General features: G+C 38.1%; 56 protein-coding genes (1 of these 56 running past the window's edge). 29 read left to right on the top strand and 27 right to left on the bottom strand.

The window, feature by feature from the left end; all coding sequences use genetic code 11:
• Both nagZ and TE34_RS01545 read left to right on the top strand, forming a co-directional pair.
• A protein-coding gene (nagZ, locus tag TE34_RS01550; protein ID WP_047983071.1) for a beta-N-acetylhexosaminidase crosses the window boundary here: on the top strand, positions 1-1,446 show its 3' portion. It extends 243 nt beyond the left edge of the window; only the last 1,446 of its 1,689 coding nucleotides appear in the window; the start codon falls outside the window, past its left edge; it ends in the stop codon at positions 1,444-1,446.
• Between the two features lie 236 nt (positions 1,447-1,682).
• Positions 1,683-5,381, top strand: coding sequence for a 5'-nucleotidase C-terminal domain-containing protein (locus TE34_RS01545; RefSeq protein ID WP_047983070.1), 3,699 nt, complete (start codon positions 1,683-1,685; stop codon positions 5,379-5,381).
• Positions 5,382-5,474: 93 nt separating this feature from the next.
• Here the strand turns inward: TE34_RS01545 and TE34_RS01540 are convergent, their stop codons facing one another.
• Both TE34_RS01540 and TE34_RS01535 read right to left on the bottom strand, forming a co-directional pair.
• Positions 5,475-7,541: an ankyrin repeat domain-containing protein gene (locus TE34_RS01540; protein ID WP_047983069.1), complete on the bottom strand. Its 2,067-nt coding sequence runs from the start codon at positions 7,539-7,541 to the stop codon at positions 5,475-5,477.
• Complete coding sequence (locus TE34_RS01535) at positions 7,510-8,049, bottom strand: RNA polymerase sigma factor (protein ID WP_047983068.1); 540 nt, start codon at positions 8,047-8,049, stop codon at positions 7,510-7,512. The genes TE34_RS01540 and TE34_RS01535 overlap by 32 nt, the downstream gene beginning before the upstream one ends.
• A gap of 199 nt (positions 8,050-8,248) precedes the next feature.
• Here TE34_RS01535 and TE34_RS01530 point away from each other — a divergent pair, with 199 nt between their 5' ends.
• The 4 genes from TE34_RS01530 (at position 8,249) to TE34_RS01515 (ending at position 11,657) form a co-directional block, all read left to right on the top strand.
• Complete coding sequence (locus TE34_RS01530; protein ID WP_047983067.1) at positions 8,249-8,527, top strand: YhdT family protein; 279 nt, start codon at positions 8,249-8,251, stop codon at positions 8,525-8,527.
• The gene (panF, locus tag TE34_RS01525; RefSeq protein WP_047983066.1) at positions 8,524-10,011 is read left to right on the top strand and encodes a sodium/pantothenate symporter; all 1,488 of its coding nucleotides are present in this window, start codon (positions 8,524-8,526) and stop codon (positions 10,009-10,011) included. Before TE34_RS01530 ends, panF begins: the two co-directional genes overlap by 4 nt.
• Positions 10,012-10,072: 61 nt before the next feature.
• Positions 10,073-10,468: a thiol-disulfide oxidoreductase DCC family protein gene (locus TE34_RS01520; RefSeq protein ID WP_047983065.1), complete on the top strand. Its 396-nt coding sequence runs from the start codon at positions 10,073-10,075 to the stop codon at positions 10,466-10,468.
• A gap of 103 nt (positions 10,469-10,571) precedes the next feature.
• Positions 10,572-11,657 carry a DUF4097 family beta strand repeat-containing protein gene (locus tag TE34_RS01515; RefSeq protein WP_047983064.1) on the top strand — a complete coding sequence of 362 codons (1,086 nt, stop codon included), beginning with the start codon at positions 10,572-10,574 and terminating at the stop codon, positions 11,655-11,657.
• 241 nt (positions 11,658-11,898) lie between these two features.
• Here the strand turns inward: TE34_RS01515 and TE34_RS01510 are convergent, their stop codons facing one another.
• From TE34_RS01510 to TE34_RS01495, 4 genes are all read right to left on the bottom strand, one after another.
• Positions 11,899-13,878 carry an acetoacetate--CoA ligase gene (locus TE34_RS01510; protein ID WP_047983063.1) on the bottom strand — a complete coding sequence of 660 codons (1,980 nt, stop codon included), beginning with the start codon at positions 13,876-13,878 and terminating at the stop codon, positions 11,899-11,901.
• A gap of 122 nt (positions 13,879-14,000) precedes the next feature.
• Complete coding sequence (locus tag TE34_RS01505; protein ID WP_047983062.1) at positions 14,001-14,525, bottom strand: type 1 glutamine amidotransferase domain-containing protein; 525 nt, start codon at positions 14,523-14,525, stop codon at positions 14,001-14,003.
• Positions 14,526-14,605: 80 nt separating this feature from the next.
• On the bottom strand, positions 14,606-14,851 hold the full coding sequence (locus TE34_RS01500) for a hypothetical protein (RefSeq protein WP_047983061.1): 246 nt from the start codon (positions 14,849-14,851) through the stop codon (positions 14,606-14,608).
• Between the two features lie 58 nt (positions 14,852-14,909).
• Entirely contained in the window at positions 14,910-15,359 is a 450-nt protein-coding gene (locus TE34_RS01495) for a YueI family protein (RefSeq protein WP_047983060.1), read from the bottom strand.
• Between the two features lie 108 nt (positions 15,360-15,467).
• Between TE34_RS01495 and TE34_RS01490 the strand changes: the two genes are divergently transcribed.
• Complete coding sequence (locus TE34_RS01490) at positions 15,468-16,100, top strand: lysoplasmalogenase (RefSeq protein WP_047983059.1); 633 nt, start codon at positions 15,468-15,470, stop codon at positions 16,098-16,100.
• A gap of 26 nt (positions 16,101-16,126) precedes the next feature.
• Here the strand turns inward: TE34_RS01490 and TE34_RS20385 are convergent, their stop codons facing one another.
• Both TE34_RS20385 and TE34_RS01485 read right to left on the bottom strand, forming a co-directional pair.
• Entirely contained in the window at positions 16,127-16,300 is a 174-nt protein-coding gene (locus TE34_RS20385) for a YfhD family protein (RefSeq protein ID WP_064971720.1), read from the bottom strand.
• Between the two features lie 105 nt (positions 16,301-16,405).
• Complete coding sequence (locus tag TE34_RS01485; protein ID WP_047983058.1) at positions 16,406-18,400, bottom strand: LTA synthase family protein; 1,995 nt, start codon at positions 18,398-18,400, stop codon at positions 16,406-16,408.
• A gap of 238 nt (positions 18,401-18,638) precedes the next feature.
• Between TE34_RS01485 and TE34_RS01480 the strand changes: the two genes are divergently transcribed.
• Positions 18,639-19,502 carry a YitT family protein gene (locus TE34_RS01480; RefSeq protein WP_047983057.1) on the top strand — a complete coding sequence of 288 codons (864 nt, stop codon included), beginning with the start codon at positions 18,639-18,641 and terminating at the stop codon, positions 19,500-19,502.
• A gap of 195 nt (positions 19,503-19,697) precedes the next feature.
• Here the strand turns inward: TE34_RS01480 and TE34_RS01475 are convergent, their stop codons facing one another.
• Both TE34_RS01475 and TE34_RS01470 read right to left on the bottom strand, forming a co-directional pair.
• Complete coding sequence (locus tag TE34_RS01475) at positions 19,698-20,495, bottom strand: TIGR00266 family protein (protein ID WP_047983056.1); 798 nt, start codon at positions 20,493-20,495, stop codon at positions 19,698-19,700.
• Between the two features lie 115 nt (positions 20,496-20,610).
• Positions 20,611-21,231 carry a spore coat protein gene (locus TE34_RS01470; protein WP_053074935.1) on the bottom strand — a complete coding sequence of 207 codons (621 nt, stop codon included), beginning with the start codon at positions 21,229-21,231 and terminating at the stop codon, positions 20,611-20,613.
• A 252-nt stretch (positions 21,232-21,483) separates the two neighbouring features.
• On the opposite strand from TE34_RS01470, the gene TE34_RS01465 reads away from it, so the two are divergent.
• Positions 21,484-22,431 carry an MBL fold metallo-hydrolase gene (locus TE34_RS01465; protein WP_047983055.1) on the top strand — a complete coding sequence of 316 codons (948 nt, stop codon included), beginning with the start codon at positions 21,484-21,486 and terminating at the stop codon, positions 22,429-22,431.
• A 36-nt stretch (positions 22,432-22,467) separates the two neighbouring features.
• On the opposite strand, the gene mnmH is transcribed toward TE34_RS01465, so the two are convergent.
• Genes mnmH through TE34_RS01450 form a run of 3 tightly spaced genes read right to left on the bottom strand, consistent with a single transcriptional unit; the run spans position 22,468 to position 25,375 of the window.
• Positions 22,468-23,526, bottom strand: a complete 1,059-nt coding sequence (gene mnmH / locus TE34_RS01460; protein ID WP_047983054.1) for a tRNA 2-selenouridine(34) synthase MnmH — start codon at positions 23,524-23,526, stop codon at positions 22,468-22,470.
• Between the two features lie 17 nt (positions 23,527-23,543).
• Positions 23,544-24,587: a selenide, water dikinase SelD gene (gene selD, locus TE34_RS01455; protein ID WP_047983053.1), complete on the bottom strand. Its 1,044-nt coding sequence runs from the start codon at positions 24,585-24,587 to the stop codon at positions 23,544-23,546.
• A 32-nt stretch (positions 24,588-24,619) separates the two neighbouring features.
• On the bottom strand, positions 24,620-25,375 hold the full coding sequence (locus TE34_RS01450) for an exodeoxyribonuclease III (RefSeq protein WP_047983052.1): 756 nt from the start codon (positions 25,373-25,375) through the stop codon (positions 24,620-24,622).
• Between the two features lie 493 nt (positions 25,376-25,868).
• Here TE34_RS01450 and TE34_RS01445 point away from each other — a divergent pair, with 493 nt between their 5' ends.
• From TE34_RS01445 to TE34_RS01420, 6 genes are read left to right on the top strand one after another with little or no spacing between them, the layout of a single operon-like run.
• Positions 25,869-26,258: a GntR family transcriptional regulator gene (locus TE34_RS01445; protein ID WP_047983083.1), complete on the top strand. Its 390-nt coding sequence runs from the start codon at positions 25,869-25,871 to the stop codon at positions 26,256-26,258.
• A complete protein-coding gene (locus TE34_RS01440) occupies positions 26,255-26,944 on the top strand; it encodes an ABC transporter ATP-binding protein (RefSeq protein ID WP_047983051.1) in 690 nt (229 codons plus the stop codon). Before TE34_RS01445 ends, TE34_RS01440 begins: the two co-directional genes overlap by 4 nt.
• Positions 26,941-27,771, top strand: a complete 831-nt coding sequence (locus tag TE34_RS01435) for a hypothetical protein (RefSeq protein ID WP_047983050.1) — start codon at positions 26,941-26,943, stop codon at positions 27,769-27,771. The genes TE34_RS01440 and TE34_RS01435 overlap by 4 nt, the downstream gene beginning before the upstream one ends.
• Positions 27,772-27,775: 4 nt before the next feature.
• Positions 27,776-29,065, top strand: a complete 1,290-nt coding sequence (locus TE34_RS01430) for a hypothetical protein (RefSeq protein ID WP_047983049.1) — start codon at positions 27,776-27,778, stop codon at positions 29,063-29,065.
• A 17-nt stretch (positions 29,066-29,082) separates the two neighbouring features.
• Entirely contained in the window at positions 29,083-29,775 is a 693-nt protein-coding gene (locus TE34_RS01425; protein ID WP_047983048.1) for an ABC transporter ATP-binding protein, read from the top strand.
• Positions 29,772-31,103 (top strand): ABC transporter permease, encoded by a 1,332-nt coding sequence (locus tag TE34_RS01420; protein WP_047983047.1) that lies wholly within the window; start codon positions 29,772-29,774, stop codon positions 31,101-31,103. Before TE34_RS01425 ends, TE34_RS01420 begins: the two co-directional genes overlap by 4 nt.
• A 20-nt stretch (positions 31,104-31,123) precedes the next feature.
• Here TE34_RS01420 and TE34_RS01415 read toward each other — a convergent pair whose 3' ends face one another.
• Complete coding sequence (locus TE34_RS01415) at positions 31,124-31,459, bottom strand: thioredoxin family protein (RefSeq protein WP_047983046.1); 336 nt, start codon at positions 31,457-31,459, stop codon at positions 31,124-31,126.
• Between the two features lie 134 nt (positions 31,460-31,593).
• Positions 31,594-32,160, bottom strand: a complete 567-nt coding sequence (locus TE34_RS01410) for a CotY/CotZ family spore coat protein (protein ID WP_047983045.1) — start codon at positions 32,158-32,160, stop codon at positions 31,594-31,596.
• A 474-nt stretch (positions 32,161-32,634) separates the two neighbouring features.
• Here TE34_RS01410 and TE34_RS01405 point away from each other — a divergent pair, with 474 nt between their 5' ends.
• On the top strand, positions 32,635-33,720 hold the full coding sequence (locus TE34_RS01405; protein ID WP_053074933.1) for a D-alanyl-D-alanine carboxypeptidase family protein: 1,086 nt from the start codon (positions 32,635-32,637) through the stop codon (positions 33,718-33,720).
• Here the strand turns inward: TE34_RS01405 and TE34_RS01400 are convergent.
• Positions 33,717-34,271 (bottom strand): hypothetical protein, encoded by a 555-nt coding sequence (locus TE34_RS01400; protein ID WP_053074932.1) that lies wholly within the window; start codon positions 34,269-34,271, stop codon positions 33,717-33,719. The two genes, TE34_RS01405 and TE34_RS01400, sit on opposite strands and share 4 nt — an antisense overlap.
• A gap of 187 nt (positions 34,272-34,458) precedes the next feature.
• Here TE34_RS01400 and ddlA point away from each other — a divergent pair, with 187 nt between their 5' ends.
• A complete protein-coding gene (gene ddlA, locus TE34_RS01395; RefSeq protein WP_047983044.1) occupies positions 34,459-35,559 on the top strand; it encodes a D-alanine--D-alanine ligase in 1,101 nt (366 codons plus the stop codon).
• Positions 35,560-35,938: 379 nt separating this feature from the next.
• On the opposite strand, the gene TE34_RS01390 is transcribed toward ddlA, so the two are convergent.
• On the bottom strand, positions 35,939-36,502 hold the full coding sequence (locus tag TE34_RS01390; RefSeq protein ID WP_047983043.1) for a nitroreductase family protein: 564 nt from the start codon (positions 36,500-36,502) through the stop codon (positions 35,939-35,941).
• 220 nt (positions 36,503-36,722) lie between these two features.
• Here TE34_RS01390 and TE34_RS01385 point away from each other — a divergent pair, with 220 nt between their 5' ends.
• The 3 genes from TE34_RS01385 to TE34_RS01375 all read left to right on the top strand — a co-directional run bounded on the left by TE34_RS01385 (position 36,723) and on the right by TE34_RS01375 (position 38,537).
• On the top strand, positions 36,723-37,175 hold the full coding sequence (locus TE34_RS01385) for a DUF2269 family protein (protein ID WP_047983042.1): 453 nt from the start codon (positions 36,723-36,725) through the stop codon (positions 37,173-37,175).
• Positions 37,176-37,514: 339 nt separating this feature from the next.
• Positions 37,515-37,982: an SRPBCC family protein gene (locus tag TE34_RS01380; RefSeq protein ID WP_047983041.1), complete on the top strand. Its 468-nt coding sequence runs from the start codon at positions 37,515-37,517 to the stop codon at positions 37,980-37,982.
• A gap of 12 nt (positions 37,983-37,994) precedes the next feature.
• Entirely contained in the window at positions 37,995-38,537 is a 543-nt protein-coding gene (locus tag TE34_RS01375; protein ID WP_047983040.1) for a histidine phosphatase family protein, read from the top strand.
• Positions 38,538-38,593: 56 nt separating this feature from the next.
• On the opposite strand, the gene TE34_RS01370 is transcribed toward TE34_RS01375, so the two are convergent.
• Positions 38,594-39,679 carry a D-alanyl-D-alanine carboxypeptidase family protein gene (locus TE34_RS01370; protein ID WP_047983039.1) on the bottom strand — a complete coding sequence of 362 codons (1,086 nt, stop codon included), beginning with the start codon at positions 39,677-39,679 and terminating at the stop codon, positions 38,594-38,596.
• Between the two features lie 191 nt (positions 39,680-39,870).
• Between TE34_RS01370 and TE34_RS01365 the strand changes: the two genes are divergently transcribed.
• Together TE34_RS01365 and TE34_RS01360 are read left to right on the top strand one after the other, a co-directional pair.
• Positions 39,871-40,887 carry a serine hydrolase domain-containing protein gene (locus TE34_RS01365; RefSeq protein ID WP_047983038.1) on the top strand — a complete coding sequence of 339 codons (1,017 nt, stop codon included), beginning with the start codon at positions 39,871-39,873 and terminating at the stop codon, positions 40,885-40,887.
• Positions 40,888-40,950: 63 nt separating this feature from the next.
• Positions 40,951-42,138, top strand: a complete 1,188-nt coding sequence (locus TE34_RS01360) for an MFS transporter (RefSeq protein ID WP_047983037.1) — start codon at positions 40,951-40,953, stop codon at positions 42,136-42,138.
• A 40-nt stretch (positions 42,139-42,178) separates the two neighbouring features.
• Here TE34_RS01360 and pepT read toward each other — a convergent pair whose 3' ends face one another.
• Complete coding sequence (gene pepT / locus TE34_RS01355; protein WP_407944345.1) at positions 42,179-43,414, bottom strand: peptidase T; 1,236 nt, start codon at positions 43,412-43,414, stop codon at positions 42,179-42,181.
• A 149-nt stretch (positions 43,415-43,563) separates the two neighbouring features.
• Here pepT and TE34_RS01350 point away from each other — a divergent pair, with 149 nt between their 5' ends.
• Entirely contained in the window at positions 43,564-44,415 is an 852-nt protein-coding gene (locus TE34_RS01350) for a sulfurtransferase (RefSeq protein WP_047983035.1), read from the top strand.
• Positions 44,399-44,971 carry a DNA-3-methyladenine glycosylase I gene (locus tag TE34_RS01345; protein WP_047983034.1) on the top strand — a complete coding sequence of 191 codons (573 nt, stop codon included), beginning with the start codon at positions 44,399-44,401 and terminating at the stop codon, positions 44,969-44,971. Before TE34_RS01350 ends, TE34_RS01345 begins: the two co-directional genes overlap by 17 nt.
• Before the next feature lie 42 nt (positions 44,972-45,013).
• Here TE34_RS01345 and TE34_RS01340 read toward each other — a convergent pair whose 3' ends face one another.
• The gene (locus TE34_RS01340) at positions 45,014-46,786 is read right to left on the bottom strand and encodes a methyl-accepting chemotaxis protein (protein ID WP_047983033.1); all 1,773 of its coding nucleotides are present in this window, start codon (positions 46,784-46,786) and stop codon (positions 45,014-45,016) included.
• Between the two features lie 177 nt (positions 46,787-46,963).
• Here TE34_RS01340 and TE34_RS01335 point away from each other — a divergent pair, with 177 nt between their 5' ends.
• Positions 46,964-47,476, top strand: a complete 513-nt coding sequence (locus TE34_RS01335; RefSeq protein WP_047983032.1) for a GNAT family N-acetyltransferase — start codon at positions 46,964-46,966, stop codon at positions 47,474-47,476.
• 382 nt (positions 47,477-47,858) lie between these two features.
• On the opposite strand, the gene TE34_RS01330 is transcribed toward TE34_RS01335, so the two are convergent.
• Genes TE34_RS01330 through TE34_RS21360 form a run of 5 tightly spaced genes read right to left on the bottom strand, consistent with a single transcriptional unit; the run spans position 47,859 to position 51,426 of the window.
• Positions 47,859-49,292: an amidase gene (locus tag TE34_RS01330; protein WP_047983031.1), complete on the bottom strand. Its 1,434-nt coding sequence runs from the start codon at positions 49,290-49,292 to the stop codon at positions 47,859-47,861.
• 33 nt (positions 49,293-49,325) lie between these two features.
• Positions 49,326-50,225: a DUF899 family protein gene (locus tag TE34_RS01325; protein ID WP_047983030.1), complete on the bottom strand. Its 900-nt coding sequence runs from the start codon at positions 50,223-50,225 to the stop codon at positions 49,326-49,328.
• Between the two features lie 16 nt (positions 50,226-50,241).
• Positions 50,242-50,598: a VOC family protein gene (locus TE34_RS01320; RefSeq protein WP_047983029.1), complete on the bottom strand. Its 357-nt coding sequence runs from the start codon at positions 50,596-50,598 to the stop codon at positions 50,242-50,244.
• A gap of 41 nt (positions 50,599-50,639) precedes the next feature.
• Positions 50,640-51,071: a hypothetical protein gene (locus TE34_RS21365; RefSeq protein ID WP_236687086.1), complete on the bottom strand. Its 432-nt coding sequence runs from the start codon at positions 51,069-51,071 to the stop codon at positions 50,640-50,642.
• Positions 51,007-51,426 (bottom strand): helix-turn-helix domain-containing protein, encoded by a 420-nt coding sequence (locus TE34_RS21360; protein WP_236687085.1) that lies wholly within the window; start codon positions 51,424-51,426, stop codon positions 51,007-51,009. The genes TE34_RS21365 and TE34_RS21360 overlap by 65 nt, the downstream gene beginning before the upstream one ends.
• Positions 51,427-51,580: 154 nt before the next feature.
• On the opposite strand from TE34_RS21360, the gene TE34_RS01310 reads away from it, so the two are divergent.
• The gene (locus TE34_RS01310) at positions 51,581-52,405 is read left to right on the top strand and encodes an aldo/keto reductase (protein WP_047983028.1); all 825 of its coding nucleotides are present in this window, start codon (positions 51,581-51,583) and stop codon (positions 52,403-52,405) included.
• A gap of 242 nt (positions 52,406-52,647) precedes the next feature.
• Here TE34_RS01310 and TE34_RS01305 read toward each other — a convergent pair whose 3' ends face one another.
• Positions 52,648-53,142 carry a nucleoside deaminase gene (locus TE34_RS01305; protein WP_053074931.1) on the bottom strand — a complete coding sequence of 165 codons (495 nt, stop codon included), beginning with the start codon at positions 53,140-53,142 and terminating at the stop codon, positions 52,648-52,650.
• 284 nt (positions 53,143-53,426) lie between these two features.
• Between TE34_RS01305 and rsgA the strand changes: the two genes are divergently transcribed.
• Positions 53,427-54,485 carry a ribosome small subunit-dependent GTPase A gene (gene rsgA, locus TE34_RS01300; RefSeq protein ID WP_047983027.1) on the top strand — a complete coding sequence of 353 codons (1,059 nt, stop codon included), beginning with the start codon at positions 53,427-53,429 and terminating at the stop codon, positions 54,483-54,485.
• A 44-nt stretch (positions 54,486-54,529) separates the two neighbouring features.
• Here rsgA and TE34_RS01295 read toward each other — a convergent pair whose 3' ends face one another.
• Positions 54,530-55,069: an HD domain-containing protein gene (locus TE34_RS01295; protein ID WP_047983026.1), complete on the bottom strand. Its 540-nt coding sequence runs from the start codon at positions 55,067-55,069 to the stop codon at positions 54,530-54,532.
• Positions 55,070-55,208: 139 nt separating this feature from the next.
• Here TE34_RS01295 and fni point away from each other — a divergent pair, with 139 nt between their 5' ends.
• Together fni and TE34_RS01285 are read left to right on the top strand one after the other, a co-directional pair.
• Positions 55,209-56,261 carry a type 2 isopentenyl-diphosphate Delta-isomerase gene (fni, locus tag TE34_RS01290; protein WP_047983025.1) on the top strand — a complete coding sequence of 351 codons (1,053 nt, stop codon included), beginning with the start codon at positions 55,209-55,211 and terminating at the stop codon, positions 56,259-56,261.
• Positions 56,262-56,411: 150 nt separating this feature from the next.
• On the top strand, positions 56,412-57,629 hold the full coding sequence (locus TE34_RS01285) for an ISL3 family transposase (RefSeq protein ID WP_047983024.1): 1,218 nt from the start codon (positions 56,412-56,414) through the stop codon (positions 57,627-57,629).
• The last annotated feature ends 42 nt before the right edge of the window (positions 57,630-57,671 follow it).

The following is a 57,671-nucleotide window of genomic DNA, read 5'->3' as shown; positions in this document are numbered from 1 at the left end:
GGTGAATCATCACTTGATGAGATTATAGGTCAATGGGGTGAACCGGATAACTCCATTACTGCAGGTGATGGTGTTTATATCGATTATGCTGACGTAACGTTTGGATATAGAGAAAATATCGTATTTGATGTCCGTTCCTCTGCTGATAATATAACTAGAATACACTTTGAAGACATTACGAAATTCATGGGTGAGGCGGATGAACAACGATATTTTAAAGATGATTCCGTAGACCAAATAATCTTGGTTTATCAGGTAAATGACGTGTATCAGTTAAAGTGGATATTGCCAAGACCTACGGATGCCGATCCGAATCCAATGGTTCATCATATCTCAGTTTATACTGACCCTACTAAGTTAGCAGAGAAAGAACCGAGCTTACTAGAAACAATGACCCTAGATGAAAAAATTGGTCAAATGATTATGGCTGGGATTGAAGGGACAACACCCACACCCGAAACTATTAACCTAATTGAAGACTACAAGGTTGGAGGAATTATTTTTTTCAGTGATAATTTAACGAGCTACAGTCAATCCTTGCACTTTATAAATGGCCTAAAACGAATTAACGCTGTAAATAAAGTTCCATTATTTTTATCGGTGGACCAAGAAGGCGGGCGAGTAAGAAGACTACCTGGATTAGAGGAGCTTCCTACGAATAAAGATATAGGGTTAAGAAATGACCCAGAGCTTTCATATCGAATTGGTAATATTTTAGCACAAGAGCTAAAGGCATTTGGTATGAATGTAAACTATTCACCTGTGATTGATGTGAATAGCAATCCTGACAATCCTGTTATTGGTGACCGAGCATTTGGAGATGATCCTAACCTAGTTAGTAAGCTTGGTATCCAAACAATGAAGGGGATGGAGGATGAAAATATTATCCCAGTGATTAAACACTTTCCAGGGCATGGTGATACGTCAGTAGACTCTCACCTGGAATTACCTCGTATTGATAAAAGTTTACATGAGCTTCACGAGATTGAATTGGTCCCATTTATCAAAGCAATAGATGCGGGAGCAGAAGTGGTAATGGTTGCACATATTCTGTTTTCGCAGTTAGATTCCGAGTATCCTTCCTCGATGTCGAAACCGATTATTACGGATTTACTAAGGAAAGAGTTAGGTTTTGAGGGAGTTATTGTTACGGATGATATGATGATGGATGCGATTGAGAATCATTATGAAGCAGGTGAAGCGGCTGTTCAGTCTGTGAAGGCGGGTAATGATATTATTCTCATTAGTGAGCATTATGAAGAAATCGTAGAGTCATTCGAAGCGATTAAGTCAGCAGTTGAATCTGGTGAAATTAGTGAGGATCGTATTGATGAAAGTGTTCAGAGAATACTAGATTTAAAGGATAAGTATGAGATTCATCATGAACAAGTAGAATATCAGGATTTACAGGCGATAAATGACCGAATTGAAGACGTGTTACAATAGGCTGTTCTAATGAACAGTCTATTTTTGTGCAATTTAAAATATATTGCTTATTTAAGTCTAAAGTCCGAAGTAATTAGCCTGGGTATATATCACTGTTTTAACTAATATTATAGGGACTAAGTACTGATTATTCGTTTCTTTACAAAAAGTTAATAGAATCAGTCAATTTATTGTGGTATTAATGAAATGTAAGATGCAATTCTGTTATACGAATCTATGGAATGTGGAGGGTAAAAATGAAAAAAGCATCGATTAAGAAGTTGTTCAACCTATTTCTTATTTTTTCACTAGTTTTCATGAATACACCTATGGTATTCGCGGAATCTACACCTAGTGACGAAGGGACTCTTGCCGATGATCTATTTATCTCAGAATATATTGAGGGTGGATCGTATAATAAGGCATTAGAGATCTTTAATGGGACTGGAGAGACGGTTGATTTATCAACCTACACACTAGAGTTGTATAGTAATGGTGCGCTATCTCCAAGTCAATCGTTAGACTTAACGGGTACATTAGAACATGGTGATGTTTTAGTATTAGCTCATGCAAGTGCAAGTACAGCAATTCTAGATGTAGCTGATATCACGAATAATTCTGTGATTAATTTTAATGGTGATGATGCAGTTGCACTAAAGAAAAATGATAGTTTACTAGATGTACTCGGTACTATAGGAGTAGATAGTGATTATGCGAAGGATGTAACCCTAGTAAGAAATGCATCCATTACTGCACCTACCTCTACTTATAATGCATCAGAATTTACAGACCAAGGGAAAGATAATTTTACATACTTAGGATATCACGAGATGGATGGAGTTAATCCAGGAGATCCAGGAGATCCAGGAGAACCCGGTGAACCAGGTGATGTTACTCCTATTAATGATGTTCGTAATTTAGCGGATGGTACAGTGGTAACTGTGGAAGGTGTTGTATTAGCAGATAGTGCTGCTATTAGTAACCCTGGACAGTTCACAACATATATTCAAGATGATTCTGCTGGAATCAACCTATTTGCTTTTGAACAAGGTGATCTACCTGCTTTAACAAAGGGTGACAAAGTTAAAGTGGTTGGAGAACTTGCTTCTTATAATGGTTTAAAAGAGATTGTACCAACTTCTATTGAAGTGTTGGCACAAGATCAGGCTTTACCTGAAGTACAAACGATTACTCTAGAGGACTTAAATAATCCTGCAGTAGCAGAAGCTTATGAAGGCGAATTAGTTCAAGTTAATGCCTTTATTAGCAATATCCCTGGAAGCCCAGCTGGTGGGGGATATAATGTATCGATAGTAGATGATGAGTTTAATGGAACGACTCTACGAGTAATGCAAAATGCATTAGACATTACACAAGTAGAATCAGATAAATGGTATGACATTACAGCGATAGTAAGCCAATATAATGACTATCAATTAATTCCAACGGAGCAAGCGGATATCCAGCTAGCTGCTGAACAACCAGATCCACCGTCTGCAAAGGGGTATTATGAAACTACGGTTGCGAGTATTACAGATGGGGATACGATTCGTATTTCATCACCAGTCTTTGGTGAAACGAGAGTGCGTTTCTTAAACATGGATACTGCGGAGACTTATGATGCCCATAATAAGGATCCAGAACGTGCTGAAATCAATGCAAACCAACAGTATTACGGTAATTTAGCTAAGGATTACATTAGTGAATTATTACAACCGGGTGATGAAATTCTCCTGAAAATTGGTGAAGAACCAACAGATGACTATGGTCGTATTTTGGCTGAGGTTATTCGCAAAGAAGATAATCTTAATATTAATTTAGAAATGGTTGCACAAGGCTATGCTTCAACGTACTTCCTTGCGCCAATTGATGAAGAGGCATATCCAGCGTATCAAGAAGCTGTAAGAGAAGCAAAGGCTGCTGGACTTGGAATCTGGAATCCTGAAAACCCATTACTTGAGTTACCATTTGTTTTCCGTGCATTTGATGACCAAAAAGGTTTATTACGTTATGTTGGTAACTCCGACACAATGGAATATGTCGCTCCAGAAGATTGGGCAGATGTTCCAGTTGATAAACGAATCTTCTTCAGTAGTCCAGAAGAAGCTGAATCTTATGGATTTAGGCCAGCCGATGGTGAAGGAAACGAAGACCCTAACATTCTAGAAGTACAGCTATTAAGCATGAATGATCTTCATGGAAAGATTGACCAGGAATACATGATTGACCCTGATGGTGATGATGTAGATGATATGCATGGACGTATGGATTACACTGCTACTGCAATAAAGGAACGTGAAGCAGAAAATCCAAACACATTAATTGTTCATGCAGGTGATATGATTGGTGGAAGTTCACCAGTTTCTGGGCTTTTACAAGATGAGCCAACAGTTGAAATCATGGAGGAAATTGGTTTTGATGTTGGTACAGTCGGTAACCATGAGTTTGATGAAGGTTTAGACGAACTTCTTCGTATGGTAAACGGTGGAGAACATCCAGAAGGTAAGGGAACAGAAGGCTATGATGGCATGAACTTCCCAGTGCTTTGTGCGAACTGTGTTTATGAAGATACAGGTGAAACATTCTTAGATCCATACTATATTGCTGAAGTGGATGGGGAAGAGATTGGTTTTATCGGTGTGAATACTGTAGAAACCGTTAATATGGTAATGCCTTCCTCTCTAGAAGGAATTGCTTTTACAGATGAGGCTGAAGCTGTTGATCAAGCAGTTGCAGAACTTACGGCACAAGGTGTTAAAGCAATCGTCGTACTAGCACATATGCCTGCCTATCAATCTGGTGCAAGTGCAACAGGTGCTGCTGCTGATTTAGCAAATACGGTAAATGATGAAGTGGATATTATTTTCGCAGCACATAACCATGCAGTAAATAATGCTGTAGTTGATAATAAGCTAATTGTTCAAGCGAATGAATATGGTAAAGCTTTTGCCGATGTTGATATTAAAATTGATCGTACAACTGGTGATATCGTTGCAAAAGAAGCAGAGATTGTATTTGTAAAACAAAGTGATTACAAACCAGACACAGTGGTAGCAGAAACATTAAATTATTTTGCGGAAGCTATTGCTCCAATCATTAATGAAGTCGTGGGATATAACGCTCAAGACTTAACTGGTAGCTATGCAAATGATGGGGACCACGGGTTAGGTAATTTAATTGCAGATGGAATGAAATGGACGATGGATAGTGACTTTGCTATGCAAAACGGTGGTGGAATCCGTGATGAGTTATTAGCTGGTCCGATTACTTGGGGTGAGCTATACAATATCCTGCCATTCGGTAATACATTAATGACAGTTGAGATTACTGGTGCAGATCTTTACCCTATCCTAAATGAACAGTTATCTGGGTATGGAGCTGACTATAGTATTTCTGGCTTCCGTTATACATTCAATCCGGAATTACAGGAAGTAGTAGATATTACATTAGCCGATGGTTCTCCAATCGATATGGATGCTGTTTACACTCTAACAGTAAATAACTATATGGGTACATCCGATGGCCCGATTAACGATTTAGGTAAAAACCCTGTGATGGGACCAGTAGACGTGGATGCGGCAGTGGAATTTGTTCGTAGCTTAAACAGTTCAGAAGATAATCCAATTGTCTACGATGCTGATGGAAGAATTGCTACAACTGATGAGGTTCCAGGTGAAGAACCAGAAGAACCTGAATTAGTAGAAGTTCCTGTTAAGAAAAACAATGGAACGGCAACCGTTCATACGAAGGATTTAGAAGTGCTTGAGCAAGGTGCACATGTCGTAATGAACATATACAACGAAAAGAAACCTAGAAAACTACTATTGAATAAAAAACAAGTGGATATTCTAAAAGCTAAAGACATAACACTTGTTGTAACCAATGGTACTACTTCGAAGACATTTGTTATGGCAGATGTGAAGGATAAAGTTTTGAAGGTAAGTTTAGAAGATTAATAGAAATAGGGTATCTCCTTTCGATAGGGGGTACCCTATTTTATTTCTAAAAAGCAAGAAAGGGTAGCATTGTAGCTACCCTTCCCTTAATAATCATGGTGTCCATGCATTATGCAGAATTCCAACTAGTTTCCATTCATTGTTATAAGGTTCAAATATTAGTGTTACATGTACCCAACTTAGATCCTCACCAGGTACTGTTTCATGGAAAGCGTACTGTACCATGTGGGCATCTGGGAACATCCCTCTAATATTTTCAGTGAAAAACTCAGGTGCTGTTAAGTTTTGTTGATTAACATAGACAGCATCGGGTTCTTGTTGTGTGTACACATAGTCATTGAAGTACTCTTGTGGTGTCATTTCAATTGGTAATCCACTTCCGCCACCATAACCCCAATGATATACGGTTTGGTCTTGTAATAATTCTGGGATAGCTTCTGCTTCAAACGTTACCGGTTCAGTTTCTTCTGTCATTGGATTCCACGTTAATTGTAAAAATGGTGCAAATAGTAATCCTTTTTCAGGATGGACAAGACTAGCCAGTTCACTCATATTGTTTTCTGCTAGTAAGTTGAATACATCCTTTGCACGCTCTGCTACTCCAGGTTGCTTGTAGATAAGTTCGAGATATTCAATATCTGTCTCCGCTTTTGGATAGGTAACAGTCCCATCATAGGCAAACCGAATTTCATATTTTCCAAGATTATATGAAATGAATCGTTTATCTTCACTCATATGATTGGAGCTAGGCTCTCCTAATGAACTTTCTATATCAGCAACCGTTACGTTATCTCCAGGATTTAGCTCGTAACGATAAGCTGTGTAGAGGTCTTGACCATCAGGTTTGATAAAGATATGGTCCCCGTATACATCTGCAGTACCGCCCTCTACCGAGAATGACTCAAATGGTTCTCCGAATTGTCCAGGGAAGGTACTAGGATCTGCTGGCATTTGAACTGCTTCAAGGCCTGGTAATCTGCCAATAGAGGCACCCCACCTTAAACTATTCTTTACTCCGAGCATCTCTGATAGGTTAGGGATCTGGCTGACCAGCCAAGATTCTAACTCATACCCTTCAACCAGTTCTGCTCCATGTTGAATGAGTAAGTCGCCTATTGGCTGATTATTATATTTCCCTGCCATCCATAAGACACTGACCTCACTGTTTGGTGTCACCGTTGTATTCGGATCGGCCCCGGCCTCGAGTAATAGCTTCAAAATTTCCGTTTGGTGTCCATACACTGCTTTTACTAATGCGTTATGGTCACGTGCGTTTCGATGTTCTAAGTCTGCACCACTATTTACTAATACAGAGGCTACTTCAGTACTAGTTGTCAAAGTAAGTGGTGTATCCTTATCACCGTTGGTTGTGTTTGGGTTTGCTCCGGCTTTTAATAACTGTGGAACGATTGTGTCTAGGTTTTCTTTTGCTGCGATAAGTAGTGCTCTATCAGGATTGGCACCTTCCTGGATATAGTGGAGGACAGTTTCCCAATTTCTTTCGCTTGGTGCTTTAGCGAGCTCGTTATCCAGTGATTCTTGGACATTCTCCGGCTCCTCTGGTTCCTCTACTGGTTCTTCTTCGACATCCTCTACTACTAAATACTCTTCCGTAAAGAAAATCTCTTTGAAGTCATGCCATTTTGAAGCTTCGATTTCATATTTATTTCCATCAATCATAACGACATTGGAATCAGTAAAATGGAAGGTTTCTAGTGAATTGCCATTTTCCTGATAAACTTCGATTACTTCTCTATATTGTATATTTGTTGCTTCTGTTTCGGTAAATTGCATCTCACCGATTGTTTCATAGAATAGATTAATGATGGTTCGGTCATCAGATACATAAGTATCTTCATTCATTTCCCCGCTAATTTTAGTTATATCTTCATCTACAAAACTGGAAAAGGTGAGCTGGGTAGGTTGTGGTTGTTCTTGACCTAGATTCCCATACACTAATACTGCAAATAGTAGCGCTGCGGCTAAAGCCCCTATGGATGCAGTTATTGCTTTATAATTAAACTTTTTCTTTGGACTAGTTTTTGGTGTTCTTGTGTTTAAGATGGTTCTCTTGATCTGTGTCTCTTTTTCTTTGGACAAGTTAGGCTTTGGCATCAATCGTAAGCTCTCATCTAGCGACTCTAGATTCAGTCTCTTCATAAGAGAAACACCTCCTTAACTCTTCTTGTAATGCAGTTTTTGCCCGATGATGTGTCGACTTTACTTTACTCTCACTCCATTTCAATATGTTGGCAGTTTCCTGTACAGAAAGTTCTTTTATACCTCTTAAGATGATCACATCTTGATAATTTGGTTTTAATTGTTGAATGCATTCATATATTGCTTTTGTGTTTTCATTTAAGTCCAGGATTGTTTCAGGAGAAGTATCTGTTTTAGGTTCATTCGCTGGGTCTAGTGGAACAGTATCAGCATACTTTTTGGACTTTTTCTTTCTTGATTCATCAATGGCTAAATTGCGCGCAATACTAAATAGCCAAGTCTTTGGTGTTGAAGTCTCTTTAAATCCATTAAACCCTTTTAATGCTTTAATAAAGACTTCCTGCAGTAAGTCTTCCGCATCACTAGGGCCAATTCGGTATATTAAAAAGTGGTAGATATCATTTCCATAGCGTTCAAACCAATCTGATATTATTTCATTATGCGACACAATACATCACCTCCTGGTTTCATATAATTAGACGTACAAAATAAAAATAAATTGCATTTTATCTTATTTTTTTAATAAATGGGCGCTGTGTTATAATGATTCTAACGTATGTAAACGCTTTTTAGTCTATTTTTTTTGTATACTTATACTATATAGTAGAAGTAGTTTTAGTGTATATAGTTAAAGGGGGGGGACTACATTGCAAGATAATAAACAGAACTGGAATAAAATCGCTAATCGAGAGGCATTAATTGGGATAGGTTTAGCAATCTTTAACTTTATTTGGTGGTATGCTTTTGCATATGGTTTAGGAAGTAAGGATCCAGAGGAGTATAGCTATATTTTTGGCTTGCCAGATTGGTTCTTTTATAGCTGTGTCCTTGGATTTATTGTCATGGTAGTTTTAGTGATAATTGTAGTAAAGGCATTCTTCGTCGAGATTCCCTTTGAAGATGATGAAGGGGAGGAACAGTTATGAACTTAGTTGCAATTATTCCGTTATTTATTTTTCTAGTCGTTATCTTTTTGGTAGGTCTATATGCTAGTAAGTATGTGCAATCCTCTAAATCCTTCATGCAAGAGTACTTTTTGGGTGAACGGAGCCTTGGTGGGTTTGTTTTAGCGATGACCATGACTGCTACATATGGAAGTGCGAGTAGTTTTATTGGAGGACCTGGAACGGCTTATACGCAAGGGTTAGGATGGGTACTTCTTGCGATGTCACAAGTTGTTACTGGATATTTTGTCTTAATGATTTTAGGGAAGAAGTTTGCTATTGTAACCCGTAAATATAAGGCGATTACGATGGTAGATTTCTTAAAAGAACGATATAAATCATCAGTAGTAGTTATCCTATCTGCGATAAGCATTATTGTGTTTTTATTCTCTGCCATGGCAGCACAGTGGATTGGTGGAGCCAGATTAATAGAATCGTTAACGGGAATGTCTTATACAACGGCATTATTTATATTTGCTGTATCAGTTCTAGTATATGTAACCATCGGAGGATTCCGCGCGGTTGCATTAACAGATGCGATTCAGGGTAGCTTCATGTTCGTCGGTACGTTAATCCTACTCATTGCCACAGTTATCGCTGGTGGTGGTATTTCAAATATAATTGCAGATTTAGCTGCTGAAAATCCTAATCTTATAACGCCATTTGGTGCTGAGGGTAATTTAACACCTGCATATGTATCTTCTTTCTGGATTTTAGTTGGTGTAGGGGTTGTTGCATTGCCGCAAATAGCAGTACGCGCCATGTCTTATAAGAGTGCCAAGTCTATGCATCGTGCTTTAATCATAGGAACGATTGTTGTCGGATTTATTATGTTAAACATGCATTTAATTGGTGTATTTGCAAGACCAATCATCCCTGGAATCGATGTGGGAGATAAAGTAATGCCATTAATTGCACTGGAAACAATGCCTGCCTGGTTAGCTGGTATCGTTCTTGCGGCGCCAATGGCAGCAATTATGTCGACAGTTGATTCATTATTAATCTTAGTCAGCTCTACAGTCATTAAGGATGTCTATATGAACTATATTCGTCCGGATGCTAAGCAACAGACTGTAAAGAGGATGAGTATGGCTATCACAGCAATTCTAGGAATTATTGTATTTATTATGGCATTGGATCCGCCAGATTTAATTATTTGGCTAAATCTATTTGCATTTGGTGGACTGGAAGCGGCATTTATATGGCCGGTAGTTTTAGGTCTCTATTGGAAGACCGGGAACAAATATGGTGCTATTGCATCTATCATTATAGGGGTAGGGTTATATACGTTATCTGACCTTTTACCAAAGTTATTGCCAGCATTTACGGATATGTTCCAAACGGTCTTTAAGCCATTTGGTATGCATGCAGTAGTGATGCCGGTTGTCGTATCATTCTTTGCTTATATTATCGTGAGTCTGTTAACTAAAGGAAAAATTCCTAATGAATTAAAACCAACTTACTAAGCAATCAGCGCTCTTAGCAAAAGAGCGCTTTTCCTATATGTATCGTAGTGAGGTGTCTATTATGGAGAGAATTATCTTATTTGATGGCGTATGTAATTTCTGTAATTCTAGTGTCCAATTTATTATTAAAAGAGATCCAAATGGGCTTTATAAGTTTGCTTCACTTCAAAGTACAACTGGAGAAAGACTTAAGAAGGAAAATGAAATTCCTGAGGATTTGGATAGCTTTATATACTTAGAAGGGAACAACGTATTTGATAAATCAACTGCCGTACTTAAAGTATGTAAAGGGTTAAAAGGACTGTGGAAGCTTTGTTACATTTTTATTGTTATACCAAAACCCCTTAGAGATGTCGTATACAAATGGATTGCGAGGAATCGGTATAAGTGGTTTGGGAAAAGAGATTCCTGTATGCTTCCTACGCCTGAGCAAAGAAATCGATTTCTCGATACGTAATCTCAGACCTAAGACGGAGGGGAAATACTTCATAGGTATGTTGTTAGCTGGCTGAAATCTTGTAAACTAGAATTAAGTTATTAAAATGCAGGGGGATGTAAGTATGGGGACTGGTTTACTGAATAGGTTGTTTGGCACTTCGAGGAGGAAAACTTATCAAGAAGAGTCATTAAGTATTCAGAAGGTGAAAGATCTAATTATCTCAGCTGATATTGCTGAAGTAACAATTAAGACACACTCGTTACCTAGGGTTGATATTACATTTGAGTCCTATGAAGGCGGACCTAAGTTAGAAGTCGACCAAACGGATGAAACCTTAAAAATTATGGCGAACAAAGAAGAAAAAGGTGTGACCTTTGTTTGGGGTAACTTACCGAAGTGTCAGTTGAATTTATCGCTTCCGGTAGATATCGCGGATACGTGGGATATTTCAGCGACATCTGGGAAAATAACCGCGGACAGTATTGTGACTGGAAGACTTTGGGCAAAAGCAACCTCTGGAGTCATTAAGTTATCCAACATTACTGCTGGACATCTGACTGCAAATACAACATCGGGCAGACTATATTTGAATGAAATAAAAGCAGAAAAACTATCCTTTTTAGCAAACTCTGGGAAAGCAGAAGTGTTCTCATCTTATGGAGATATTAAGGGGCAGGTTGGCTCAGGTGTGATGCTAATATCAGGTGTTAAAGGAGAAGAACTAGATGTAAAAGCTGGTTCTGGTAAAATAACACTAAAAGAAGTCTACATGAAAGAAGCCTTAGTACGAGCGAATTCAGGTGGTATTGCTGCCGAAAATTTCTGGGTAGAGACAACCAATACATCGGTCGGATCGGGAAAAATTAATATAAGAGATTTTCGAGGATCGGTTAAGGGCAACGCAAATTCTGGGAATATAAACATTTCTGTATCTGAGAACGCGAACTTGGATTTAAAAACGGGAAGTGGCAATATTCATGTGGAATTTCAGGAATTTGAGCTTAATACTTCCTATGATATAAAGACTGGTTCAGGAGATGTAATCACCAATCTCCCAATGAGCCTAGAGAAACGTGAAAAGCATCATTTGATAGGAAAGACAGGTAACGGCGACCATTTAATACGCCTCCGCACCGGATCAGGAAGAGCAGTCCTTTACACAGCAAAGTCATCACTCATTAAACAGGGGAAAGGGAATACCTTATAATTTGATATAAAAAGAGAACGAGGTTTGGATAAAACTAAATCATTTAATCATAGAGAGGAACGATGAGTCCATATCAGCTCCGGAAATATACGTAGACTCCTGCGGGAGGAAAGGCATCGGTGAGACCCCGCAGTGCGTTAGCACGAGGAGGCTCACCAGCCGCCCGCGGAAAGCGAAGTATATTTCCGGAGCGGGGTATATGCACTGACCATCGTTCCTAAGTTCATTCCCTAGTAGATTATTAAAGTTTCGCTTTAGCAAGTTGTTCAAAATAATAAAGAGACTCTGGATTACTTAACGAGCCTTTGTTTGCTACTTTTTCAATCGGTTGCCCCATCAGTATCTTTTTCACCGGTATCTCCAGTTTTTTACCATTTAAAGTTTTCGGTAATTCCTGAACCGGAATGATTTCTGTTGGTACATGTCTTGGTGAACATTGTGTTCTTATCTGCTGTTTGACTGCACGAATGATGTCTTCGTTTAGCTCCTGACCCTCATTCATAATTACAAACAGTGGAACAAAGGAATCTCCATTTTCTAAAGGGATATCCACTATTAAACTATCAGCAATTTCTTTAACTTGATCCACAGCACGATAGATTTCACTTGTTCCGATCCGAATTCCACCACGGTTAATTGTCGCATCCGATCGGCCGTAAATCACACAGGTACCTCGCTCCGTAATTTTAATATAATCACCGTGACGCCATATCCCTGGATACATATCGAAGTAACTATCATGCATTCGACTGCCATCTTCATCATTCCAAAAGTAAATTGGCATAGCAGGGAACGGCTTCGTTAGAACTAATTCTCCTACCTCATCCATCACAGGTTCGCTGTGCTCATTAAAGCTTTCAATCTTTGCACCAAGTCCTCTACATTGAAGTTCACCTGCATAGACAGGCAGTATTGGTACTCCTAGGATGAATGCGGTGCATACATCTGTGCCACCACTAATAGAAGCAATGGATAGGTCTGCCTTCACATGGTCATAGCACCATCTAAAACCCTCGGGAGGTAGTGGAGACCCTGTTGAGCTAATGGATTTCAAATGACTTAGATCAAATTCCTTTCCAGGAGAAAAGTCATCCTTCATACACGCTGTAATATAGCTTGCTGATGTACCGAAAATGGTCATCTTAGTCTCTTCAACAAACTTCCATAGCATCTTTTTATCAGGATATGCAGGATTGCCATCATACAAGATGATGGTACTTCCCGTAAGTAATCCGCTGACTAAATAATTCCACATCATCCAACCTGTTGTAGTAAACCAAAAGAAACGATCATCCTCATGTAAATCCGTGTGGAAGGTTAATGCTTTCAGGTGTTCTAATAGAATTCCACCTTGGCTATGGACAATTGGCTTCGGTTTACCCGTTGTTCCTGATGAGAAAAGAATCCATAAGGGGTCATTAAAATCAACACGTTCATAAGTTAGTTCCTGATTCTTATTGATTACTGCATCTTCCCATAGATGTACAGCCTTTATGCCAGTAAATTCTTCATCTGGATTTAGATAGGGAATTGCAATGGTAGCTTCTAGCGTTGTTAACTCTGCTTGGATTTCCTTTACTACTTCCATTCGGTCAAATTCTTTTCCACCGTATCGATATCCGTCCACCGTTATCATGACCTTAGGTTCAATCTGCTTAAACCGGTCTATTACGCTTTGTTTTCCGAAATCAGGGGAAGCGCTAGACCATATTGCACCAAGACTAGCTGTAGCAAATAGAGCTACTAACGATTCGTAAATATTGGGGATATAGGCAACTACTCGGTCGCCTTTTTGGACACCGAGGTCTTTTAAGGTTTGTTGAAGTGCAGCCGTATCTTGATAAAGCTTTTCCCAAGTAACCTCATTATTCTTTGTCCGAACTTCAGATGTATGGATAATTGCTGTTTTATCCTTTTTATAATTCTTGAAAATATGCTCTGTGTAATTGACTTTTGTCCCTTCAAACCACCTAGCGCCAGGCATTTGATACGAGGAGAGCACGTTATGATAATCCCCAGTGGATTGAATCTCGAAGTATTCCCAAATCGATTCCCAAAATGCTTCCACATCATCAACAGACCATTCCCAAAGTGAGGAATAGTCTTCTAAAGATAATCCTTTATTATCTTTTAACCATTGCATATATGTACTAATATTTGCCTGTTCGATTCGGTCATTATCTGGCGTCCAAAGTAGTTCGCCTTCTTGAATTTGTTTCATGTAATTCCTCCCCCGCTATTCATACCTAATTTTATTATATGAAAACGGTTTCTATGTGTAAAGAATGGACAGACATTAGTAGAACAAAGAAAAACCCATTACGTAATAATGGGTGTGTAAGTCTACTTCTCTGCTAGTTTATCTGCAAATGCCTTCATATAAGGCGGTAAGTCTGGCGGACGGCGGCTGGAGATGATGTGTCCATCAGTGATAACAGGTTCATCATACCAAGTTGCACCTGCGTTTGTCATATCATCCTTGATACCAGGCGTACTCGTTACTTTTTTACCTTGAAGGATATTAGCTGAAATCAGTACCCATCCAGCATGACAAATCTGTCCAATCGGCTTTTTCGCCTCATCCATCTCTTTTACGAATTGTAAAACTTCAGCGTATCGTCTAAGTTTATCAGGTGCCCAACCCCCAGGTACTAAGATTGCATCATAGTCGTCGGAATTTATATCACCAAAAGCATAATCCGATTCCGCTGGGACACCATATTTTCCTTTATATTGTTTCTTCGCTTCATTTCCTACTAGGTGAACGGTCGCACCTTCTTCTTGTAAACGTAGGATAGGATACCATAATTCTAAATCCTCAAAATCATGTTCAACAAGTGCGATAACTTTCTTATTTTTTAACCGCATCTACTCACCTCCGTCTATAAGTTTAACAGAAAAATGAATGTAATATGTAATAGAAGACCACAGATTTGGGTCTGTGGTCTTTAAACTGGGCGTTCTCCAAATTTTATAAATGTATTTTCATCCTCTACAAGTCCACAGGAACCACACTGGATCCGATACTTAGGACCATTGTATTGCGTATGGAATGGCTCGATATCGCTATTTGAATAATCATTTAAAATATCGCCTGTTTGTGGATCGAGTTTAACCGGTTTTGCAACTTGCTCAATAATATTAAAGCGTGAACGATTGGTTTTGCAATTTGGACATCTGTATTTATGTGCCATGTTACACACCTCCATCGTTAGTATGAAACCATCACAAGATTTTATACTAGGAGACAAACTAGAAAAGGCGCTTTAGCTTAGAGAATAGTGTTGATTTATTATCTTCGTCTTTAGAGGGGGAGGATGGCTCTTTTTCGGTTTCCTCTTCCATAAAGATGTTTTCCTTATCAATAGCATAGTCATACGTTAAAACGGCACCAATATCCGTATCAACCTCTGTATTGGATACTACCGTATACGGGATATTGTACTTATTTGCTAGGTCCTTTTCTGCCTTTAAGTACTTCGACGCAATTTCCCCGTTAAATAATAGTTTTGCATCTTTGTTGTTTTTCATATTTTCCTCTAAGGCGAGGAGGCCTTTATCTGTCATTACCTGGCCGATCTTTAAGGCTATTACGATGCGTTCACGTAATGTGCCAAGAAAATAATCTCGTTCCTGTTGCTTCGGTAATCGCGTACCATATATTCCTTCTGTAAGATAATCTTCTACATTTTTCTTGCTCATTTTGGATACCTCACTTTCTTCTAATTTTAAGGAGTTTAGCTATTTATTGCAAAAATTAAAGAGGAATATGACTTTATATGAAGAACTATTCTAGAGAGGGGGATTACTATGTACGATATTCTGATAGGAATAATAGTTATTGCTGTTATCTTATATCTGGTTCTCGCAATTTATTTTAATAAAATACTTTTTAAATACATTTTAAAGCCTGGAACGATGGCATTAATTATATGGCTCGCAATCTATAGTTCAGCGTTAGATACTGTTTTTAGTCGTTGGATTATTTTGGGTCTTCTATTATCCCTTTTGGGTGATATCTTTCTAATGCTATCCGATAAGTGGTTTCTACATGGGTTAGTTAGTTTCTTATTAGCTCATATCGTATATATTATTGCTTTTACAATTTCCTATTCGTTTTCATTATCTGGGGAAACATTCGTAATCATGTTGGGAATTATACTGATTGCAGTTAGCTTCTTTCGTATGCTTTATCGAGATGTTAAGCGTGATGGAGGAGGGCCATTACTTGTTGCGGTAGCTGTCTACATTGCAGTGATATCAACCATGTTATGTTTAGCAATTCTATCTGGAAGAGAAATTCTTATCATTGCTGCAGTGTTATTCTTTATATCAGATGCAGTATTAGCCATCAATAAATTTAGAGGATCCTTCAAAATTGCGGAGTATATAGTGATGAGTACTTATTTTACTGCCCAACTTCTATTTGCAATTAGTATATAGGTGACCTAATATAGGCCACCTACGGATTACTTTTGCTTCACACGTTTATCAGCAGCTTTACTTCTTGCTTGTGCTTCTAAGTCATCGTGATCGGCAAGTTCTTCTGAATACTCTACATCAATACCATCAGATAATTGATTCTTCGGAGTTTGCGCTAGAAAGTTTTTTCCAGTTGCACGATTATGGTCACCTCGGCCCATAACTTTCACCTCTTTCTGGAGTATTCAATGATTAGTATGGACGAAGAAAGAAAATAAAAACGAGTAATCATTAGGAAATTCTTCCTTCTGATTACTCGTTTTTTATTATTTCTCTATAAAAGGTTCTCTTATATCAATTGGCTTCAATATTTCTTCTTCTACTTTAAATGGAACGATACCTGTTTCATTACCATAACGATACTGAGAAGGATCAACTGGTGTCCATTCTTCGTTAGGTGTGTAGAATCGTAATAAATCACCATTTAGTAATTTATCGGAAAGCTCTAGTTCACGCAGAACCTCTTCCTTCATCTTCAGCATATCCTCAGTAGGTTTGATTTCTTCGCCTGTTTCATTGTCATAGAAAGTACCAGAGACAACACTGTATTCTGGGGTAATGAAATCACCATTACGGAATGGAACAAATTCCTTGTGGTTATCAGAGAATAAATCTGTACCGAATAGGATATAATCTTGAGCATCGATGCCGACTAGGTGTAGTAAAGTTGGCATGATATCAATCAAGCCACCATACTTGTGCACAGTTCCTTTACCATCAACCCCAGGAACCTTAACCATTACTGGTACGCGTTGTAACTGAGCATTCTTAAATGGTGTGATTTCTTCACCAATAATTTCGCCCATCGCACGATTATGATTTTTAGAGATACCATAGTGGTCACCGTATAGTAAGATTACGGAATCATCATAAAGACCAGCTTCTTTTAAATCAGTAAAAAATTGCTCTAATGCTTCGTCAAGATAACGTGCTGTTTGGAAATACGTATCAACTGATTTGTCTCCAGTTTCAGCTGGTGCAATGGTTGCTTCTTCCTCACTAATAATATAAGGATGGTGGTGCGTTAGTGTCATCATGTGAGCATAAAATGGCTCATCTAATGATTCTAGCATCGGCATAGACTGTTCAAAGAATGGCTTATCCTTAAGACCATAGTTGATAATATTATCTTCACTCATGTCATAGTAACTAGCATCAAAATACACATCAATACCAAATTGCTTATAAATCTCATCTCTATTCCAGAATGATTTATAATCACCGTGGAAATTAGCAGAAGTATAGCCTTGTTGTTGATTAATAATTGCTGGTAATGATTGATACGTGTTTGTACCTCTTGTTACAAATGCTGACCCTTGAGGTAAACCATACACAGAGTTATCTGTAATAAGCTCTGCATCTGCAGTCTTACCTTGCTCCGTTTGATGGAAGATATTATCAAAGTACGTGAAATCTTGTTCTGGGTCATTCACTAAAGAGTTAAGGAAAGGTGTAACTTCTTCCCCATGCAACTCATAGTTAATTAAAAATGTTTGGAAAGATTCTAAGTGAATCTTAATAATGTTTTTACCCTCTGCCACACCAAACAATTCTGGGTTTGGTTCAGCGTATTTATTCTTCGTATAGTTCTCAACTTCTGTAATATCATCACTATCAGCTAGTACACGCTGAGAAGATGTTTTTACGTTTTGTATTGCATCGTATACTGCAAAGTTATAAATTCCCAAATACTTCACAATATAATTACGATCAAATGTCCTTTTTAGTAGATCTGGTCGGTCAGCTTCCGCTAAACCTAAATTCAATGAAAATGCTATTAAGCCAACAATGAAAACTAATATAGGCTTTCTACGTTGAATTCTTGTCGTGCTCCAATCCTTTTTAAACCAAATAAATAGTCCAATAAGAATTAACACATCAAGACCATAGAAAATGTCTGTCCATTGTACTAGACTAGCAATACTCCCACCTAAACTCCCAAAGTTATCCGTTTGGGATAAAGTAGGAAGCGTAATGTAGTCATTATTAAATCGATAGAACACAACGTTTGCGTATATTAGAAAACTCATTAAAGCGTCAATGATAATAATCCATAAACCAACACGCTTCCCCTTAGCAAATAATGCTATTCCTAGGAATAGTAGTGCGGAACTTAGTGGATTAAAGAAAAGTAAAAATTCTTGTGTACCATTTTTTATATCAAGATTGAATTCAGTTACGTATATTAGATACGATTTTAACCAGAGTAAAATTACAGCTACAAAAAAGAAGGACATTTTTGATGTTAAGATTTTTTTCATCGTATTCACCCCGTCTTTTTTATTCAAAAGAGATTCTTTCTATAGGAAAGTCATCAAGGATTGATTTTAACGCAAAATAATCTATGAATCAAGTTAATTACCAGAATTTACTATTGGGAAAGTTTGGTGATGAGCTTGTATGTACTATAGGGCAAGGCATAATTGATTGTATTCAATTAAATAGAATCTATGATAGAATAATATTTGCTTGTCGCTTATAGAAAGGAAATCTAATACTATGGAGCATACTCAAAAAAGATTGCTGAAAGAATATTTATTAGTTGCTTTAGGGGCTACATTAGTAGCATTATCTTATAATGTATTTTTATTACCGTCTAAGCTTGCCGCTGGTGGGATTTCAGGGATCAGTACAGTTTTATTTGAACAATTTGGCTATAGTCCTGCTATGACGCAGTTTATTATTAATATCCCGATATTTGTTATTGGTTGGCTTGTTTTGGGGAAGGACTTTGGTGGGAAAACACTCTTGGGAACTTTCTGGGTGCCAATGATGATCGGTCTAACCTCTAATACGCCTATTACAGTTACCGATCCTTTTCTAGGAGCACTGTATGGTGGTATTGTTTTAGGAATTGGACTAGGCATCGTTTATATAGGAAAAGGTTCGACCGGAGGAACAGCATCTATTGCTCAAATATTGAAGAAGTTTACTGGGAAATCTAGTGGCTATACGCAATTGGTCGTAGATGGCGTAGTAGTCATATCTTCCTTATTTGTATTTAATTTAGAGCTTACTCTTTTTGCACTTTTGGCAATTTATATTTGCAGTAAAACGATTGATTTCGTTCAACTCCGCACTTCTACATCAAAATTGATTGTGATTATTACCGAAGATGAAGAGAAAGTTCAAGAGCTTATTCGGACTGGAATTGATCGGGGCTTAACGAAAGTTCGATCGGTTGGTGGGTATTCCAATAGTGATAAAACATTAATTTTATGCGTTGCTGAACAACCGGAAGCTGTTAAGTTAAAAGGGATGCTTCAACAAGAGATCCCAACTGCCTTTGTCATCTTCTTAAATGCATCAGAAATTTTAGGACGAGGCTTCTCGTTAGATAAATATTATGGTCAAAAACTATAAAAAGGTGAGGTGGGGTCAGTCCCTCCTCGCCTTTTGTGCAGAGATGTCTAGCTCCGGGCGCCTGCGACTAGCGAGACTTCCCTCACCTCCGTACGATAAGTCAACATCGACTCCCTCCGGTCGTCGTGTTTCCTTTATCTCCTACGGCTCAGTCCAGTCCGTACGTCGCAAAGCGGGCGCCCTGCGCATTTCTAATTAGTTTCGGTCACCGCCTAATATATCAAACAATCCACCTGCAATACTTCCTTCTCCTTTGGACCCACCTTTTTGAGGTGCAGCTGCAAATATTCTACTTGCAAGTCTGGAGAATGGGAGGGACTGAATCCATACCGTTCCTGGCCCTCGAAGTGTAGCAAAGAATAACCCTTCTCCACCGAACAATGCGGTTTTAATCCCACCGACATATTCAATGTTGTAGTCTACATTACCGGTCATTGCCACAAGACATCCTGTATCCACACGAATGGACTCTCCAGCTTGTAATTCTCTCTTGTGTATGGTACCACCTGCATGAACAAAGGCCATGCCGTCACCTTCTAGCTTTTGCATAATAAAGCCTTCACCACCAAAGAAACCAGCGCCGACTTTACGTTGAAATTCGATACCAACCGATACACCTTTTGCTGCAGCTAAGAAAGAATCCTTTTGACAGATTAGTTTTCCATTCAACTCGCTTAAGTCCATTGGAATGATTTTTCCTGGATATGGAGAGGCAAAGGATACATGCTTTTTACCAGTTCCTTCATTCGTAAAAGCTGTCATAAATAAACTTTCACCTGTTAGTACCCGTTTTCCTGCACCAAGTAATTTGCCCATTAGTCCACCTTGGTTATTACTTGATCCATCGCCGAAGATGGTATCCATTCGAATATGCTCATCCATCATCATCAAGCTACCAGCTTCTGCTATCACAGATTCCTGTGGATCCAGTTCTACCTCCACAAATTGCATATCGTCCCCGTACAGTTTGTAATCAATTTCGTGATTATTCATTATTACCAACCCCTCGAATATGTATTTAGTTAGTATTACGTGAAAGCGAAAAATAAAGATTCAATTATTTTAAAAAGAGTGCTCAAACGCTTTGAGCACTCTTATAGGGTGTAACTTAATGTGGCATAGTTCCTTGGGCAGGTGAAAAACCGTTTATATAATGTTGCATATCTTCTTGTTTTAACTGTGGTACTTGGTAATATTTGTGTTTGTTTTGATAAAGGAACACTTCATATGCCATTTCAATCACGTTCGGAATGCTATCCGAAAAAACTCTTCTTAAGACAGGGTTCGTTGTTTCTAATGCTGCCATCGTGAATGCTGAAGCGTTTGATTTAAGCACGCCGGCGATAAACCCAGTCACACATTGGTCATTAATTTCATTAAGTGATTGGGCAGGCTTTTTAGGTTGTGATGGCGTCATTCCGTATAACACATCGTTATCGCTGGCCATATTATACGTTTGTGTCTTAACAGTAGGCTCATTTCCAGTCTTTAGTGTTTCAACGATCGTGTTGTACAGTTGTGTTAAAAACGTTTTATGTTGATGCATCATCGTTTTTAGTTGTGGATCTTGGACGTATTGCTCATAAATCATATATTGTTCCAATCCACCCACTAGGCCACCTATTGCTTCATGTGCATCCAATAGCTCATGTCCACCGTGACTAATTTGAGCAGGCATTTGTGAACTACCCGTAAGATTTTGGTTTTGGTTTTGCATTTGGTTATTCATGTTCAACTTGTATAACCTCCTTAAGAAGAATCAAGCTTATTATTTTCTGTTGCAACTGAAATATCCTAGCCATATATTAGATAAAATGCGTTTCATTAACAGTTTGATTATAGAAAAGAGAGGAATAATAATATAACCTTTCTAGGCAGATACCTTATAGAAATTGAGATCTAATATAGCTGTATATTTAATGAATTTATACGGATTTAGTGCTACGATGTTAGGTAGAAATAACGGGAAGGGGAACGTCAAATGCTTGGAAGATTACCAATTCAACTAACAGACCGTATCCATTTAATTGATGGGTTTGATATGGGGATACCGTCCAGAACAGGTACATATGTCATTGATGAGGAAGAACTGACACTTGTAGAAACTGGACCAAGCCCTTCAATAAAATATATAAAAAAAGGCCTTGAAACATTAGGTCATACATTAAGTCAGGTAAAGTACATAATCGTTACACATATACATTTAGATCACGCAGGTGGAGCGGGGGTTCTTTTGAAGCTTTGTCCGAATGCAAAGGTTATTGTTCATCCTCGTGGAAAAAGGCATCTGATGGACCCGGTAAGGCTAACTGGTGGAGCTAGAGCTATCTATGGAGAGAGCTTCTCAGACTTTTTTGACCCAGTTGAATCGGTTCCAGAGGAAAAGTTAATCGAAAAAGGTGAGGGCGATACCCTTACAATTGGTCCAAACTGTACACTCCAATTTTTAGATACACCAGGACATGCGAAACATCATTTCAGTGTATATGATCCTATTAGTAATGGGCTGTTTACAGGGGATACTGCTGGTGTTCGATATGATCAGTTGGATCCATTAGGGATTGATTTGTTTCTGCCATCGACGTCACCAAATCATTTTGATCTTACTGCTATGCACGAATCCATTGATCGGATGCTTCGTATGAATCTGGACTTTATCTATTTTGGCCATTTCGGGTCTACATTAAAAACTACGGCAGCTCTCCAACAAGTATCCGAATGGTTAGATATTTTTGTGGGTGAAGGGGAGCAGGTCTTTGCAGAAGGTAAAGGCTATGATGTCCTGGCAATGCGTATGCTAAATCGTGTAAGAGATCATTTAAGGCAGCTAGAGGTTCCGGATGACCATCCTGTTTATATATTGATTAATTTGGATATGCAGGTTAGTGCGCTGGGGATTATTGATTATTTTAAGAAGTTGAAGCAATAGCAGGAAGAAGGTAGCCTAGAGATTGGCTACCTTCTTTTAACTTATAAATTGTCTATGTGTAAAGATTCCTCTATTTTTAAGGGTTAATAATATCTTTTGATATGCATCTTCTACATTCGAGGCTGTGATTATTTCTTTTTCTCCTAGGAAATTATTAGATGAGTGTATATATCTTGGGTCGTAATATCCTTCTAATAGAAGTCTTGTTGCTTCATGGTAATTTTGTTGTTTTAGAAATTCCTCGACTTCTTTTGCGATGGGGGTGTGGATCCGTTTTTTTATGATCTTGAATGCCTCGTCAAACTTGCTAGGGTCATTCCATGGTTGATAATCATCTAATATATTCCGCACACGTTCTTCCATTGGTATTTGAATAATAAGCTGCAACCCTGTTTCCTTCTTCTTATAGATGAAGTCTGGAATGATAACTCTACCAATTCGTTTACTTTCCCCCTCTACAAAAACGTAAGGTTCTTTTTCAAATTTCAAGGTTTTTTCTACTAATAATGAGTCAAATCGTTTTTGGTTACTTGGAATTAGTCCGATATGGCCAAAAATAGAGCCTCGATGTCCAGCCATTTTTTCAAAGTCCATGACGGGGAAGTCGTTCTCAGCTAATTTTTTTAGAATAGCTGTCTTTCCAGTACCTGTAAAACCGTTTAAAACAATAAATTCTGGTTTAAAGGATTCTTTTTTAAGCACATCTATAACGAAATTTCGATAGGTGCGAATTCCACCACTCAAACGATTTGCTTCTATTCCCATTAAATTAACAACTGCTGCGGCCGTTTTGCTTCTCATCCCACCTCGCCAGCAAAAGACGGTGATCGGTGTATTTATCTGTTTAAATTCACGGATATATGTCGGTAGTTTTTTAGAGAAAATCTCTAATCCACGATCCTTAGCTGCTTCCGGTCCAACTTGTTTATAAATAGTCCCAACCTCTGCTCGCTCATCATCCGTAAATATAGGAATATTTATACTACCGGGAATAGTCCCTTCATGGAATTCCTTTGGTGAACGAACATCCACTAATGTATGGTTTTGTTGATTTCGTTTTTCTAATAACTCAGGTAAAGAAATATCTTGAAACATAGCTACACCTTCTAATCTTAAAGAACAGTAATTTTTCCTTTGTTTTCTTCTGTAACTTCACCAATCATGTTGGCTTCTACACCTTTTGCTTGTAATTCAGCTAGTAGTTGGTTAGCTTCTTCATCACTTACAGAGATTAGCAGGCCACCAGAGGTCACTGCATCACATAAGATATGTCTGTCAATAGAGTCCATTTCCTCTGGAAAGACAACCACATCTTCAACGTGCTTATAGTTATTTTTCGTACCACCAGGCATGGAACCAGATTCGGCTAGTTCACGCACTCGTGGTAGAACTGGGACTTGATCATTGTAAATTGTAATGCCAACTTGACTACCAATAGCCATTTCAGAACTATGGCCGAGTAAACCAAATCCAGTTACATCGGTAGTGGCATGGACATTGAAGTTCTCCATCACTTCTGCAGCGGTTTCATTTAACGTTGTCATCACAGATGTTACTCGTTTAACTTCCTCGTCTGATAACAAGCCGTTTTTCAGTGAAGTCGTCATGATTCCTACACCAATTGGTTTGGTAAGAATTAATTTATCACCTGGTTTTGCACCAGCATTTGTTCTCACTTTATCAGGATGGACAATACCTGTGACTGCTAACCCGAATTTTGGCTCTTTGTCATCAATCGAGTGCCCACCAACGAGCGTTACATTGGCTTCTTTTAATTTGTCTCCGGCACCCCGTAAAATTTCAGATAAGATATTTTTGTCTAAGGTTGCTATTGGAAATGCAACAATATTAAGTGCGGTTAACGGTTTTCCGCCCATTGCGTAAACATCACTAATCGCATTTGCTGCTGCCACTTGGCCAAAATCATATGGATTATCAACAATAGGAGTGAAGAAATCCAACGTTTGTACCATAGCAATATCATCTGTTAATTTGTAAACGCCAGCATCATCACTAGTATCCAGTCCTACTAACAGATTTGGATCCATGGTAGGTGTTGGAAGGTTTTTCAATACTTGCGATAAATCGGCTGGGCCAATTTTACACCCACATCCTCCTTTAGAAGATAAAGCAGTAAGTTTCACTTGGTTATCCATTTTACCAATCCTTTCTCTTAAGGTCAGTTACCTTATAATTGTATGTCTAATACAATTGGGCAGTGGTCACTGCCGAGAACCGTTGTATGAGCTTGGGAGTCAATTAAGGAATCCTTTAATCGCTCAGAAACGATAAAATAGTCAATTCTCCACCCAATATTACGCTCTCGTACGGTCTTCATGTAGCTCCACCACGTGTAAATCCCCTCTTTATCGGGGTGAAAGTAACGGAGGGTATCGATAAATCCAACTTCCAGAAAACGTGTCATTTTTCCACGTTCTTCTTCCGTAAACCCTGAGTTGCCATAATTCGTTTTATAATTTCTAATATCAATTTCATGGTGGGCCACATTGAGGTCACCACATAACACAACAGGTTTTATTTCATCGTGAGCAAGGATATGTTCATACAGAGCATCCTCCCATTCCAAACGCACATCTAGTCTAGCTAAATCACGTTGGGAATTAGGGGTATAAACATTAATAAGATAAAAATCCTCAAATTCCATCGTAATGATACGTCCCTCAGGCTGAGATTCTTCTTCACCAAGTCCGTACGATACTGAAATTGGTTTTTCTTTTGTAAAAACGGCAGTCCCTGAGTAACCTTTGCGTTCGGCATAGTTCCAATATTGATGATAGCCATCCAAATCTAATTCTATTTGACCTTGTTGGAGTTTTGTTTCTTGTACACAAAAAATATCTGCATCTATTTCGTTAAAATAATCTAAAAATCCTTTTCGGACACAGGCGCGTAGCCCGTTTACATTCCATGATACTAGCTTCATTGTTTACCCTCTTTATTGTTTTTTCTCGTATTAATCATATCACCTTCTAGTGTTTCTTTCATGATAGGTGACTTTGCGGAAATAAGTGCTAGAGTTTGCTCCTAGCCGAATCCGCGTGCCGAATACACTCCGCTTTCCTGCGGGTGACCGGTGAGCCAGGCTGCTACTTGAATAGGCTCCTTCGCTGCCTTGCACCGAGGAAGCCTGCTTCGTAGCGATACTAGTAGACGCAGGTGCATCGTGGGGTCTCACCCTGGCCACTTCTCCCGCGGGAGTCTCCGTGTATTCGGCCCGCTCAGTATATAATTAACCTTTTTTTCCTATACTTATTTGAGAAAAACCAAAACTATGTTGACACGAGTGGTGTATTAATCATATAATACACTACAGATGGTGTATTAAGTGCTTAGTACATATTTTTTTGTGGGTGGTGTATTAGGTGGTTAATACAGTGGTTCGAAATGAATCATTAAGAAAACTGGGAGTTGTGACTATGAATATAAAGTTTAACAATCGTGACCCTGTCTATGTTCAAGTGATACAGCATTTTAAAGAACAGATTGCAACGGGACTATTTGAACCTGGTCAGGAAATTCCGTCTCGACGTGAATTAGCGAACCAATTGAAAATTAATCCAAATACAGCACAAAGGGCCTATAAGGAAATGGAGGAACAAGGGTTGATATTTACCGAGAGAAATTTACCGAGTCGTATTACAAGGGATGAAGCTGTCATTAAGACTGTACGTGAGGAATTGATTCTAGAAGCCGTGAACACGTTTATCGCTTCTGTTCAATCTATCAATGTTCCATTAGATGAAGCACTGGATTTAGTGAAGGATAATTTTGATAAAGCAAAGGATGGACAGGAGGGTGACGCATGATTGAAGTGAAAGATATAACGAAAAAGTTTGGAAGAAAAAAAGTGTTAAATGGTGTTTCCTTTACAGCAAATAAGGGTGAAATTACTTGTCTTATCGGAATAAATGGTGTGGGGAAAACAACTGTATTAAATGCGATTATGAATCTCACTCCGATTAATAGCGGTGAAATTTTAATTGATGGTAACAAGATAAACAAAGATAGCTATGAAAAAATTACGTTTATACCTGATGCGATTACTATGCTACCAAGCATGAAAATTTCCGATGCAATGACGTTCATGGCTGATTTTTATAATGCTTGGAATCAAACGCGTGCGGACGAATTATTGTCATTCTTTAAGCTAGATGCAAATGAGCGCATTTCATCGTTATCCAAGGGAAATACAGCAAAGGTGAACATGTTACTTGGATTGGCATTAGATGTCGATTACCTACTTATGGATGAGCCATTTTCTGGTATTGATATTTTCAGTAGAGAGCAAATAGCGGAAGTGTTTACAAGCCATTTAGTAGAAGACCGGGGAGTAATCATTACCACGCATGAAATAAATGATATTGAACATCTAATTGATAAAGCAGTCCTCTTAAATGATGGTGTAGTATTACGAGAATTTAATGCTGAAGAGGTACGGGAAACAGAGGGTAAATCAATAATTGATGTAATGAGAGAGGTGTACCATGCATGATGAGTTATCTAAAATTGACCAACTTTGAGTTGAGTCGTTTTTTCAAAATGTATTTGGTGTTGATTGGGATTACATTGGTAATGCAAACATTAAGTGTTGTATGGACAGCCAATAATTATCTGGGAGAAATCAATGAGCAACTATCTTCTGGAAGCACAGTTGAAGAGGCTATAAATGGTTGGGGATTGTTTTCTTTTGACTTTATTACAAGGGGGTTTTGGTTCTCTGCACCTATTCTACTCTGTATTGCCTCCCTATTAATTTATGTGTTTTTCATCTGGTATAGAGATTGGTTAGGCAAAAACACGTTTGCCTATCGCCTATTTATGCTACCAACGGCTAGACTAAACGTTTTTCTAGCAAAAGCAACAGCAATATTTTTGATGGTACTAGGACTAATCTCCATTCAACTTGTATTCTTAACAATTGAAAATGAGTTAATGAAAATGATTGTTCCAAACACATTTAGAGAGGATCTAACAATAAATGAAATAATCAACGGTTTTGACTATTTACGAGTTTTATATCCTGTTTCGTTTATTCAGTTTTTCATTAACTATGGAATCGGATTTATGGCAGTAATTGTAGTTTTCACAGGGATATTATTCGAAAGAAGCTTTCGTTGGAAAGGAATTATCTTAGGTGTGTTGTTTTCTGGGATTGCCTTAATCGTGTTTTTCTTACCAATTCTATTACACGAGACAATTCTGAATCACTTTTTCTATCCAACAGAGTTATTTATCTTAATGTTAATTTCTGGATTAATCGTCATTGCTGGGTCCATTTGGATGAGTAATTACTTACTGAATAAGAAGATAAGGGTGTGATGTAATGCTAGTAAAACGATTTTGGAAGCTTATTACGTTAACAATTGTAATTATCGTTGTGTTAATTGCCTACTTTATCCAAACATCTTTAGTAGTAGCAAATCAATTTCCTGAGTTAGAACTGAAAACAATAAGTGGTGATGAATCAGTTATTAAAAATATTCAAATCAGTGGAGATTATTATGATCAGAGTAATTACTCCAGTGCTGTAATGGTTACGGATGAAGGTTCAACTTATCGAGAAAAGCTATCCTATTTCGAGTATTTGGAAGCTACTTTTCCGCCAAATGAAGTAGCAAGTTTTAAAGATGAATATCGTAATTTTATGAGAAATAAATGGATGAGTCCTTCATCCTACTTTGATAATGAGGAATATCTTGCTTATGTAGGCGTAGATGTCGCAACAGAGAGATTCAACACAATTTACCATCACGACTATTTCTTCGAGGTAGATGTTTTAAATAAGACTACAAATAAATCTAATGCTTTTAAAATCAAGGTGCCAGGTCAGGCAGATTATAGTGATGTCCAAGTAATGGATGTTCAATTAGTTAATGGGGAACTAAAAGTAGTGACAGATATTGGCTACTATCATAACGAACAACATGTATATGAATTAATGGTTTATACCATTGATCTTTCAACAAATAAGATAACAGGAGATGATACTCTTCTTGCGGTGGAAAACAACGAAGAGGGGGACTGGGATGGTTGGACGGATATTAGTTTATTAAATGACTATCGTGATATATCTGAACAAAAATACCTTTTACTACAAAAGAGTGAGAACAAAAAGCCGGAATCAGTTTCTCAAGAATCTCATAACGAAGATGGTGTTGTAGAAGCGGGATGGGGAGTTACTGATAGAGCTTTCTTCTTATACAATTTAGAAACGGAAGAATTCAATCCAATCAATTTAAGTGATATACACAGAAATGAATTGCTATCTACAGATGATGTTACTGGACATATGAATGATTCGCATGCCTATATTACCTATGTAATAGAGGGGAAACTGAAGGTACTAGACATACGCTTAGATGACTTTTCTGTGGGATCGGATATTGTTTTTAACTGGGATGAATTAGATATCAGCGATGCAACACAAGTGAAAATGAATGAAGATAAGATTTACGTAATGGAACGCTTCAAAAATTATAAGGATCCGGCAAAGGTTATTGTTGGTGACATGGCAACCGGTGACTTGTTATATGAGGGCGAGATTGTGATGAAAGATGTTGATGATGAAACCGAAAACTATGAATTGCAATTCTACAATATGGTCATCAACTAAGCATTGGAGGAGAAATTTTGATAAAGATAAATAAATTAAGCCATCATTTCGAATTAGGTAAAAAGGGACAAAAAACGATCGTACCTGTTTTAAAGGATATCTCCATGCAAGTTAACAAAGGTGAAATTGTCTCTGTAGTTGGTAAAAGTGGTTCTGGAAAATCTACATTATTAAATTTAATTAGTGGGTTTATCCGACCAATAGAGGGAGAAATTTGGATTGATAGTGTGCGAGTGACCGAGCTATCAGAAGCTAGATTTGCTGATTTTCGATTACATCATATCGGGTTCATCTTCCAAAGCTTTCAATTGATACCAAGTATGACAGCCTATCAAAATATTGAACTTCCTCTAATTTTAAAAGGAGAAAGTGAAACAAAACGAAAACAACAAGTGGAGAGATTGTTAGAAAAAGTTGGATTAGTAGATTTTAAGGATCACTACCCAAGTGAGTTATCGGGTGGTCAGCAACAACGGGTCAGTATTGCAAGAGCATTAGTGCTGGAGCCAGCACTAATCCTTGCAGATGAACCAACAGGCAGCTTAGATAGTGAAACAGAAGCGGAAATACTAGACATCATTCGGGGGCTGAATCAGGAATTAGGAATCACTTTCCTTATCATTACACATGATGAAGAGGTTGCCCGTATTGGAGATAGAACAATCACTATTAAGGATGGAAGCTTAGTGGAAGGTGGTATCGTAGTATGAGGTTAACGGACAAGTTTCGCTTTATTAGGCAAAACATCAAGAAAAACAGGGTTCGCACCTTTATGACGATACTAGCGACCGCTATGGGTTGCGCGTTTCTAATCGTATTGGCATCGATTGGCTATGGTTTACAACAAAGTATTGTACAGGAAACGCTGGAAGATCAAGTTGTTACCAAAATAGATGTCTATGCAAAAGAAGTGGATGGAAATTATAATTCCTTAAACATAGATGATGTCCTTGTTTTGGAAAAAGTTGAACATGTAAAAGCTGTAACTAGAAAAATTCAATTAAGACAATTGCCAACCTATTTTTTAGAAGGTTACAAAGCGGAGACTACGGCAGTTTCTACACATTTTCCTTCTGAAATAGCATCTGGCTTAAAGATTTCTGAAGGACGATTACCCGAGAAAGCAAACGAAGTTGTAGTTGGGTATCATTTTACTAATTATTTGCACACTGAAACGGAAGAAAATGTCTATGATGAAGATACTGGAGAAATAAAGGATGAATTTCGTTATTCCGATAATATAATTGGTGAAACAATTACAATGACAGTCGCAAAGAATCAAGAGGGTGATATTTTTGAAGAAATACCTTTAACTGTTGTTGGTATTTTAGAAGAGCCAACAAGGGAGTGGCTGATTAACACGGATGTGTATATCTCACAGGAAGTATTTGAGCAAGTAGAAGCATTTACGGGTACTCCAGGTGGAGAAATTGGTTTGGATCCTGAGGTGATAGATACCGTTCACCTCGAGTCGTATGATAGTGTACATGTCTATGCTGATAACCTTGAAGCAGTACAAGGTATTGTTGATTATTTAGAAGCAGAAAATTATGCAACCTATTCCATTGTGAGTGAAATGGAACAAGTTAATATGCTATTCACTATTGCGAAAGCGGGATTAATTCTTGTTGGGACAATTGCTTTAATCATTGCTTCCATTGGGATATATAATACAATGACGATGGCGGTAACAGAAAGGGCTCCTGATATTGGAATAATGAAGGCGATTGGAGCAAGTCCGAAAACAATAAAGCAAATCTTCCTACTAGAAAGTAGCTATATCGGAATTATTGGTGCTCTTATTGGTACAATTGTCGCTTATGCTACTAGTGTAGTGGTGAATTTTGGTTTACCATTAATTTTAGAATCAGTCTTTCAGGAAGAAATGCCAGAAGGATTACAATTCTCGGCTATTCCTTGGAGTCTTGTGCTTATTGCGGTAGCTATTTGTTTAGTAGTCACAATTATATCTGGTATGCGACCGGCAAGAAGAGCAACGCAAATTGATGTGTTAAAAGCAATGCGTAGAGAAATATAAATAAAAATGTGGTTGGAAAATTATCTAACCACATTTATATATATTTTATGTAATTTATCCTCTAATAAATCCATATGTACGATACGTGCTTCACGAATGTATTCTTTTCCTTCTACAAATAAAAGTAGTACTGGTACGGTAAATACAGAGAACTTTCCAGCAACTGCTTCTACTTCTAAGGCATTAATAGACCCTAGCTTTATTTCAGGGAAGCTTGTCATCAATTCTTCTACCTGTGGTAATAGGCCGTGACATACGCTGCAGTTAGGTTGGGATATATATAAGAAAGCTAATGTATTTGTACTAATAAAATCATCAATTGCATCGATGGTTGTTAGGTCGGTAAAGTTTCGCATAGTAATCCTCCTAGTATTACTATATCCAATGATTAAGCAGTTATCCATTATTTGGAATAGATATGAAATACCCCGAGTCATTAAAGGAATCACTTCAGACTCGGGGGTCTATCATTTCTTAACCGGTGTAGTTGTTAGCAATGACCGTTACTGATAGGTGCAACAACCGGTGTTACTGGATCTAGGCACTGAATTGCGCAATAGCAATGCAGGTCGACTGTAATACAGATTCCAGTTTCTACAAAATTTCCAGTCGTATTGGCTGGAATGAAACAATCTCCGTTAGTTGATGGTGTATTGAATAATGGAGTATGTGATCCATTTGCTGTTTCGAACAGTAGTAATTCTAGTTCTACACAACAGCCTTTTTTGAATTTCTTAGCTTTGAATACTGGTGTCTCAACACAATCAAATACACCATTACCATTTGCGGCTGCAGCTGCAGGTGTACCACCATTTCTAGCTACTGCTGTTGCGAAGAACAAGTCACAATCACCTTTACAATATAGAAGGAACGGGATTGTTGTCGGACCATTGCCATTAGCAGTTGTTGGTGAAAGTAATTGCTCGATAGAATTCTCACACCCTGTCGTACAACAATCATCTTGTGCAGCAGCTACCTCATTTTGAGCGCGGACAATTTTACGAACAACATCACATACGCACTCTCCTGATTGTTTACCATGTGAACAACAACTCATGCTCATATCTCTCCTTTTCATATAAATTGTTTATACACTATAATCTATGTTGGAGTAGATATCATGGTTGTTTACTAGTCTATTTCTAGTAAAAAATGAGTAAGGTATCCCAATTAAATAGGAAATTGTGTTGTTTCACCACGTCAAAGGCCAACACTGATAAGGCTTTAGACGAATAGATATATTTATAACTCTACTCATGGAGGGTAATAGATTATAGCCCTTGACCCATGAAATTAGGAACCAGTGCATCTTTGCTGGTTCTTTTTTAGTTGATAGAAGTAGGGAGGATTTTTCTAGCACGTACGTAAGTAATGGGGACTTGTAAATAGATAAATATACGACTATATAAGACATGTATTACGAAAACGTAACATCCATTAAATAACCATTACAGGTTCGTGTTTTTAACATGCTTGTAATTTTTTTCTACTAAAATATAGGAGGGTGATGGTCAGCGACTGGAGGGACAATATGAGAATACTAGTATGCTTGAATTTAATACTATTACTTTTTCTACATAGTTCATCAATAGAGAAAGTCCAAGCTGAAGAAGGTGAGACGCCTAATATAAATAGTGGTGCAGCTATTGTAATAGAAACAAATACAGGCACGGTGCTCTTTGAGGAAAACGCTACGGATAAGCTCTTTCCAGCAAGTCTTACTAAAATTGCTACCGCGATTTACGCACTGGAGAATGGAAATCTCACTGATGATGTAACTGTAAGTGAAAATGCCTATCGAACAATAGGATCATCTGTCTTTTTGGAAGTTGGGGAAGAAGTCTCACTGAGACAGTTGATTGAAGGGCTACTAGTTAACTCTGGAAATGATGCAGCAATAGCAATTGCCGAGCATTTAAGTGGAGATGTTGAGCAATTTTCTGAAGACGTGAATCACTATTTGGAAACGGTTATTGGTGTGGAAAATACGCATTTTACCAATCCACATGGTTTGTTTGATTCGAATCATTATACTACTGCTGAAGACCTCGCCATGATTACACAATATGCATTAGAAAATGAAGCGTTTCAAAAAGTATTTGGTTTAACAGAAATAGAATGGAATGGAGAAAACTGGGATACAACACTCTACACCCATCATAAATTACTACGGGAAATGCCGTATCCTGGGATTACAGGTGGTAAAACAGGCTATATCGAGGAAGCGGGCTATACGCTTGCAACAACAGCAAATAGAGAAGACCTAGGGTTAATAGTTATAACGTTACAAGCAAATCAACAGTCAGAATCCTATCAAGATACAATTGCTTTATTAGATTATGGCTTTGAGAATTTTATTCGGAAAGGTCATAATGTAATTGTAAGTAATGATAGCAAAAAAACAGAATTCAGGAAACTTCCAAATTCATTAAAACTAGACTGGAAAGAAAAGCAATACATTGCCCTTAAAGCAAAAGGAGAAAAGGTAGAACCAGCTCATGTGCAAAAAGTGGGTACAAGTTTTGAAAGCATCCCAGCTTCAGATTACGAAGGTGTCATCATGATCAGTTCACTCGTTTTCTTGTTGGTTGTGTTACGACTTCAAAGGCCTCATTAATGTTGATGGTTGTTATCCAAAGAAATGATTGGGACATCTCTTAAAAGGAAAAACAATATGGCTATAATGAAAATATATATAAAGGGATATTTTCTCACAGAGAAAAATACTTTTACATGTTGACTTTTAATGGAATCCTCTGTTTTAGAGGCTGTTATAAGGAATAACATAATAGTAAAAAAAGCTAATAACTTAATGATGGAATCTGGGTTGGACATGGGAATCATTTCTCCAAGCATGGCACCCATCATTCCTCCCATGAGACCAGAAACACTACCATCTATGACGGAGACGATGCCAAATGGTATCCCAACTAAGAAGCCAAGGGTGAGACCGATTAGTATGGAGATAATGGTCGAGGTGAAAAGATCTCCGTTTAAAAGGAAGCCAATTACTGTACCAAAGAAAATACCAGAAAGCATACCAACTGTCATTGCCACAACCATTCCGTGCATAGTAGTTAAGTGTATCCGGTAGGTGATGTTTAGAAGCATAACACCAAGGATTGGTAAGGCACATATGATTAGTAGAAGGGCTAACATCATTGACATCAAATCAACTCCATTCATTAGTGGTTGTCCTTTTTAAATGTATTCTTTCGCCTTTATGAATATGTTACTAATCCCAATGGTGAAGTGAATGAGGGATTTTTTTTCTTGGTACTATTAAAACCAAGCCTAATTATGCTATTTTAGTTGTATGAATATATTTACCTTCTAGATAGAAAGGACGTCTAAATTGAAAAAGACAAAAGTAGGTATCATCTTTGGTGGAAAATCTGCAGAGCATGAGGTTTCACTACAGTCTGCTAAAAATATTGTTGATGCAATAGATAAAGAGAAATATGATGTCGTGTTAATTGGTATTGATAAGGAAGGGAAATGGCATTTAAATGATGCTTCCTCCTACTTACTAAATGCAGAAAATCCGAAGTTAATTGCGTTAAATAAGTCAGATGATAATGTTGCTGTAGTACCTGGTTCCGATAGTAATCAGTTAATCCATGCCGACCATTCCGGTAGCTTAGAACAGCTGGATGTTATATTCCCAATCGTTCATGGGACATTAGGGGAAGATGGAAGCCTACAGGGCATGCTACGCATGGCTAATCTTCCTTTTGTGGGCCCGAGTGTCTTAGGATCATCTATTTGTATGGATAAAGATATTGCAAAGAGGCTATTACAAGCAGCAGGAATAAATGTTGCAAAGGGCATAACGGTGAAGCGACCAAATAAGGATAATATTAACTATGAGGAAGTTAGACAAACACTTGGAACACCGATGTTTGTAAAACCGGCAAATCAAGGTTCTTCTGTTGGTGTAAGTAAGGTGAAAAACGAAGAAGAATTTATTGCTGCTATTGAATCTGCTTTCCAATACGACCATAAAGTAGTTATTGAAGAAAATATTGTTGGGAGAGAAGTTGAATGTGCAGTGCTTGGAAATGATGCACCAATGGCATCCATTCCAGGTGAGATTTTGCCGAATACCGATTTTTATTCCTATGAGTCAAAATATATTGATGAAAAAGGCGCAGATTTAGCTATACCTGCAGAGCTTACAGAAGAACAAGTGAAGCGGGTTCAGTCTGCAGCTATCGAGGCATTTAAGACACTGGAATGTGAAGGGTTAGCTCGAGTGGATTTTTTCTTAACAGAAAATGATGAGTTATATGTAAACGAAGTAAATACTTTACCTGGCTTTACTAAAATCAGTATGTATCCGAAGCTTTGGGAAATTAGTGGAATCCCATATTCTGAATTAATTAGCCGTTTAATTGATTTAGCGATCGAGCGTCATCAACATGATGCAGAGTTAAAGAATACGGTTTGGGAATAAGATGAGATTGTACCAAGGTAATCAGAAATATAAAGGAAAGTGCATATGACCCGCCCCGGAAATATACTGCGCTTTCCGCGGGCGGCTTGTGAGCCAGGCTACTACTTGAATAGGCTTCCTTGCTGCCTTGCACCGAGGAAGCCTTCTTCGTAGCGTTACTCGTAGACGCAGGTGCATCTTTGCGGGGTCTCACCGATGTCTTTCCTCCCGCAGGAGTCTCCGTATATTTCCGGGGCTTATGTAGTTAATTGTTCTTTTAAATATATGGTTCATGTTATCTCACAGTCTCTATTAATTTGAGTATACGTATAATGGCTTTGTTATAAAATGGAAATGGACAAGTTGCAGAAATCTTCTGCAGCTTGTCCATTAAATTTAGTTAACCTACTTGAAACGTGGTGAATTTATCGGCTACTGGGATGCGGTCTTTCTTTTCGGGCTGTTCATCGAAAAATCCCATGTGAAGGAAGCCAATAATTCTTTCGTTCTCTTGAACATCTAGAATTTTTTCGACATTAGGGTCATAAATATGTGGGTTTGTTTTCCATACTACTCCTAGTTGTTGCTCCCAAGCAAGAAGTTGGAAGTTTTGGATCATACAAGCCGTTGCCCCGAAGTTTTCATCCTGTTTCTTTTGGTTTTCTCCTTCTTCCATGATAACAACAAGGATGGCGTTCGGTTCATTCAAATAGTCTTCTCGATTTGCTTGTCTTTCCTCTGGGTAGGTGCTTGCAATTTTTTTCGCGAAGTCCTGTTTTTGGTTTTCACCCACGAAAATAAACCTCCATGGTTGCCTCATCCCATGAGTCGGAGCCCAAATAGCACCCTCTAATAATTCCGTTACAGTCTCTTCTGTTACCATTTTATTGTTATATCCCTTTTTGATGGAGCGACGTGCTCGAATAAGTTTCGCTAGTTCCGTTTGTTGTTTTACTACTTGCATGTCTAACACCTCTTTATGCTGTCATTTTGATTAAGAAAAGTATGCGACTGATAATCATTTTCATTTAACAACATAGTAAATGATTTAAGTTCGAAAAGCAAATCCATCTAGATATAAAAAAATACATAACCTTTTCGAGAGTCTATGTGATTATTATCACGTACAATTATCTAAATTAGGTGTATGATAGTTTTAGAATAAGGCATTAGGAGGTTGTACGATGTCACTTTATGATTTTCTAGTTTTAGTTCATATATTTTCAGCGATATTAGGTATGGGCCCAGGTTTTATGATGATTATCATCGTATCGAAGGCTAATAATTTAACCGAATTAAGGCATGCCTATAAAATTAGGAATCGAATGCATATATTTACGATGGTCGGCGGAACCCTATTGTTACTAACTGGACTTTTGATGGGAGCAATCAATACGTATCTATTCCAACAAGGATGGTATGTCATCAGCTTAATACTATTTCTTATAGCACTAGCTTTTGGGCCATTTTTACTGTCACCAAGGTCTAAGCCAATAAAAGAATTACTAAAAAATGCTGAAGGTGAAACCATCCCAGCCGAATACGAAGGAATGTCAAAACGATTATTCTTTGTAGAACGAATCGAAAACATTATTTTCTTGATAATAATTGTATTAATGATAGTAAAACCATTCTAAGTTTAAGCATTTCTCTAAGTAAACTTTACTTAGGAAGAAATACAAAATAAGTATATCCTCAGAGCAGCCAGTATACACGTAGACTCCTGCGGGAGGATCACCAGCCGCCCGCGGCAAGGTAGACACTGCGAGGTCTTTTCGAGCAGATGTCGCCCCTGTACTGGAAGTGAAAGCGAAGTGTATACTGGCTGCGGACCACGATATATAGCATAACTAAAAAAAGTCCCAGAAATGGGGCGTTTTTTCTATGACAGATAAAGGGAGATTCCACTAGCAATGTATTAAACTACAAGGGAGATATGGTAAAATAGGGAAAATAAGAGGCTTAGGAGAGAGTATATGAAAACATGGTCGAGAGATATTGAAATTAATGCGCCAATCCAGCAAGTATGGAAGCTTTTAGACGGCGAATTAGAAGACATGCAAAAAATTATGCCAAATGTGGTAGAAAACAAACTAGTAAAAGAAACAGAAAATGTAGTAGGTACTGTTTACCGCCAAAAATATCGTGAAGGTAAACGAGTGCAAGAATACGATGTAGAAACATTAGCGTATGAAAATGAGCCAGATTATAAGAGGATGAAGGTAGGCTTCAATCTTGCTAATATGTTTGAGATTACAGCAGAGTATGAAGTGAAAAAGCTAGATGAGAATAAAACCTACTTTCGTTACACAACAACCAATACCCCGTTGAAGTGGTTTATTAAAATAATGATGAAGCTAGCAAATAGTGATAAGGTAGTCGTACAATTTGTTGAACGTGTAAAGCAAGTTGCTGAAGCAGAAACAGTAGATTCCAACGAGTAAGGAGGAGAGTCTATGGGGAAGAAAATTTATATTTTGAGACATTGCCAAGCCGAGGGGCAAGAGCTGGAGGCTAAACTAACAGTTGAAGGTCTTAAACAGGCTCAGAAACTAGTAGACTTCTTTTCGCAGGTGGAAATTGATCGTATTATCTCAAGTCCCTATCATCGGGCAAAGGATTCAGTCGCTCCGCTGGCTAAGGAAAGAGGTATTCCTATCGAGACCGATCATCGACTTTCTGAGCGAGTTCTAAGTACCGAATTCTTTCCGGATTGGCGAGATAAACTTAAACAAACGTTTGTTGATATAGAGTTAGCTTACGAGGGTGGAGAATCTAGTAGGCAGACTATGGATCGTGGGCTTGGAGTTATTAGTGATATTTTAGATGAACAAGGTGAAAATGTCGTAATAGCAACACATGGTGGTCTAACGTCGATGGTATTAAAATATTATCAACCTAGCTTTAGCTTTGAGGATTGGGAGAACCTATCCAATCCTGATGTCTATCTATTAGACTTTAAACAAGAAAACCCAGAAGTAAACCGAATTTGGAAATAAAAATCAGGATATCTCTCCTTTAGGGGTCTGACCCTATGAGAAATATCCTGATTTTTTTACTCGCTTAGAATTTCTTCTAAGTATTCTTCTAATGTAATCCCACGTTCCATAATCGTTGTAGCAGCTTTCACTCCTACGTAACGTAAGTGCCATGGTTCGTATTGATATCCCGTAATATCTTCTTTGCCTTTCGGATAGCGAATGATAAAGCCATATTCAGCAGCATGTTCATGTAACCAAATTCCTTCTTCCGTTTCACCGAAGTCTGTAACTAAAGAATAGTTTACATGTGGGCTCGTAACATCCATCGTTAATCCAGATTGGTGCTCACTCTCACCGGGTCTTGCGCTGAACGTATTTGCTTGCTCTTCTCCATGATTAGAAACATAGGACGCAAAGAGGTAATCCTGTGTTTCATAGGAGCGGTAACCAGACTGTGCAAATAAATCGAGACTCTCTAAATCTGCATCGGCAAACATCTTGGTCAATGCTTCTGCAGCAACTTTACGCATTTGCTTTTTCGGTAAGTCTTCCACAAATGGGAAGCGGACATCTGGTACGACCATATCGCTAGGTTTATAGTCTACAGGTAGTGCATGTTGTTTATTAATTAAGGCAAGAACTTCATACGGATTGCCAATAACGACTGTCTCATCGTCTAAATATTTATCATCAGTTAGAGGTAGACCCTCACCTGGAGAGATTGTTACTTCTTCTTTTAAGTAGTTTTCTAATACAAGCTTTGTTGCATCATCATATATTCCTGTCACGAAAACGTCTTCTGATTGCATCTGTAAATCGGTAATAGCCCAAACTGTCTCCAGATTGTATGTGCCAGAAATAGAAATCTCATAACCTACTATTGCTAATGCCTCTTGTAAGGTTTGTACGTGATCTCCTTGATCACCCTTTTGTAGTTCATCTGTTGGTAGGACAATTTCTTCTTCCTCTTCAACTTCGGGTTCTTCTTGAGGCTGTTCATCTTCAGTTTGTGTCTGATCTTCCTGTTCGTTTTCCGTCGTGCTGTCACCAGGTTCTTCTTCAACAATTACCTCAGTAGTATTATTACTAGAATTACATGCCGATAGTAATAGAAGAAGGATACTAAGTGTTAGTATGTTATACGCTTTGTTGTTAAACATAGTGGTCCTCTCCCTTTTAAGCAATAGAAATGCTATATCTATTATACTACGAAGCTTACATAAATGAGGATAAAACAATAAAAATAGTTCATTTGATTCATTGGATAAGATTGGGAAAACACCCGGAAAATGCTATACTAATTTGGCAGGGATTAATTGTGCTTTTTCTGGTGGAAAGGGAGAAGCATTTTATGTACAAACAAGTAGCAAGAAAAGTTGAGGAAATTGTAGGAGAAATTGGATTTTCAGGAGCAGTACTAGTTAAAAATAATGGAAACGTAGTCTATGAGTCTGCATTTGGTTATTCTAATCGCTCCGAAAGACGGGAAAACTCTCTGAGTACTAGATTTGGCATCGCATCAGGATGTAAGTTATTTACAGCGGTAGGGATAGGTATACTAGTGGATGAAGGAAAGCTTAATTTTGAAACTAGATTAAAAGATTGTTTGGATATTGACTTTCCCCATTTCTCTGAGGATGTCACCGTTCATCAGTTACTAACTCATACTTCTGGCATTCCAGATTACTTTGATGAGTCTGTTATGGACGACTTTGAAGAGCTTTGGCAAGCAAGACCGATGTATATGATGCGTGAGCTGAAGGATTTTCTTCCAATGTTTCAACATCGAGGAATGATGTTCCAACCAGGAGAAAGATTCCATTATAATAATGCAGGATTTATTCTATTAGGATTAATCATTGAGAAGTTATCTGGAATGAGCTTCGCAGAATATATCGAGTCAAACGTGTTTGCTAAAGCTGGTATGGAGCAATCAGGATATTTTTCCTTAGACCAATTACCACATGATACTGCAATTGGGTATATTGATGATGAAGCGTCTGGAACTTGGAAAAGTAATATCTACTCTATTCCTGTTAAAGCTGGAGCAGACGGCGGAGCGTTTATTACCGTAAATGATATGATGCTTTTCTGGGAAGCGCTATTTGGTAAGAAGTTATTATCAGAGAAAACTACGGAAAAAATCTTATCGCCCCACGTAGAAAGTGATGACGATGAGTACTATGGTTACGGCATCTGGATCGATAAGCATGAAGGTAAGATTACGAAGCATCATGTGATGGGTTATGATCCAGGCGTTTGTTTCCACGCGGCAGTTTATGCAACTGGATTAGAAGTAGTTATTGCTTCGAACAAGAGTGAAGGTGCCTATTCCATCATGTTGGCATTAGAAGAGGTACTATCCTAGGCAAGCACACATTTCTCCACTTCTTCATATCTTTGTATAAGAAGCTTAGAAGGAGTGGGGAAAATGTCTGAAACTGCAGCGATTCAACACGTATCCGCACGTGTAAATTACGGATTAATCAACTTTATTTTATTTTGGTGTGCATTAATTGTAGTTTCTAGTGCGTATGTTACAACACCACTCTTTTCTGTATTTGAAAGTACGTTTGACGTCTCGAAAACGATGTCTGCTTGGACTAGCAGCTCGTTTTCTTTTTTTTATGCGGTAGGCTTTCTGTTATTTGGCCCACTTGCCGATCGAATTGGCAGAAAACAAATTATTGTATTTGGAATGATTTCTTTAACGATTGTAACGCCCCTCATTGCGATGACAAATAGCTTTGGAGCACTTATTGCTCTACGAGGGATACAAGGGTTTGTTGCATCGACCTTTGCTCCTTCTGCCCTTGCGTATGCATTTGATATTATCCCATCCAAAAAGATAGTAACGACCATTGGCTTTATTAGCTTTGGTTACGTAACGTCTGGCATATTTGGGCAAGTACTTGCGGATGTCATCTACCAATGGGGAAGCTGGAATTTGGTGTTTATAGCTTTTGGAGTGTTGTATTTTCTTACTTTATTGGCTGTGTTTTTCTTACTTCCGACACCTGATAAAGCTGGTCACAAGGAAGGGATATCATTTTATGTTTATCATAGTAAGCTCATTTTTAAGCAACGAAATTTCATCTTAATTTATACGATTACAATTATGCTTTTACTAACGTTTATGGGGATGTATACGTTACTCGGGAGTTACCTTAGTAATGAACCATATGGTTTAAGTGAGAAAGAAATATTAGGGGTTCGAGCAATTGGTATTGTTGGCATGTTAATTTCGCCATTTGTTGGAAGAATAGTTGGTAAGATAGGTGTATTCATTACACTTAGGTTAGGACTATTATTAGCAGCGCTAGGATTATTTCTATTAGGTGTTGGAGATAGTATTGTATTTCTCGTAATGATGAGCATTATTTATGTGTTTGGGATCTCCTTGATTTTCCCTTCGATTATGGTGTTAATTGGAGAGCTAGGAGGAGAAAGAAGGGCACTTGCGAATGCTTTCTATGCATTTATTCTGTTTATTGGAGCGATGCTTGGACCGATTGTGGCAATTGAGCTGTTACAACTATTCACGTATTTTACTACATTTATAATCCTGGCATTTTTGTTAGTGATTGGTTTGATATTATCTATTTTTGTGAAAAAGTAAAGCTGCCTAAGGGGTCAGACCCCCAAGGCAGCTTTGGCTGTTATTTTGATGCGAATAGCTTGGCGATTTCCACAATAACCTTTGTGGATTTTTCCATGTTATCGACAGAAATATATTCAAATTTACCGTGGAAGTTTTCTCCACCAGTGAAGATGTTTGGTGTTGGTAAGCCCATATAGGATAATTGTGATCCGTCAGTTCCGCCACGTACTGGTTGAATAATAGGCTCAATATCTAGGTTCTTCATCGCTTGTTTTGCGACCTCAACGATTTCCATAACCGGTTCAATCTTTTCACGCATGTTGTAATATTGATCTGTCATTTCAAGATTAACACTTTCTTCACCGTATTTAGCTTTCATTTCTTCTACGAATTTCGTGAGTGTAGTTTTCTTGTTTTCAAAGCTATCACGATCAAAATCGCGGATGATATAATACGCGCGAGTCTTTTCTACATCACCATTGATAGAGATTAGGTGGTAGAAGCCTTCATAGCCCTCTGTATGTTCTGGTGATTCTTGTTCAGGAAACTTACTTACAAATTCAGCAGCCATTTTACCAGCGTTTACCATTTTATTCTTAGCCGTACCAGGGTGTACACTATTACCTTTAAAGGTTACTTTGGCAGCTGCTGCGTTAAAGCTTTCGTATTGAAGCTCTCCTAGTGGACCACCATCAACTGTATAAGCGAAGTCAGCATTAAAACGTTCTACATCAAATTTATGAGGTCCACGGCCAATCTCCTCATCCGGTGTAAAGGCAACACGGACTTTACCATGCTCAATTTCTGGATGCTTGATCAGATAGTCCATTGCTGTCATGATTTCCGCAATACCAGCTTTGTTATCGGCACCAAGTAATGTTGTGCCATCTGTAGTAATTAGTGTGTGCCCTTTATAGCTAGGTAGCTCAGGGAACTCTTTGCTTGATAGTACAACGTTTAATTCTTTGTTTAGAACGATGTCGTTACCATCAAAGTTTTCTATAAGTTGAGGGTTAACATTTTTTCCAGTGAAATCTGTTGCTGTGTCTACGTGAGCTAGGAATCCAATTGTCGGCACTTCTTTGTCCGTATTCGAAGGAAGCGTCGCAAAGACATAACCATTTTCGTCAATAGTTACTTCTTCCATGCCAATGCCTTTTAGCTCCTCAACAAGTATGTTTGATAAATCTAGTTGCCCAGGTGTAGACGGTGTTGTTTCGTTATCTTCGTTTGACTGTGTATCCACTTTTACATATGTAGTAAATCGTTTGATCATATCATCTCTCAATGTCATTCTCTCCTCTTTAGAAATTTGATTAAATATGAAATAATTATACCGTAACTCGAAATAATTAGGAAATTATTATAATTTAGTTATAAAAGGAAAATAGTGTTTCTTGGCGAATAAGTAAGTATAGCGTATTTAGTTGAGGAGGTTGTTGGATGTCGTACGTAATTAGTGTCAAAGAATTAAAGGAAAAACTAACCAACCTTAAGAAATCATTGGTTATTGTTGATGCTCGTTTTCAGTTGAATGACTCAAAGGCTGGTAGACAAGCATATGGGGAGTCACATCTACCAGGTGCTGTTTATTTTGATTTAGAAGAAGATCTTTCTGGTCAGCCAGGGGAACATGGTGGAAACCACCCTTTACCAGATATAGACGTTTTTGCGAACAAGCTAGGTAAAGCAGGAATTGACCAAAATAAAATGGTTGTCGTTTATGATAAAGGAAATGATATGTTCGCTCCAAGGTTTTGGTGGTTATTACATTACTTAGGGCATCAAGATGTTTATATCTTGGATGGTGGTTATGAGGCATGGGTACAAGCAGGGCAAGAGGTAACCAAGGAAATTCCTCATCGTGAGGGGAAGACTTTTATCCCTTCGCTTCGCACAGATGAAGTGGTCGATATAAACCGTGTAAGGGAAAATATTACTAGTAAAAGAGCTGTACTAATTGACTCTAGAAGTAATGACCGCTATTTGGGAAAAACGGAACCTCTATATCGTAAAGCGGGACATATTCCGGGTGCGAAGAACTATTTTTGGATGGATATCTTAGATGAAGAAGGTAAGTGGAAAACGAGGGAAGCGTTAGAGAACCATTTTTCTATCCTAGATAAAAATCAAGAGATTATTGTTTCGTGTGGCTCTGGGGTTTCTGCAACGCCGAACATTATTGCATTAAAAGCAGCAGGATTCCACCATGTTAAATTATATCCAGGAAGCTATAGTGATTGGATCTCATACGAAGATAATCTAGTCGAAACAAAGGATGAAACCAATGAATAAAAAACGCTGTGCATGGGTGCCTGTGGATGATGAGCTATACAGAGACTATCACGACCATGAATGGGGGAGACCTGTTCACGATGACCAAAAGCTGTTTGAAATGCTGATTTTGGAAGGGGCACAAGCTGGTCTTAGTTGGATTACTATTCTAAGAAGAAGAGAAAATTACCGCGAAGCTTTTGACCATTTTAATGCGACAGAGATCGCAGCATATGAAGAAGACAAAATACAAGCGTTGCTACTAAACGAAGGTATTATTCGAAATCAGAGAAAAATCCGGTCAGTCGTTTCCAATGCTAAAGGATTTTTAGAAGTTCAAAAAGAATTTGGTAGTTTTGATACATATATTTGGAGCTTTGTTGGAGGCAAGCCTTTGGTCAATCACTGGAAAACTAGTAGTGAAGTACCAGCCCAAACAAAGGAATCACAGGCTATGAGTAAGGATCTGAAGAAAAGAGGGTTCAAATTTGTTGGACCGACCATATGCTATGCCTATATGCAAGCTACTGGAATGGTAAATGATCATACAGTGGATTGTTATCTTTATCAAAACTAAGAAAAGCTACTTTCTCTTAAGAGGGAAAGTAGCTTTTCTGGTTTATAATCTAAACACTTTTAATTCGTTGTTAAGCTGTTCTGCAATTTTTTCTAATTCCTCCGCACTAACGGATACTTCTTCCATTGAGCTCAACGTTTGCTGTGCGGATGCTGCTGCTTGTTCTACCCCTGCTGCAGACTCTTCCGATACAGCCGCGATCTCTTCTATTAAATTATTCATATCATTACTATTATTAGCAATTTCTCTTAGATTCGTAGAGATATCCGTAATCTTTGATGTCATCTCGGTCACAGAGTTGTGGATGGATGCAAAGTTCTTACCGGTTTCCTCAATTTGAGCAGTACCTTCTTTTACCTCTGTGTAACCACTGTTCAGAGAATTTACAACGTGTCCTGTCTCACTTTGGATACTTGTTACGATGGCGGTAATTTCACCAACAGAACTTGCAACTTGCTCCGATAACTTCCTCACTTCTTCCGCTACAACCGCAAATCCTTTACCATGTTCCCCAGCTCGTGCAGCCTCGATTGCTGCATTCAGGGAAAGTAGGTTTGTTTGACCAGCAATGTCTTTAATAACTGATACTAATTTGGAAATTTCCGTAGATTGTTTATCCAAGCCTTGAACCTTTTCAACAGCTTCCGATACGATGGCATCGATTTGCTTCATTTGAACGACAGATGATTTCATTAACTCTTGTCCTTCATTCGTTAACGAAAGAACATTCTGAGATGTACCAGCGACTTCTAAGCCGTTTTGCTCAGAAACACGTACTTTCCGTACAAAATCATTCATCTGTTCTGCAAGATCGGAGGCACTATTTGCTTGGTTTTCAGATCCAGATGATAATTCTTCCATGGTAGAAGCAATTTGCTCACTTCCTTCACGGACCTCATCTGCTGACTGGGATAATTCTTCACTTCTTGTTGAAAGTGTATTGGATGCGGACGCAACCTTGTATAGAATGCCTTGGATATTATCTTTCATTAAGTTAGTATCACTAGCTAATTGTCCAATTTCGTCTTTTCCTTGATAATCAATAGCATCTACTAACATGTTCCCGTTTGCCACTTCTGTTGTCATATTAACGACTTTCTGTAAGCTTGTTGCAATTCTTCTACTTACAATTAGCAATAGAATAATGCCTAGAATGATTGCTACCGAGTTGGTGATGCTTAAAGTGGTACTACTTGCTTGTAAACTTGCTTTCGATTTAGTAACGACTTCTTGTTGGTCTGTCTTTACAATTTCCATTAGTTGATTAACTAACTCAATAGTATCAGCACGTAGCTCAGATGAACGAGCTCTAATGGACATAGCCATATATTCTTGGTTGCTTTTAACTGCATCACTTATATCACCGTAGAACATATCATTGATTTTTCCGTCATTGGCAACAATTTGTTCAAATAACTGTCTTTGTTCTTCTGTTTTCAGAGTTGGTTCTATTTTTGCTTTTAACTCATCGAATTGACCTTTATATTCCTCAAAAGCATCTGCAAAACGATCTTTTCGTGACAATAAATAATCAGCAATCTGCACGTCTTTTATTTGAATCAAAGCGGCTAAGTCAGCCATATCATTGACACGTGCACTATACTCATCAATTGCTTCCACATCTTTTTGGCTTTGCGTTAATTGATAATAAACTACAGCGCCAGAAGCGATGAAAAGAACAGCAGACATTAAAAATACATATAAATATTTACGACTAATCTTTACGTTCTTCCAATTAAAAAGAGTTTTAGATTTTGTCTTTTTTTGCTTTTTTTCTTTCTTTACTTTAGGCAACTTTATTTTTTTGTTTTTCATTTCTATATCCCCCAGTTAAGAACATCAAGCGTTTCTCATTTTTATATCGGTCTATTTATCTAATTCTAAAGTATTATTTGAAAATAATCGACAATTTTCTCCTGAGGTTGATTATATACATTTAATCTAGTAAAATAGCAAACTGTGTGTTCTTTTAAGATAGGGAGGTGAAGCAATATGAAATCTGCATTCTTTCAAGAAGAGAAGAACAAAGAAGAACTAAAGGAAGAACTTGATTCGTTAGAGATACAATTGTATCGCATGCAAAATAACATCAAAGAAATTGCGAAAAAATCAGAAGTGATTAGTATTGATCAGACACCTCATGATGAGTGGGTAGTCGTATATGCCGATCGAGAAAAGGATACATGGCAATTAATGCTGCACAGTTGTAAACGAGCATATCGTGGGAATTGGCACTCAGCACTGCAAGCAGAAGTGAAGGATGATAGTACGATTCACATAGCTGCGATTAAAGGTGAAGAGAATAAGGGATACGGCTCAGTATTAATGGAGCATTTAAAAGAAATGGCAAAAGAAGAAAATGTACAGTATATTACTGGTGATTTAGTGAAGCGAGACTTTGATCATGTCGACCGATTGCAATACTTTTATGAGAAACATAACTTTGATGTAACAATTGATCATGAAGAGGAATACGGAGAAATTGTCTGGAATGATGATGAATGATTTAGGAGACTACCTTTAGTATAGTGTAGTCTTATTTTTTTTGCTTTTATTGGTGGGGAGATGAGCCCGATACGTAAGCACATGCGCCCAAAATGCGGAAGATGAACCCGAGACGTAAGCACATGCGCCCAATCTGCGGAAGATGAGCCCGATACGTAAGACCATGCGCCCAATCTGCGGAAGATGAGCCTGATACGTAAGACCATGCGCCCAATCTGCGGAAGATGATCCCGATGCGTAAGAACATGTGCCCAATCTAGGATATATGAGCCAGTACCAGGAAGTGCGTACGCCCAAGTCTCCTTAATTACTCCGAATCCTGAACCACCTATTTCGAAATAATATATAAAAAAAGCAACCCAATAAAGGATTGCTTTCCATATCATTCGAGAATTGGAGCTTTACGGTGTCTAGTCGCTTGTTCATAAGCATAGGCATATTCAATAAGTTCTGCTTCAGAATATGCTAATCCGGTAAACGTAATTCCTACAGGTTTTCCCTCTTTTGTATAACCACAAGGTACGGTAATTGATGGATAGCCTGCCTTGGCTGCGATGCCAGCACCATAATTATTCACAAATACAAGCGCATCTAGTTGATGTTCATGAATTGCTTTATCGATTCCTTCTGTCTGAGAAAGTCTGATGTCTTCTAGACGATCACGTAAATACTCCATTTCTGTTAATCGTCCACTTTTAGACTCGGATTCTAGTAGAATCTTTTGTCCATATTTAAGCGCTGATTCGGCATGCTCTTGGTTGTATTGAATGACATCTAGTAGCGTATGGACTGGTAAGCTTGGATCGGCATTTTTTAAATAGGCATTGAGCCCGTTTTTAAATTCATGAATCATAACGGTTATATTTGTAAACTCGGTTGGTAAGTCTACTGGCTCAATAATAGTTGCTCCTAGTTTTGTCATATCTTGCAGTGCTTTTTCTACTAATTGAAGTTCTTCTTCTGGTAAACCTTTTAGATACTCGCGTGATAGCCCAATTCGCTTATTCTTCAAGCCGTCGGTATTTAAAAATGCTGTGTAATCATTAATTCGGTTTGGATTAGTAGAAGTAGCAGCGTCATCAGGATCGACTTCAGTTAATGCTCCTAGTAAAATTGCTGCATCAGTAACGGTTCTAGTCATAGGTCCAGCGGTATCTTGTGTGCTGGATATAGGAATAACTCCAGTTCTACTAATTAAGCCCACAGTTGGTTTAATTCCAACAAGCGAATTGCAGCTTGCTGGGCTAAGTATAGAGCCACTTGTTTCTGTTCCTATACCTAACGGGGCAAAGTTTGCCGCGATTGCAGAGCCTGTACCCGCACTGGAGCCGCCAACATCAAATGAAGCCGGTCCATATGGATTAAGTACCTGTCCACCGCGGGAACTGTAACCATTCGGCATTCCAATGGCCATAAAGTTGGCCCATTCGGTAAGGTTTGTTTTTCCTAAGATGATTGCCCCAGCTTCTCTTAATTGCTTCACTAAAAAGGCATCTTCTTTCGCGTAATGTTCTGCTAGCGTAATAGAGCCAGCTGATGTATGCATCTTGTCGCCTGTATCAATGTTATCCTTTATTAATACTGGGATGCCGTGTAACGGACCACGCGAGCCTTTTTCTTTCCGTTCGATATCAAGGGATTCTGCGATGAAGATGGCATCTGGATTGATTTCTAAAATAGCATTTAGTTTTGGCCCATCTTGATTATACTTAGCAATTTGCTCTAAAAATGCGATCGTGATTTCTTTCGCAGTTGTATGGCCAGCATCCATTGCTTCCTGTAATTCCAATACTGTAGCTTCTATCAGTTGATTCATTAGTGGTATCCCCCTAGTATGTCAATTGTTTAGTTAAGCTCGTTCAAAGATATGGAAATGTAATCCATAAGGGTCAGACATCATGACGCTTTTCTCGCCGAATTCTTGTGTTATTACACAACCATTTGTAAGTAATAGATCTTTAGCAATCTCGAAGTCTTTAACAGCAAACTCGAAAAATACCTTATTTTCCTCGCTCTTTTCCATGTAAAAATTATGACCGCCAAATGTCAGTTTCGTTTCGGAATCATTGGACCAAACTGGAGTCATTCCAAGGATATTCGTGTAAAAATTGACTGCTTCCGGCTGGTTACTCACTTGGATAGCGATATTATTGGTTAGGTCAAAATCAGATGTTTTATTTATCTTTCTCTTCGGTTGATAGCCCTTTTGTCCAGAAGGTAACAGGTCAAATAAATACCATACAGAACAAAATTCATCACCAGGGCCAAATGGAGCGTCAGCAACATGGAATATTCTTCCTTGATCATCCCTTTGAAAAGTTGATACACCAGGATGTTGAAAGCCATCCTTCTCAAAACCTAGTTCCGTTTTAAAACTAGTTCCAGCAGTTGAAACCATTGGAAACTGCCATCTTCTCTCTGCAGCAAATGCATCCATTGCTTCTGGTGAATCAGGAGAGGCAACAACAAATGTCGCTTTTTCAATAATATGGTGATAAACACCGTTAAAGCCATCTGCCCACATGGTACAATAGGAACAAGATTTACCCATGTTCTGAATGATAATTAATTCATCCTTATCACCAAATAATTCTAGTAGACTTACTTCTTTATTCGAGGAGTCTAAGAAAACATAGTTATTAACCTCGTTGCGTGGAACGGACTTGCGTAATTCCATTAACTTATTTTTCTTTTCGTGAATTTCTTTTTCTAATTCTTCTATCTCAACTAATAGTTTAGTAGTATCCATTATGACTACCGCCCCTCTAATTTACAAATTCTAAGATTTCCAGTTGATTCCCACAAAAGTCTTCAATGACAAAGTAATATCCTGGAGGGCAAGGCATTGGTTCCTCCGAGATCATCTTAACTCCTTTTTCCTGGAGCTTTTTAAAGTCTTCTTGAATATTACTAGACTGGATGGCGAATAAGACATTAGAACCAGTTGGTACATCACTATTTTCCGTTTTCTCTAGAATGAGTGGTAGTCCATTATGTTCTAGACTAAAAATGTTTTCACCATACTTCTTTGATACATTGAAATCTAGCATTTCCGTATAGAATGCTACTCCCTTTTCCATATCGTCTACTTTAATCGTTAATACACAAACTTGATTTAACATTTTATAACCTCCGTTTTTTTAATATAGTAGCATGATGAAGCTCAAGATTTTTCTTCTTGTTTGCGCTTTTTAGTATCCAATAGAAGCTTGGGTAGATTGATTAAAATAGGTGGGTCATGGACAAGAAGCTCTCTTAATGTTACCTCTCGATAGACGTTTGAACTTTTTTCTATCTTAACTGACTCTTCGGCTATACCTCTCAAAGCATGGGATAATATGAAGTAATTACTAGGATTTAGGCTTTTCCGAATTGCCGCAGCGAGTACATAATATTCTCCTTCTGGCACCTTGGAAAATGTACAACTTTTCTGTTGGTGATTTAATGCTGTCCCCACAATAGGAGGCTGATCTGGTATTGGTTTTGGGAATAAACCAACAAAGATAATCCCCTTAAATGTTGGAGGTGCGTTAATCTGACACGTAACAGATGGTGTTGCCGATTCTAAGGGAATGAAGTGCAGTTGAAAAGTCATATTCATTAACAAGTTGGTGAAGGGATACCATGTCTTTCTTGAATTCCTTTGGTGATAATCCAACAAATTGCTTGAATTTAGCACTGAAGGTACCAAGGCTTAAAAATCCCACCCCTAGCACAGTTTTAAGAATAGAACCAGATGAATTTGCTAAAATCAGCTTGCTCGCCTCGATCCGTAATGCAGACAAATAATGACGGGGAGATACACCTGTAACTTCCTTAAATACTCTACTGAAATGGTATGGGCTATAACCAACAAGTTTTGCCAGACCCTCTGAAGTAATGTCTTCTTGTAAATGACTTTTCATATATTCAATTGCTTGTAAGATTATTTTTTCCTTCTCATTGTTCAAAGCTTTTCACCTATATACATGTAAGTTTGTTTATAGTAGAAATTCGACACTAACTGATAAAATACCTTTTTCTTAATAGGAGGTCGGGAAATTTTTTCTTACAAATTGGATATGTTAAAATGGAAAATATTCTAGCATAGAAGGAAGCGATAAGATGGAATATGTAACATTAAATAATGGTCTCACTATGCCGAAACTTGGCTTTGGTGTTTGGCAAGTATCTGATGATGAAGCAGAGAACGCGGTAAAAGAAGCGATTAAAGTCGGGTATCGCTCCATTGATACAGCGATGATCTATCAAAATGAAGCAGGTGTTGGTCGAGCAATCGCTGCGGCAGATGTTCCTCGAGAAGAGTTGTTCATTACAACAAAGGTATGGAATTCGGATCAAGGATTTGATGGTACACTGAAGGCATTTGAAGAAAGCCTTGAAAGATTAGGTCTTGATTACGTTGATTTATATTTAATTCATTGGCCTATGCCGAATGAAAATTTATATGTAGATACCTATAAAGCGTTAGAGAAGCTTTATCAAGATGGTAAGGTGAAAGCAATTGGGGTATGTAATTTCCATATTGATCACTTACAACGACTTCTTGATGAGTGTGAAGTAGTTCCTGTTCTAAATCAAGTGGAATGTCATCCATACTTACAGCAATCCGAATTAAAAGCATTCTGTAAAGAACATAATATATACCTAGAAGCTTGGAGTCCATTGATGAATGGGAAGGAAGTACTTAGTAACGAGGTAATCCAAGGCATTGCAGAAGCCCATGGTAAAACACCTGCACAAGTAATCCTACGCTGGCACTTACAATATGACAATATTGTTATACCAAAATCCGTAACACCATCTCGTATTGAAGAAAACTTTAATGTTTTTGACTTTGAATTAACTTCTGATGAAATGAAGAAAATAGAAGGTCTTAACCAAAATCACCGCAATGGTCCAGATCCTAATGATTTTTATGTGAAATAATAGAGACTGGGACAAGAGTATTTTAGCATTAAGAAAGTCCGAACTATTATGATTAGAGCATCATACCCGCTCCGGAAATATACTCCGCTTTCCGTGGGCGGCTGGTGAGCCTCCTCAGAGCTATGGCTCTTGCGGGGTCTCACCGAAGCCTATCCTCCCACAGGAGTCTCCGTATATTTCCGGAGCTAATGTGTTAAATCATCCGTTTTTTCAACTTCAACTTTAGTTATGTCCCAGATTATTTACTTTTCCACAGAAAATCTTCTGCCATGCAAAATCACCTCAGCCATTTCAGGAGAATACCTCTTTAAGATTTCCACAGACTCTTCTGCTAGAACCCCTCCCAAATACTTATGCACCCTTTTTTCGATATATGGATTCGACCGAATAAATGGCTTCATATTCATATACTTATCGTCTATTGCAAAGACAACATTGCGAATATTTGCCATGACTATGGTCGATAAACACATAATACATGGTTCTACAGAAGTATAAATAATACATTCACGAGCATGATCCTGAAGAAAAGAAGCACATTGTTTCATAGCATCAATTTCTGCATGTTTTAAGTTACTGCTGCCGGTTTCGATTCGGTTAGATCCTCTTGCGATGATGTTGTTATCATAAACAATCACTGCTCCAATTGGTCTATCCCCGCGTTTTCCGGCTTCTTCAGCTTCTTTAAGTGCTTCCGACATGAAAAAAGTATGGTCCAACTGATTAATATCAATCAACGTATTCCCCCGCCTTCTCGTATAAAAGTAAGACTATTATCCTATAAGGGAACAGTTCCCTCAAGAAAAATTTCCAATTTATCACCCAATTATTAAAATAATGATAACCTTTTTTTGGAAAATGTAGTAAACTAGAAAAGAATAAATGGTTCATCCAATTGAAAGGAGATGGTGTTTTATGAGAGCAATAAAGCAAACAGTACGTACCCATAATAATACTTTTAAATTGGAGGAACGATCGGCTTAAGATTCGTATCCTCCGTTAATTCAAGGAGGAAATATATTTGCATAAACTAGAAACATTAGGTTGGAAAGACGGACTAGAAGTAGAAAAAGAAAAAGCAGCACGAGTAATTACTGTACAAAAAAATAGTTACCGAATCTCCGATGGAGAGATGGATTACCTGGCACATTTAAGTGGGAAGTTTTTAAATGAAGCATCAAGTCCGTTAGACTTTCCAGCAGTTGGAGATTGGGTGGAGGTACAAAAGCTACCTGAAGAGAATAAGGCGGTTATTAAGAGGATTGTGCCTAGAACTAGTCAGTTTGTTAGACAGGCTGCAGGGGAAAGAACAGATCCCCAAATAGTGGCAGCGAATATTGATATTGTATTTATTGTGAATTCGTTAAACCATGATCTGAATGCCAGAAGAATTGAGCGGTATATTCTATTGGCTTATGAAAGTGGAGCAACACCAATTGTTCTTCTTACTAAGAAAGACCAGGTCACTGAAGAAGAAGTTAGAAAAGCCATAGCTACCGTGAGTGAAGTCGCAATAGGAGTGGACATTCTCACGATTAGTAGCTTAACCGGTGATGGCTTAGATGAATTGGAGACGTACCTATCATCCGGGAAAACAGGAGCATTACTCGGTTCTTCTGGTGTTGGAAAATCCACACTAATTAACTCCTTACTCGGGTACGAGGTTCAGGAGACGAAGGAAATCCGTGAAGATGATAGTAGAGGGCGTCACACGACTACCCATAGGGAGATGTTTATGCTTCCTAACGGTGCCATGATAATCGATACCCCTGGAATGCGAGAAATCCAAATGTGGGACGGTGAAACTGCAATAGAGCAGACATTCCAAGATGTGGAAGTGTTTGCTTCCGAATGTAAATTCACCGACTGTAAGCATAAAACAGAGCCTGGTTGCCGAATTCGAGAAGCAATAGAAACAGGTGAATTAACAGAGAAACGGTTTAGAAGCTTCATTAAACTACAACGGGAAATAGCCTATGAAAAACGTAAGCAAGATCAGAAGGCTAAACTAGAAGAAAAAAGTAAGTGGAAAAAGATCAGCAAATATCAAAAAAACATTCAAAAACATAACGTGAAATAAATGATAGGAAAAAGGCATTTGCGCTCTTAGCAAATGCCTTTTTATTAAATGAATATCCGATTTACTAGCTGTTCATATTCATAAAAGTAATCAGGTATCTCATCGGCTTGCAACCCCTCATACATATTCTGAACAATCGATTGGTTATACCATTTCTGCTCTTGTACACCGGCATTGAAATTTTCCCATACTGCTACACCTTGAACCTTAAGATCTTTTTCTAATCCTATTAAGTTGTCCAATTTATCGGCGACGATTAAGTATTTAACCTCTTTAGCTGCATGCTTAATCGTATCAATAGTATGTTGCTTCCGTTCCTTCCAAGACTTAGATTTATCCTCCGTATGTGCAGCCACTAGACTTGCAACCTTCTGTCCGAAATGTTTTTCAATATCTTCTATCTCATAAATCGTATCTTCCACTACATCGTGAAGATATGCTGCACACACTAACTCCTCTGAAAATCCTTCCTGCTCTAACCTGTTCGCTACCCGTATTGGATGGGTAATATAGTCATCGTCTGAGTTTTTTCGTTTTTGTCCTGCATGGGCTTTTGTTGCAAACTCTTTTGCTTTATCTTTCAATTAGAGTTCTCCCTCCACGTGTCTTTTTTCCTATTATATAGTAATAACAGGGTTGTTAAAAACATCATCACTTTACTTTCAATCGTCAAAGGAAACAAGTAAACTGTAGGTAGATAATTTGGATTGGAAGTGTAGATATATGGCTGAACAAGGTATTAATAAACGAAAAACAGAACACATTCGATTATGTTTAACAGACCAAGTAGAAGGTGTGAATAAAACAACAGGATTAGAAGGAATATCGTTTATCCATAATGCATTACCTGAAATCAATTTTTCCGATATAAATATAGCTACAACGTTCTTAAATAAAAAAATTAATGCACCTTTCCTTGTCAGCTCAATGACAGGAGGTTCTGAATTAGCCACTGAAATCAATCAAAACCTAGCACTAGCTGCGGAAGAAAGAGGTTGGGCCATTGCACTAGGATCGACAAGAGCTTTACTGGAAGGGGACAAGCATCAGGATTCTTTTTTAATCCGTAAGCAAGCTCCGAATGTTCCTTTAATCACAAATCTTGGTGCCGTTCAGTTAAATTATGGTTATGGTGCAGAAGAGGCACAGCGAATTGTTGACATGACTGAAGCAGATGCGCTATATCTTCATTTAAATACATTACAAGAAGTGATACAAGATGAAGGCGATTTGAACTTCGATAACCTTCTTCCAAAGATTGAAGAAGTTTGTAAAGCATTAACGGTACCTGTTGGCGTGAAGGAAGTTGGCTTTGGTATTGATGGGACAGTCGCCAAGAAGCTTCATGATGTAGGTATAGCCTTTGTTGATGTTGCTGGAGCTGGAGGGACTTCATGGAGTCAAGTCGAAAAATTACGCTCAAAAGACCCACTACGCAAAGCAGCAGCTGAGGCGTTTAATAGCTGGGGAATACCGACAAAGGATTGCATTGTTTCCGTTCGTAGTGAGTTAGCAAATGTACCACTAGTTGCTAGTGGTGGGATGAAAACGGGACTAGATGCTGCAAAAGCGGTTACCATTGGTGCAGATATTATCGGTTTTGCAAGATCCCTATTACAAGCTGCAACCGAGTCAGTTGAAGCAGTCTTACAAGTTATGGAGCAAATTGAATTTGAATTGAAAATAACGATGTTTGGTGTAGGGGCTAAGAATTTAAGTGAACTGAAGAACACCAATCGTGTCTCCATTATGGGGAAATCATTATTAGATAATTAGGGCTAAACGATATTTTCGTTTAGTCTTTTTTTTGGCTCTATAATATTTGTTGGGGTTTCAATAAAATTCAGAAAAAAAGTACACGCACCCCAAACATTCTTTTATACTTGAATTGACGAGAAACAAGATAAAGAATGGGGATGCGTGTAAATGGATTTTATCATGAATATGCCAGGATTAAAAGACTGTAACGTAACAAATTTAGTAGAGCGAGATGGGAAGGTAGAAGTTTATGTGGAAATGGAGCGTAAGCCACATAGTTGTCCGCGATGTGGAGAGGAAACCGAACGCATACATGACTATCGATACCAAAAAGTAAAACATCTGAAATGGTTCGAAAGAATGACTCAACTATGGTATAAGCGCAGACGTTATAGTTGCCCTTCCTGTGGAAAACGATTTTCTGAAGAAAACGGCTTCGTAGAACGATATCAACGCACTTCCGTGGAATGGAATCAAGCGGTCTCTATCCGATCCATCAAAGCAAAAACTTTTAAAGAGGTAGGAGAAACATATGGCTCCTCGGCAACAACCATTGTTAGACGTTTTGACCAATTAGCGGAAACGGAGATTAAAGAGGTAAACTCACTTCCTTCCGTCATAGCGATTGACGAATATAAAGGTGATACAAAAGAGGGTAAATATCAGTTAATTATTGCGGATGGTATCACGAAACAACCATTAGATATTCTCCCAAATCGCTATAAAAAAACCATTAAACAGTATCTCCAAAAACATGGGGCAAAAGTAGAAGTTGTCATTATGGACATGAGTCCAGCTTTCAAGGCAGCTGTTCAGAACGCATTAGGTAAACCTATTATTGTAGCTGACCGTTTTCACTTTTGTCGCTATATCTACTGGGGATTAGACCGCGTGAGAAGACGAGTTCAAAAAGACTTTCATGACTATGATCGTAAGAAATGTAAGCGAATGAAGTATGTATTTCATAAAGCAAAGGGCCGTTTAAAAGATGATGAGCAGTGGCACTTAGAAAGATACTTAAGTATGTCAGATGAACTGAAAGTAGCGTATGAATTAAAGGAAGCTTATCGAGAATGGTTTGAGGAAGCGAAGCTTATGGGGAAAGAACACATCTCCCTAGTGAAAGAAAACCTACAGTCTTTCTATAAAAAGGTAATCGACGCGGAGATACCTGAAATGATAAGTGCCATTAAAACCTTTCAAAACTGGCAGATAGAAATACTGAATAGCTTTGCATACGACTATTCTAACGGTTTTTTGGAAGGTATAAATAATACTACTAAAGTGATAAAGAGAAATGCATATGGATTTAGAAGTTTTAAGCGATTTAGAGCGAAAATCTTATTGGCAAGACAGTATAAAGATGTTGGTGTGCATATAGGATGAGGTGGCGACTAATGTCACCACCCCAACATTTGACGTAGAACC

The organism is Ornithinibacillus californiensis (assembly GCF_001038485.1).
Lineage (GTDB): Bacteria > Bacillota > Bacilli > Bacillales > Amphibacillaceae > Ornithinibacillus > Ornithinibacillus californiensis.
Note: the sequence above shows the minus strand (reverse complement) of the source record. Positions and strands in the feature narration are given on the sequence as shown.

What these genes read in the sequence shown, in the direction of transcription:
- TE34_RS01545 (WP_047983070.1), top strand. Translation starts at nt 1,683, where the DNA reads ATGAAAAAAGCATCGATTAAGAAGTTGTTCAACCTATTTCTTATTTTT.
- TE34_RS01540 (WP_047983069.1), bottom strand. Translation starts at nt 7,541, where the DNA reads ATGAAGAGACTGAATCTAGAGTCGCTAGATGAGAGCTTACGATTGATG.
- panF (WP_047983066.1), top strand. Translation starts at nt 8,524, where the DNA reads ATGAACTTAGTTGCAATTATTCCGTTATTTATTTTTCTAGTCGTTATC.
- TE34_RS01520 (WP_047983065.1), top strand. Translation starts at nt 10,073, where the DNA reads ATGGAGAGAATTATCTTATTTGATGGCGTATGTAATTTCTGTAATTCT.
- TE34_RS01515 (WP_047983064.1), top strand. Translation starts at nt 10,572, where the DNA reads ATGGGGACTGGTTTACTGAATAGGTTGTTTGGCACTTCGAGGAGGAAA.
- TE34_RS01510 (WP_047983063.1), bottom strand. Translation starts at nt 13,878, where the DNA reads ATGAAACAAATTCAAGAAGGCGAACTACTTTGGACGCCAGATAATGAC.
- TE34_RS01505 (WP_047983062.1), bottom strand. Translation starts at nt 14,525, where the DNA reads ATGCGGTTAAAAAATAAGAAAGTTATCGCACTTGTTGAACATGATTTT.
- TE34_RS01500 (WP_047983061.1), bottom strand. Translation starts at nt 14,851, where the DNA reads ATGGCACATAAATACAGATGTCCAAATTGCAAAACCAATCGTTCACGC.
- TE34_RS01495 (WP_047983060.1), bottom strand. Translation starts at nt 15,359, where the DNA reads ATGAGCAAGAAAAATGTAGAAGATTATCTTACAGAAGGAATATATGGT.
- TE34_RS01490 (WP_047983059.1), top strand. Translation starts at nt 15,468, where the DNA reads ATGTACGATATTCTGATAGGAATAATAGTTATTGCTGTTATCTTATAT.
- TE34_RS20385 (WP_064971720.1), bottom strand. Translation starts at nt 16,300, where the DNA reads ATGGGCCGAGGTGACCATAATCGTGCAACTGGAAAAAACTTTCTAGCG.
- TE34_RS01485 (WP_047983058.1), bottom strand. Translation starts at nt 18,400, where the DNA reads ATGAAAAAAATCTTAACATCAAAAATGTCCTTCTTTTTTGTAGCTGTA.
- TE34_RS01480 (WP_047983057.1), top strand. Translation starts at nt 18,639, where the DNA reads ATGGAGCATACTCAAAAAAGATTGCTGAAAGAATATTTATTAGTTGCT.
- TE34_RS01475 (WP_047983056.1), bottom strand. Translation starts at nt 20,495, where the DNA reads ATGAATAATCACGAAATTGATTACAAACTGTACGGGGACGATATGCAA.
- TE34_RS01470 (WP_053074935.1), bottom strand. Translation starts at nt 21,231, where the DNA reads ATGAATAACCAAATGCAAAACCAAAACCAAAATCTTACGGGTAGTTCA.
- TE34_RS01465 (WP_047983055.1), top strand. Translation starts at nt 21,484, where the DNA reads ATGCTTGGAAGATTACCAATTCAACTAACAGACCGTATCCATTTAATT.
- mnmH (WP_047983054.1), bottom strand. Translation starts at nt 23,526, where the DNA reads ATGTTTCAAGATATTTCTTTACCTGAGTTATTAGAAAAACGAAATCAA.
- selD (WP_047983053.1), bottom strand. Translation starts at nt 24,587, where the DNA reads ATGGATAACCAAGTGAAACTTACTGCTTTATCTTCTAAAGGAGGATGT.
- TE34_RS01450 (WP_047983052.1), bottom strand. Translation starts at nt 25,375, where the DNA reads ATGAAGCTAGTATCATGGAATGTAAACGGGCTACGCGCCTGTGTCCGA.
- TE34_RS01445 (WP_047983083.1), top strand. Translation starts at nt 25,869, where the DNA reads ATGAATATAAAGTTTAACAATCGTGACCCTGTCTATGTTCAAGTGATA.
- TE34_RS01440 (WP_047983051.1), top strand. Translation starts at nt 26,255, where the DNA reads ATGATTGAAGTGAAAGATATAACGAAAAAGTTTGGAAGAAAAAAAGTG.
- TE34_RS01435 (WP_047983050.1), top strand. Translation starts at nt 26,941, where the DNA reads ATGATGAGTTATCTAAAATTGACCAACTTTGAGTTGAGTCGTTTTTTC.
- TE34_RS01430 (WP_047983049.1), top strand. Translation starts at nt 27,776, where the DNA reads ATGCTAGTAAAACGATTTTGGAAGCTTATTACGTTAACAATTGTAATT.
- TE34_RS01420 (WP_047983047.1), top strand. Translation starts at nt 29,772, where the DNA reads ATGAGGTTAACGGACAAGTTTCGCTTTATTAGGCAAAACATCAAGAAA.
- TE34_RS01415 (WP_047983046.1), bottom strand. Translation starts at nt 31,459, where the DNA reads ATGCGAAACTTTACCGACCTAACAACCATCGATGCAATTGATGATTTT.
- TE34_RS01410 (WP_047983045.1), bottom strand. Translation starts at nt 32,160, where the DNA reads ATGAGTTGTTGTTCACATGGTAAACAATCAGGAGAGTGCGTATGTGAT.
- TE34_RS01405 (WP_053074933.1), top strand. Translation starts at nt 32,635, where the DNA reads ATGAGAATACTAGTATGCTTGAATTTAATACTATTACTTTTTCTACAT.
- TE34_RS01400 (WP_053074932.1), bottom strand. Translation starts at nt 34,271, where the DNA reads ATGTCAATGATGTTAGCCCTTCTACTAATCATATGTGCCTTACCAATC.
- TE34_RS01390 (WP_047983043.1), bottom strand. Translation starts at nt 36,502, where the DNA reads ATGCAAGTAGTAAAACAACAAACGGAACTAGCGAAACTTATTCGAGCA.
- TE34_RS01385 (WP_047983042.1), top strand. Translation starts at nt 36,723, where the DNA reads ATGTCACTTTATGATTTTCTAGTTTTAGTTCATATATTTTCAGCGATA.
- TE34_RS01380 (WP_047983041.1), top strand. Translation starts at nt 37,515, where the DNA reads ATGAAAACATGGTCGAGAGATATTGAAATTAATGCGCCAATCCAGCAA.
- TE34_RS01375 (WP_047983040.1), top strand. Translation starts at nt 37,995, where the DNA reads ATGGGGAAGAAAATTTATATTTTGAGACATTGCCAAGCCGAGGGGCAA.
- TE34_RS01370 (WP_047983039.1), bottom strand. Translation starts at nt 39,679, where the DNA reads ATGTTTAACAACAAAGCGTATAACATACTAACACTTAGTATCCTTCTT.
- TE34_RS01365 (WP_047983038.1), top strand. Translation starts at nt 39,871, where the DNA reads ATGTACAAACAAGTAGCAAGAAAAGTTGAGGAAATTGTAGGAGAAATT.
- TE34_RS01360 (WP_047983037.1), top strand. Translation starts at nt 40,951, where the DNA reads ATGTCTGAAACTGCAGCGATTCAACACGTATCCGCACGTGTAAATTAC.
- pepT (WP_407944345.1), bottom strand. Translation starts at nt 43,414, where the DNA reads ATGACATTGAGAGATGATATGATCAAACGATTTACTACATATGTAAAA.
- TE34_RS01350 (WP_047983035.1), top strand. Translation starts at nt 43,564, where the DNA reads ATGTCGTACGTAATTAGTGTCAAAGAATTAAAGGAAAAACTAACCAAC.
- TE34_RS01345 (WP_047983034.1), top strand. Translation starts at nt 44,399, where the DNA reads ATGAAACCAATGAATAAAAAACGCTGTGCATGGGTGCCTGTGGATGAT.
- TE34_RS01340 (WP_047983033.1), bottom strand. Translation starts at nt 46,786, where the DNA reads ATGAAAAACAAAAAAATAAAGTTGCCTAAAGTAAAGAAAGAAAAAAAG.
- TE34_RS01335 (WP_047983032.1), top strand. Translation starts at nt 46,964, where the DNA reads ATGAAATCTGCATTCTTTCAAGAAGAGAAGAACAAAGAAGAACTAAAG.
- TE34_RS01330 (WP_047983031.1), bottom strand. Translation starts at nt 49,292, where the DNA reads ATGAATCAACTGATAGAAGCTACAGTATTGGAATTACAGGAAGCAATG.
- TE34_RS01325 (WP_047983030.1), bottom strand. Translation starts at nt 50,225, where the DNA reads ATGGATACTACTAAACTATTAGTTGAGATAGAAGAATTAGAAAAAGAA.
- TE34_RS01320 (WP_047983029.1), bottom strand. Translation starts at nt 50,598, where the DNA reads ATGTTAAATCAAGTTTGTGTATTAACGATTAAAGTAGACGATATGGAA.
- TE34_RS21365 (WP_236687086.1), bottom strand. Translation starts at nt 51,071, where the DNA reads ATGACTTTTCAACTGCACTTCATTCCCTTAGAATCGGCAACACCATCT.
- TE34_RS01310 (WP_047983028.1), top strand. Translation starts at nt 51,581, where the DNA reads ATGGAATATGTAACATTAAATAATGGTCTCACTATGCCGAAACTTGGC.
- fni (WP_047983025.1), top strand. Translation starts at nt 55,209, where the DNA reads ATGGCTGAACAAGGTATTAATAAACGAAAAACAGAACACATTCGATTA.
- TE34_RS01285 (WP_047983024.1), top strand. Translation starts at nt 56,412, where the DNA reads ATGGATTTTATCATGAATATGCCAGGATTAAAAGACTGTAACGTAACA.